Below are 57,671 nucleotides of genomic sequence, written 5' to 3' on the forward strand. Positions count from 1 at the left end.
AGACGTTCACCTACGAACTGACGACCCGCTTCGGGACGAATGCGACGAAGTGAGGCGGGGTGACAAGAGTGGCGTTGTTCCACGGGTTGCATCGGTTGCTCGTCGCGCGCGCTGCTTCGCGACGACCAGCCGCCACTCGTCGGGCGCGAGGTGGCACGCCTGCTCGAAGCGCGCGTTGACGGTCGGCGTCGCGGGCATTTGGTCCGCGTGGATGTAATTGCTGCGGCCGCCGAAGGAGTTGTAGGCGTTCCACGTGATGTTCGAGGCCAGCACCGCGAGCGGCGCGGACGGCTTCGCCGGCGCGACGATCCACGGAAACGAAAACTGCCGGCCCGACGCCGTGCGCGCATTGTTGGGTTCGAGGCAGGCGGCGTCAATCGCCAGTTCCTCCGCGGGTGCCCGTGGACCGGATGCCACCTCCGGAAATTGTGTTGCCGGAAGCCTTGTGCCTGATAAGTTCCCGCCAGCCTCAGCACCCAGTCGCCATGAACAACGAAACCGCTCCCGCGCCCCATCGGGCTGCCTTTACCTTGATCGAACTGCTCGTGGTCATCGCGATCATCGCGATTCTCGCTGGACTGCTCCTGCCTGCGTTGTCGAAGGCAAAGATGAAGGCAACCGGCATCTCATGCGTGAACAATCACAAGCAACTCGCACTGGGATTCACGGTTTATGCGACCGACTTCGACGACAAGATGATCGCCAACCTACAGGGCGGCGGCTACTGGCCAGGGCCTCTCACTCCCGCAGGCGTCACCATCAACGCCCCGGCGAATGGCAATGCGACCTGGCGAGCCGCCTCACGCGAAGATGCGCAGGCGTGGGTCGAAGCCGGGATCAGGACGGGCCAGTTGTTCCGGTATGTTCCGGCCACGCTCGCGTATCATTGCCCCGGAGACAAACGCAAGGACCTCACGACCACGACTGGTTTCGGCTGGGATAGTTACTCGAAAGCCAACGGCATGAACGGAGGCGTGTGGCAGAACCCCAATCAGCCCGCCTACACCCGGATGATCGAGATCACGGGGCCTTCCGACGCACTGGTGTTCCTCGAGGAATCCGACCCGCGCGGCTACAACTGGGGCACGTGGGTGATCAACGTGAACAACAACACACTGAATCCCCCGTCGGGGGCGGGCTGGGTGGATCCATTCGCGGTCTATCACGGAAACGCGAGCAGCGTGTCCTTCGCGGACGGCCACGCGGAGATCCGCCGTTGGGAAGACCCGCGCATCATTCGAGCAGCCATCCTGTCGGGCCAGGGAACCGCATCCTTCTACTGGCCCGGCGGCGGGCCCGGGAATCTGGACTTCCACTGGATTTACGCCCGCTACAAGCACCAGCGCTGGTCGCCACTTTGACGGCCCAAGTTCGCCGCCGGCTTCTCGGCAGACGCGAGGCGTCTGCCGAATTCGCCACCGATCGCGAGGCGCAGTGTCTCGGTCAACTGGCAGAGGAGGGCCACTTCCGTCCGACCCGACCTGCCGGCGCAGGGCGGGGACACCCTAGGAAATGGGCGCGCTCAATTTAATCAAAACCTGAGCCGGATCCGCGAGGCGAGAAGCGGGGACGCGGGGACGCGGGGACGCGGCGATTGCGAAGGGCGCCACACTACTTCGTCTTCGTCTGGAACGTCCGGTTGTGTCTGGTCGAGGGCACGAACATCGTGAACGACCCGCCGTCGTGCCGCACGGAGCACTTGAGATAATGGCCTTCGCACTTCTCGCCGAGGTCGCCCTTGTTGGCAATCATCGCCGCCTCGCCCGTGTTCTCCTTGTCGGGGCGGACGTTCTCATGGACCTGATACATCGCGGCGAGACCGGGGACGGATTTGAGGGCGTCCATCGCGGACTTGCTGGTGCCCTTGCGCGGGCCGTTGTTCATCACGGAAACCGTCGGCGCGATCGAACGGATGAGCAGCGGGTTGTTGCTCACGTCGAGCCCATGGTGGTTCACCTGGTAAAGGTCCACCACGCCCACGAGATTGTGCGGGCTCACGAGCTTTTCCTCGATGTTCCAGCTCAGGTCGCCGCCGTCGAAGAACCGGAATGCGCCGAGCTGAAGCAGCAGCACCACGCTGTTGGCGTTGTCGCTCGGGTCGGCGTCCTTCGGCGGCACCGAGCCCGCGAGCGGGTTGGCGCGCAACTGTTCCGGGCGCGGGCTGACGAACTTTTTGTTTGCGCCGAGGCAGCGCAGCTCGAGCTTGGGGTTGCCCGCGGTCTGCGGCTGCTTGAGCGGGAGGATGGTGCCGGCCTCGATGGTCGCGCGCTTTCCGACCTTCGCGTCGCGATAGGCCCTGCTCATCGCCGGCCACCGCGTGTCTTTTGGGTTGCCGTCGGGGTTGGCGTCGGTGATGCCCTTGTCCCACAACGTGCCCACCGGCATGAGGGCCGCGACCTCGGCCAGCCCGCCATAGTGGTCGGAATGAAAGTGCGTGATGACGACGTGATCGAGCTGTTTCAAGCCCGCGACTTGCGTGGCGACCTTGTGGATGCGGCCCGGGTCGCGCACGCCGGGGTTGCCCGTGTCCACCAGCACCGACTCGCCGTCGGGCGTGACGATGAGCGTCGAGCCGCCGCCCTCGGAATCAATCCAGTAGATGTCGAGCGTCTTGTCCGCCGTGGCGGCGCGGGCAGTCGGCGCGGTGAAACCGAGCAGGGCGGCGAGCAGCAGGAGCTTGGGGAATGGGGCGTTCATGGTTGCGGGCGATTGGCCGCGACCGTAGCCAAACACCCGGGCCGGTGGAATGAAAAACTCCGGGCCGCCCGCCGGCCGGGTGCATCTCAATTTATTGCACCCCTCACCCCATCCCTCTCCCCTCGTCGGGCGGGGGGAGAGAGTGGTCCCGCCATCGCCGGCGGTTTTCGAGTTTGACCCTCGCGAGCGCGCGCGAGTAGGGTGCGCCCTCAATTTCGAAGACTATGCTCGGCACGATACGAAAGCACTCGCAGTGGATGTGGGCGGTCATCATCACGGTGATCATCATCAGCTTCGTTGTCTTCTTCACGCCCGACGCCCAGTTCGCCGGACGGGAGGGCGGGAACTACGGCACCCTCTACGGCAAACCCATCGGCACGCTCGCAATCAACGGGGCGGCGCGCGAGGCGCAGCTCGCCTTCTTCAGCCAGTCCGGCATGTGGCCCGACCGGCCGGAAGTCATGCGCATGAGCGGCTTCGACCTCGACACGGAAGCCCGCAAGCGGCTCGTCTTGAACGAGGAGATCAAGCGCAGCGGCATCGTGGTCAACGACGCCGAGGTGGCGCGGTTCATCAAACAAAACTTCAGGGACCGCGCGCAGCCGGAGAAGTTCGACCCGAAGGCTTACGCGGGCTTTCTCCAGCAGCAGCTCGCACCGCGCGGCTTTTCGGAAAAGGACTTCCACCGCTTCCTCCGCAATCAAATCGGCCTGCGCCACCTGGTCGCCGTCCGCGGCATGAGCGGCTCGCTCATCACCTCGCGCGCGGCGGAGGCGTTCTTCCGGCGCGACCACGAGTCGGTCGTCACCGAGGCCGTGTTTTTTCAGGACACAAACTTCGTGAACAGCGTCGTGATCGAAACCAACGCGCTCGTCCAGTTCTTCACCAACCGCATCGCCTCCTACCGCATCCGCGAGCACGCGCAGGTGGGCTACATTGTGTTCGCCAACTCCAACTACCTCGCGCTCGCCGACAAGACGATGGCCGCCGAGACCAACCTCGCCGCGCGCATTGACGCCATCTTCGAACAGCGCGGCACCAACGCGCTGAGCGCGCCCGGCGGCAAGACGCTCACGCCCGACGAGGCGAAGAAGAACATCCGCGACGAACTGCGCAAGGCCCACGCCAGCACGAACGCGCTCGGCGCGGCCACCGCGTTCGCCAACGAACTCTATCGCATCAAGGACGTCGGCCCGACCAACCTCTTCGCCCTCGCGGCGCAGAAAGGCATGCCCGTGCTCGACTCCGGACCGTTCGACGACGTCGAGGGGCCCGTGGGCCAGAACCTGCCCGAACGTTTCACGCGCACCGCCTTCTCGCTCACGGCCGAGTCGCCACTGTCCCCGACGGTCGCCGGGCCGGACGGCATTTACATCATGGCCCTCAAGCGGCGCATCCCGAGCGAGAACCCGGCCTTCGAAGCGGTCAAGGACAAGGTCATCGCCGACTACAAGCGCGCGCAATCGCACGAGCTGTGCATGCAGGCCGCGCGCACCGCGATGACCAAGCTCACCAACAGCCTCGCGCAGGGCAAGGCGTTCAAGGACGCCGCCGTGGCGGAGCAACTCGCCGTGATCGAGGTGCCCGCGCTCACGCGGCGCCTGCGCCAGATGGCCCAGCTTGACGAGCGGGGCGTGGACTTGCAGCGCTACCGCGAGGAGGGCTTCCGCCTCGGCAAGGGCAAAGTCAGCCAGCCCGAGCCCACGTTCGGCGGCGCGTATGTCTTTTTCGTGAAGGACATCACCGGCGCGACGCAGGACAAGATCGACAAGGACCTGCCCGGCTTCACCGACGAGTTGCGGGAGGGCCGCGTGAGTTACGCGTTCAACGAGTGGTTCAATCGCGAGCTCGAACGCTCTGGAGTCTTCGCCCGGCAAGCCGGCGCCGAGGCCAACAAGGGGCAGCCGGCGCCGCAGCCGTAGGTTCGAATTCAGAGTTCCGAATTTCGGCAGTGGCTCAATTGGGTGTAGCGTTGGCGCTGTGCGCCAACGGGTCGGCTCACGGAGCCGGCTCTACATTTCAAAATGAGCCACTACCCGAATCCCGTATCTCCCTACCGCTGCGCCAGCAGGTGCACCAGCCGCCAGCCGATGTAGACGGCCAGCAGCAGCAGCCCGAATCCCGACGCGTGTGAGAGCCTGAGCAGCGTGCGCTCGGAGAGCTTCCGGTGGCCGAGCGACGCGCCCCATGCGAGCAGCGTGAACCACGCCTGCGCGCCCAGCGCCACGCCCAGCACGCACGCCACCTTGCTCTCGAACGTCGGGTCCACCCACTGGTGCGCCGTGAACGTCGCCGCCAGCGCGAGCCACAACACCAGCACGCTCGGGTTCCCGAGCATCCGCACGAAGCCCGTCATAAACGCCGTGTGCGGGTGCAGCTTCTTCTCGATCACGTCCGCCCCGCGCGAAATCGTCGGGATGTCCGGCGCGAGCAAATACTTGAAGCCGAGGAAGAGCATCAGCAGAAAGCTCACCAGTTCGAGCGCCGCCCGGATGTGCCGCGACGCCAGCAGCGACGACGCGCCCGCGAAGCCGAGCGCGCAATACACCGCGTCCATCACCATCGCGCCCGCGCCGATGAGCGTGGCGCGCACGAAGCCGCGCTGCGCGCCCTCGTTGATGATGCTGATGTTGATCGGCCCGACCGGGATATTGTAGACGAAGCCCGCGAGGAATCCCGTGGTGAAGCTGATCGCCAGCTCCCACACATCGCGCATCGTCAGGTCACCCATGGCTCAAACGTCCGGTGTTCCGCCTTCAACCGTCGGTGTTCAGGGCGGAGACCGCGCTTCGACGCCAGACACGGAACGCGGATTGTCCGCCGCCTCCGTTCACTTCCCCTCCTTCGCCGGGGCGCCCGCGCCCCGTTCCGAAGCCCCGGGCGGTGCAGCCTCCTCCTCGTCGTTGTCCTCGATGTCGCGGATCATCTGCTTGGAAATGCGCGGGCGGATAAACCCGTAAACCAGATACGCCGTGAACACCAGCGGCAGCACCGGCGGCAGGATCTTCTCGCGCAGGATCACCACGAACCCGATCACCACCGCGATGATCACCATCTTCACGAACGGCCGCTGCGCCCGCCAGTCCAGCTTCTTGAACGTCGGATACTTCACCTGGCTCACCATCATCGCCGAGAGGAACACCAGGATCACCGGCAGCGCATAACGCAGCGGCGTCTCCTTGAAGTCCGCCACCTTGTCCTTCCACCACAGCAGGAACAGCGTCAGCGACGCGATCAACCCCGCCGCCGCCGGGATCGGGAAGCCCACGAACTCCTTCCCGCCGCCCTCGTCGGGATTCATCGTGGCCAGGCAGTTGAAGCGCGCCAGCCGGAACGCGCCGCAGATCAGGTAAATCGACGCGATGAACCAGCCCAGCTCCGGCCGGTCCACAAACACATCCCGCAACACCACCCGGTGCACCAGGAACGCCGGCGCCACCCCGAACGACACGATGTCCGCCAGCGAATCAAACTCCCGCCCGAACGGGCTTTCAAAACCGCCCATCCGCGCCACACGCCCGTCCAGCAGGTCAAACACACACGCGAGGATGATGAACAGGATCGCCTCGCGGATCACGCCGGGGAACGTCGGCGAGTTGATGTCCGCCTCCACCACCCGCGTGATCGCGAGGAACCCGCAGAACAGGTTGCCCGCCGTGAGCAGGTTCGGCAGCAGGTAAATCCGCAGGCGCGCCTCGTCCGAATCGCCGTTGCCCGCGCTGTTCGAGGGAACCGCCATCGGTCAGTCAACGTCACGCCGACGCGCGCCCGCGGTTCTCGAATGGTCCATGCGCGAAGTCTAACGCCCCGCCCCGCGCATGGGAAGTTGGAAGCAGCCCGGAGCATTGCGGATGGCCGAAGGCCGATGGCCATTCTGCCCGTCAACCAACCAACCAACCAACCCGGCTTTGAACCTTGAACTTTGAACACTCCCGCGTGCCAAACATCGTCTACTTCGACCTCGAGACCCCGAAGTCGGAGGAAGAAGTCGGCGGATCCGCTGATGCGGAAAATCCGCCACCTGGGTCAGGTCGCGTCGGCAGGGCCGGGCCGGGCGCGTTGCGGCCGCCTTTTTCTTTCCCGGCCTCGAGGGTTCGTGCGAGTCTGCGGGCATGCCATTCCTCGCCCGCCTGCTCGCGTGGTTGATTGCCGCCAGCAGCCTCGCGGGTTCCGCCGCTGACGGCGACCCCGTCCCGCAGCCGCACCATGTCTGGATGGAGTCTGAGTATTTCCGCCCGTTGCGCGGCGCGAACTTCTCCTTCCAACAACCCTCGAACACAACACGCGGCTCGTGGAGCTTGTCCGGGCCGGGCGTCGCGCCCGAGTGGACGCAGGGCGGCGAGAGCGAGTTCCTGAGCATCGCCACGCGCGCGGACGAGACGAACGCGGTGGTACGCCGCGACATCGAGCTGCCCGCCGCGGGCGCCTACACGCTGTGGGTCCGCTACGCCGATTATCGGGGCAGGAAGGAGGAGTTCGGCGTGCGCATCAAGCAGGGCGACCGCAGCGCGGAGCACACGTTCGGCCGCGGACCGGTGGCCGATGAACTCGACCCGCTCGCGCTGTATTGGGACTGGGCCTTCACGTGGGACAGCACCGTGCTGGTGCTCGAGAAGGGCGCCGCGACGGTCGAGCTGTTCGTCAACGCGCCGTCCGAGGCGCGCCGGCAGATCGACTGCCTCTGCCTCACCACCGACAAATCTTACCGCCCGCGCGGGCGCGAGAAGCCCGACTTCGCCGTGTGGCAGGTCATGCGGACGTTCCGCGCGACGAATGCCGCGCCGCCGAATCCCAATGCCACCGTCGCGCCCGCCGCCGCCGAGGCGCCGCCCATCGAACCGCTCATCAAGTCGCGACCGAACCACGACATCCCCAAGCCGTGGAAGATTTCCGACGGCCCGCCGTCCTTCCTGTGGAATGTCGGCCAGCCGTGGCTCGACGAGTTGAAGAAGCCCGCGGCCGAGCGGCTCGATTTCCCGTTTGGCGTGGACGGCCCGTTGGTGAAGGACTTCCTCGCCGCGTTCCGGACGAGCGCGCCGCCGATTTTCTCGCATCCGCTCAGCGGCGCGGTGGTGCACATCCCGCTCTACCCGGCGGTCTTCACCAACGACTCGCCGTTCCTCGACTGGCTGGCGCGCAACCCCGACCGCAGGTTTGCCATCCTGCTGAACTACGGCGAGCCGCGGTTCACGAAGGACTCGGACCGCGCGGCGCTGCGGGCGAACTTCAAGAAGGTCGAGAAGCAGTTCGCCGGCTTCATCGCAGGCGAGAGCCTTTCCTACGCGTATCCGCCGGCGGCCGACTTGAACGCGCGCATCGGCGCCGCGAAGTCCCGCGCGGACGTGCTCGACGCGCTGCGGGAGCTCGACACGGCGGCGACGGTGAAGAAGTTCACGAACTGGTTCGGCGCGCCGCTCACGCCCGAGGAGACGTGGGCGCCGATCAACTCCTGCCTCTCCGCGAACATGGAGGCCTACGCGCACGCGCTCGGCGCGTGGGGCCAGAGGCGCATCGGCCACGAGAACACCGGCAACTCGCCCACGCTCGCGCGGCGGCTCGCGTTCCTGCGCGGCGCGGCGCGGCAGTTCGGCGCGAGGTTCTTCGACTACCAGTCCTGCAACCTCGGCGACGCGGCGACGATGTTCTCGCGCGAGGCCTACTTCTACCCGGCGTCGTCGCGCTACATTCTCGACAACCAGTATGACGCATGGGCCGGCGCGGGCGTGAACTGGCTGCTCAAGGATTACGTGCTGTGGCACCTCGCGGGCGTGGACGCGTTCTACAACGAGCAGGGCGTGGACATGTTCTGGAAGCCCGGCGGCAACAGCGCGGGCGACGGCTTCCCCGTCACGCTCTCGCCGAAGGGCCGCGTCGCCGAGGCCGTGCTGCGCGTGGCGAAGAAGCACCCGCGCGGGACGCAGTTCACGCCGGTTGCCTTCCTGCTCGACGAGGCGCACGGCTGGTCGCAGGAGCGGTTCCAGCCCGCCTCCTTCGCGCTCGACGCCGAGCTGAACCCCGCCGTGCTCGCGCCGGGAAGGCACGAGGCGGCCCTTCGCGGCTGGTTCGACGTGGCGTATTTCCCCGCGCCCGAGACGCAGAACGAACCCGCCAGCGGCGCGCGGCAGGGCTACGTGAGCGGCGTGTTCGGCGACATCTTCGACGTGATCGTCACCGCGCCGAAGCGCGCCGCGATCCTCAAGACGTATCCCGCCGTCGTCTGCGCCGGCGAAATCACCGTGAGCCTCGAATGGGGCAGGGCGCTGCGCGACTACGTCCGCGGCGGCGGCACGCTCGTCGTCTGCGCCGACCAGCTCAGCGGCCCGGGCGTGAAGGAACTCGAGCTGCCCGCGTTCGCGCCCGCCGTCGAGTCGTCCGCGTTCAAGTGGGAGCCCGGCGGCGAGAGCTTCGCGGCGGGAACATTCCGCCACCGGCCGATGGCCGCGGGACGCGACCGCGTGCTTGCGACCGCGGGGAACAACATCCCGCTCGCGCTCGTGCGCCGCGCGGGCGCGGGACAACTCATCGCCATCGGCGCGTCGCTCGGGCTCGGCTTCGACGAACGGCCGGTGCCGGTGCTGGCGCTCGTGATGCGGCACCTTGCCGAGGGGCTCGTGCCCGTGCGCGTGACCGGCGACGTGGAGTGGACGCTCAACCGCCTCGACGACGGCGGCTGGCTGGTCGGCCTGCTCAACAACCGCGGGGTGATCAAGCCGCAGCACGGCGTGCTGCCGACGGACCATCGCGAGGCGCAGACGGTGACGCTGCGCGCGCCGTTCGCCGTGACGCGCAGCTACGAGTGCTTCACCGAACAGGCCGTGCGGTGGATCCCCGCCGGCACGAACTCGCAGGCGGTGATCACCGTCCCGGCCGGCAGCGTGCGGATGGTGGTGGTGCAGACGAAGCTGTGAACGACCCGGCAGAGCGCGCCACGGCAGAGGCAGCGCGAGACGGTTCGTGGGCGGGAGCGAAACACTGGAGAGGTGAGCGTCAAGCTGCGCCGTGTCCATCTGGTGAACACTCCCATCAGCGAGCGCGAGCATCCCGAATCCGCCGGGCCGGGCCCCATCCCAGCCGGGCAAATCATGACGAGACATCGTCAGCAGTCCGCCACTCGCCAAAACGCTATTCGTGAGGTTTCGATCGCCCGCCAGCAGCACGAGTATGGTCACCACCAGTTCCGTGCGGGTGAATCCGCGGCCCGGACCGGCGGCGTCAGTTTCATTCGTGCCGGAGCGCCTCGATGGGATCCAACTCCGCGGCGCGGCGCGCGGGGTAGAGGCCGAAGACAATTCCCACCGCGCCGGAGATGCCGAACGCGATGAGGACGGACCACGGCGTGATGACGGTCTTCATGGCCGTGAGCGCGGAGACGACGAGCGGCGTGGCGATGCCGACGACGACGCCGATGAGCCCGCCGCCGATGGAGAGGACGACGGTCTCGACGAGGAACTGCGTGGTGATGTCGCGCTTCCGGGCGCCGAGCGCGCGGCGGATGCCGATCTCGCGGGTGCGCTCGGTGACGGTGGCGAGCATGATGTTCATGATGCCGATGCCGCCGACGAGCAGCGAGATGGCGGCGATGGAGCCGAGCACGATGTTGAACACGCGCTTGGTCGCCTCGCGCTGGATCAGCAGCTCGAGCGGCACGATGATCTCGAAGTCGGACTTGGGATGGAACCGCTTGAGCATCGCGCGGATTTGCGGCACGGCCACGAGCACGTCGTCGTCGGAATGGAACTGAACGGTGAGCTGGTGCAACTCGACTTTCTCCGCCTCGAACGTGCCGGCGGAGCGGCGGATGATGGTCTCGCCGATGCGGCTGCGCGCGGTGGAGAGCGGCACGTAGATGTTGTTGTCGAGCGCCTGCCCCTCCATCGGGCCGGACTGCGGGCGCTTCTCGGCCGTGCTCTTTTCGCGAAGCAGCCCGACGACGGTGAAGTAATCCGGCCCGACGCGCACCTCCTGTTCGAGCGGGTCCTGATAGGGGAACAGGTTCGAGGCGAGCGCGAGCGTGAGCACGCAGACATTGTTCTGCCGCGCCTCGTCCAAGTCGGTGAGGAACCGGCCGCGGACGATGTCGACGCCGGACATCTCGGCGTAAAGCGGCCGCGTGCCGATGATCTGGCCCTGCTGGACGATGGTGTTGAAACGCACCTCGTCGCGAATGATGCGCATCGGAAGCACGCGCTTGATGCCCGGGATGGTTCCGAGGCGGCCGAGGTCGGAATAGGTCAGGCCGTATTCGGCGACGTAGCTGCGGCCGCCGGTCGCGGCCTTGTGGTCGGCGGGCGGCTTGACGCTTCGGAGGATGATGTTGCTGGAGCCGAGCTTCTTGATGGCTTCCTGCGCCTCGAAGCTCGCGCCCTCGCCGATGGCGAGCATGGCGATGACGCTGCACACGCCGAAGATGATGCCGAGCATCGTGAGCACGGAGCGCATCTTGTGGAGCAGAAGGCTCTTCAAGCCGAGCTGGACGATGCGGATGAGTGAACCGAGGCGCATTCAGTGTGAATTGCCGCCTGCCGGTGGCCGGGGGCCGGTTGAAGCGTTGCGCGGGCGCGTGATCTCGCGGTCGATCACGCCGTCCTTCATGTGCACGACGCGGTGCGCGCGCTCGGCGACCTCGTCGCCGTGGGTCACGAGCACAAGGGTCTTTCCGGAGGCGTTGAGCTGGTCGAAGAGGTCGAGGATTTCCACGCCGGTGGTGGAGTCGAGGTTGCCGGTGGGTTCGTCGGCGAGGATGAGCAGCGGGTCGTTCACGAGCGCGCGGGCGATGGCGACGCGCTGTTGCTGGCCGCCGGAAAGCTGCTTGGGCCGGTGGTCGAGCCGGTCGCCGAGGCCGACGAGCCGGGCGAGCGATTCGCAGTGCGCGCCGCATTCCGAGAGGTCGCGGCCCTGGTAGAAAAGCGGGACGTGGATGTTCTCGAGCACGCTGAGCTGGTGGATGAGGTTGTAGCTCTGGAAGACGAAACCGAGCGTGCGACCGCGGAAGGCGGAGAGCGCGTCGTCGTCCATCGCGGCGACGTCCTCGCCGCCGAGGTAATACCTGCCGGCGCTCTGGCGGTCGAGGCAGCCGAGCACGTTGAGCAGCGTGGATTTGCCGGAGCCGGACGCGCCCATGATGGCCACATACTCGCCGGGGCGGATTGCGAGGTCGACGCCGCGCAGGGCCCGCACCTCGACTTCGCCGAGGTGGTAGGTCTTCTCGAGTTTCTCGATGCGGATGATGGGCTCGGTCGGCACGCGCGACTACCCGGACTTCTTCACGCGCTCGGCCGGTGCGGGCCGTGGCGGCCTCGGCGCGGGCCGCGCGAATTCGCCACGCACCGGACTCGAGCCGCCGGAGCGCCGGACCCCCGGAGGAAGTGGTTCCAGGGCCGAGGGCGGTGCCGCCGCATTGGTGAGCGCGGGGGCGGCGGGCTCCGCCGGCTTTGGCGCGCCGTTGGTTCTTGGGGCGGCGCTTTCCTCGGCTTTGTCGGCCTCTTCGACGGGGATGGACTCCGATTCGGAAAGCGCGGCGAGGAGGACCTTGTCGCCTTCCTGGAGGCCGTTCTTGATCTCGATGAGCCGGTCGTTGTAGAGGCCGATTTCGACGGGCGTCTGCAAGTGCCGGCCTTTCTTCTCGACGTAACAGACCTGCTGGCCCTTGACGGTGGTGACGGCCTGGATGGGGACGGTGAGCACGTCCGTGAGGTTGGTGATGATGATCTCGGCGCGGCCGGACACGCCGGGCTTGATGTCGGTGAGTTCCTCGTTGATCCAGACCTCGGTGGTGTAAACCTTGAGGTTGGGATTGTAGTAGCGGCTGGAGGAATCGGGCAGCACGGCAATCTTTTTCACGATGCCGGTGAACTGCTTGTCGGGCAGCGAGTCGATGGTCACGTTCGCGGGCAACCCCAGCTTGACCTGCCGCACGTGCGATTCGTGCACGCGAATCTCGACCATCATCTGCGTCACGTCGGGGAGCTTGATGATGTCCTGCTTCTGGCGGACGGTCGCGCCCTCCTCGATGAGGATGCCGCTGCTCGCGGAACTGCCGGTGGCGTAAACCACAAGCCCCTCCTGCGGCGCGAAAATCTTCGTGAGCAGGAGCTGCTCCTTCGCCTCGCCGAGGCGCTCGCGCTGCTTTTCGAGCTGCGCCTGCTTGGATTTCACGTCGGCTTCGTAGGTCGAGATCGTCGAGGCCGCGCGCTGGCGGACGCGCAGGAGTTCGAGCTTGGTCTGCTCGACGGTGGACTCCAAGAGCCGGACTTTCTTGGGGAAATCGTATTTCTGCGCGAGCCGCAGCTCCTCTTTCGCCTGCGAGATGGTGAGGTCCTTCTGCTTGACGGTGAGCTGGTCGGCCTTGAGTTCGTCGCGCGTGGCGTAGCCGCGCTTTTCGAGCTGCACGGTCCAGTTGAGCCGGTCCTGCGCGCGCTGCATCTCCTCCTCGGCGATGGTGATGCGCGCCTCGATGCCTTTCTTCTGCTGCGGCCAGTCGCCTTCCTTGTATTTCTCGAGGTCGGACTCGGCGAATTCCACGCGCAGTTCCTGGTCCTTCACCGCGGCGTCCATCGTGAGTTTCTGGATGGCGAGGTCCTCCTTCGCGCGGGTGAAGGATGCCTCGGCGCTTTGCACGGTCAGGTCCTGGGTCGCCACCTTCTCCTTGATGCCCGCGGCGTCGAGCTCGACGAGCAAGTCGCCCTTCTTCACGGACGTGCCCTCGGGGACGATGCTGATGATGCGCGGCGTGCCCTCGAGCTCGCTGCGGACGATGAGCTCCTGCGTGGCGCGCAGAGTGCCGCCCTCGAGAATCATCACCGGGAAGTTGCCGCGCTTGACGGTGAAGTAGCTCTGCTGCGCCACGGGCGGCTTGCGGCTCTTGAGGAAGACCACGCCGCCGGCGACCGCGGCGATCAGCGCCGCCACGACCAGCAGCGGGCGCTGTCGTGCGACGCGCAGCGGGGCCGGGCTGTTGGAAGCGGGCGCGCTCATGGCTTGCCGAAGACTTTCTCCGGCGGGAGCACGTCGGATTCCGCCGCCGCGGGATTCGCGGGCGCGACGGGCGCGGCGCCCGGCAGCCGGGCGGGCTTGAGCCAGAACTTGTCCTGATTCACGTCGAGCATTCCAATGTCGATCAAGAGTTTCAGCCGCGCGGCCAGATGGTCCACGAGCGCCTGCGTGACGGCGTTTTGCGCGGCGACGAGCGCCGTCTGCGCCTCGAGCTGGTCGCGGACCTGCGCGCGGCCGGCGGAGAGCAGCAGGCTCACGGCGTCGGTGCGCTGCTCGGCGAGCTGCTGCGCGCGCTTTTGAATGTCGTAATTCTGCCCCACCGTGCCCAGCGTGCGCAAGCCGGCGCGCACGTTGTCGCGCGTGGCATCGAGCGTGATGCCGAGTGTGCGAAGCTGCCGCTCGAACGCAATGACGGTCGCGCGGAAGGCGTTCCGCTGCGGAAGCCGGTCCCACGGGATGTCGAGTTGGAGCCCCGAGGACACGGTCGTGTTGTTCCACACAAACTTGGAGTAGTTCACGTTGTCGTTGTTCAGCGACGCGCCCGCGGTGAAGAGGAGCCCGGGCCGCAGCGCGTCGCGCGCGACGCCCACGTGGCGTTGCGCATCCTCGAAGCGGTCGATCTCGTTGAGCACGTCGAGCCGGTGCGCGACCGCGAGCGAGAAACCCTGTTCCTCGGTAAGGGGCACCGGGAGCAGGCCGGGCGCGGCGAGTTCGGCGAGCGCGGTGTCGTCGAGGATCAGTTCAAACCCCGCGGGCAGCGCGAGCAGTTGCTTGAAGCCGTCGAGGCTCGCCTGGTAGGACTCGACCGCCGAGATGTAGGCGACCTTGGCCTTGAGTTCCTCCTGGCGCGATTGGTCCACCTGGAACGCCGCGAGCCGCTCGCCCTTCGAGAGCGCCTCGGCCTGCTCGCGGCCGCGCAGCAGCTTCTGATAGTTGCTCCAGCCGTTGCGCACGGCGTCCTTGCGCTGGAGCAGCCGGAAGTAGGTCGTCACCACGTCCGCCGCGAACGCCTGCTGGAACAGCGCAAAGTCGCGCACGGCATACACCGTGTCGCGCTCGGCCTGCGTGAGCGATTCGGCCGCGATGTCCGCGCCGAAGCCGCGAAGCAGCGGCTGCGTGAAGTTCACCGACAGCGCGCTGGTCACCGTGCGGCCCGGCGTGCCGGTGAAATAGTGCGTGAGGTCGTTCGCGAGGCTCGCCGTGAGGCTGCCGCCCGTCTTGAGCAGCCGCGAGACGGTCCACTGGTCATTCTCCGCGACAAATCCACCCGATGAGTCGCGTCCCACCGAGGCGCCGAGCGACTGCGTGACGCGGGCCGCGAAGAAGTGCCGCTCCAGCGTGAGCGCGAGGCCCGAAAGATACAGGCCTTCCCGGCGGAATTGATACTGCCGGTTGTTCGCCGCGGCGATACGGAGCGCGTCCTGCAACGTGAGCACCATCGAGTTCGTGCGCGAACGGTCGAGGATGATCTCCGCGGGCGGGATGGACTTCGGCTCGCGGGCCGAGTAGGGCGTGTCGATGCGGAATTCGTTCGTGCGCCCGAGCACGCGCAGCTCCTTCTTCGCCAGCAGCGAATAGACTTCGCGATCCGCGGATTTCTGGTGATGCGCCGCCGTGCAGCCCGCGAACAACGCCGCGAGCCCGCACAGGGCGGCCCGGGCGGCACGCCGCGACGACGCTGCCCTCGGAGTGGGGCGTCGGGTTCGGGCCTTCTCAGGCGATGGCGACAGGGTGCGCACGGCAAAATGGCCTTGTGCGGCGGGTGCGTGAAACTCGACGAGCCCGCTTTCGGTGAAATTCACGAAACCCCGGCGGGGCGCGGGCCGGGGGCTCGAATCGCCGGCGCCGCATCCGGCGCTTCCCCGATTCACTTTTCGGCGCGCCCCGCTATGCTCCGGCCCGATGAAGCCGGTGCTCAACTGTCTTGCAATGGCCGCGCTCGCGTTGGCGACAAGCGCGTGCCGGCCGCGGACGGAGGTGCCCGTCGGTCCCGCGCCGACTTCAGCCGGGCAACCCTCCGCGCCGCCACCGGCGATGGGAATTCCGCTCCCGCCCACCGAAGCTGAAATCGCCGCGCTCATCGAAGCGGCGCTCGCCAACGACTTCGCGCGCGCGCGGCAGCTCCTCGCCACGAATCCCGCGCTCGCCAGCGCCCGAAACGAGCGCGGCGACTCGGCGCTCTACGTCGCAGCCTTCCGCGGCAACAAGGCGATGGCGGAATTGCTCCTCGCGCACCGGGCCGACCCGAACCCGCCGCCCAACCATCGCGGTGAAACCCCGCTCTCCATCGCCGTCGAGCTCGGATTCCGGCAGACCGCTGAAATCCTCCGCAACGGCGGCGCGCGCACGGACGAGCGCGTCCGCGGCGCGGAGATTCGCGCCGCGGTGCAGCGCCCACAGCCGGATGCGCTCATCCGTTTGCTCGCGGCGAGCCCCGGGTGCGTGGACCTTCGCAACGCGCTCGGCAACACCGCGCTCTACATCGCCGCGGCTTCCACCAACTTCACGGCGGTCACCATTCTCCTGGCACACAAGGCCGATCCAAACGCGACCAACCATGGCGGCGGCACGCCCTACTCCGTCGCGCGCGAACTCGGCCCAAGCAACATCGTCGCCCAGTTGAGAGCGCAGGGCGGCGTGGAGAACCGCGTCACCGAGGGCATCGGCATCCGCGCTGTCGCGCGCGGCGGCCTGCTGTCGGAAGCCGAGTCCATCCTGCGGACCAACGCCGCCCTCGCCACCGCCGTGGACGACATGCAGCGCACGCCGCTCCATGAAGCCGCGGGCGCATCCAGCCCCGCGCTGGTCGGCCTCCTGTTGCAGCACAAGGCCGAGGTGAACGCCCGCGACTACTCGGGCGCCACTCCGCTGCACAACGCCGCGGGCGCGGGTGATGAGCAGACTGTGAAGGTCCTGCTCGACCACGGAGCAGACCCGAAGGCGCGCAACCGCCAGCTCACCACTCCGCTTCACATCGCCGCAACCAGGGGCCGCTCGGCAGTTGCCGCACAACTTCTGGCCGCGGGCGCCGAGCAGGGCACGAAGGACAACAGCGGGCAGACGCCGCTGCACCTGGCCGCGGTCGCCGGCCACGCGCCCCTCGTCGAACTGCTGCTCGACCGCGGCGCGGCGGTTTCAGCGCCGGACTCGCGAGGTAACACGCCATTGCACGGAGCCGCCTCGCGCAACCGGCCGGAGATCGTCAAGCTGCTCCTCGCGCACAAGGCCGACCCCGGCGCGCGCGACAACCTCGGCCGCACACCGCTCGCGCTCGCGGAGTCGTTGAAGCTCGAAGAAACCGCGAAGCTGCTCCGCGACGTCACCGAGAAGCCGTGACTCGAACCACCCAACGGCCGTCAGCGTGACCGCGACGCGCCCGAAGCGTCTTCGCAGAACCACCGGTAGGTTCGCTCGATCCCCTCGCGCAGGCCGATGCGCGACTTCCACCCAAGCGCGCGGATGCGCGAAACGTCGAGCAGCTTGCGCGGCGTGCCGTCCGGCTGGGAAGTGTCCCACTGCAAGCCGCCACGGAAACCAACGATGTCTGCGACGAGCTCCGCCAGTTCGCGGATGCTCACATCCTCGCCCACGCCCACGTTCACAGGTTCCGGCGATTCGTATCGTTCGAGCAGCAGCGCGCACGCGGCGGCACAGTCGTCCACGTGAAGGAATTCGCGCCTCGGCGAGCCGGAGCCCCACAGGGTAACGGTTCGCGCACCCGCCAACTTCGCCTCGTGACAGCGGCGGATGAGCGCGGGCAGCACGTGCGAGGATTCGAGGTCGAAGTTGTCGTGCGGGCCGTAAAGGTTGGTGGGCATCGCGCTGATGAACCGCCGGCCGTGCTGGCGGTGGAGGAACTGGCAGAGTTTCAGCCCCGCGATCTTCGCGAGCGCGTAGCCTTCGTTCGTCGGCTCGAGCGGGCCCGTCAACAGCGCGTCCTCGCGGATTGGCTGCGGCGCGAGCTTCGGGTAGATGCACGAACTGCCGAGGAAGAGAAACCGATCCGTGCCCGCGCGGAATGCCGCGCTGATGACGTTGTTCTGAATCTGCAAGTTCTCCAGCAGCATCTCCGACTGATGGTCCGCGTTCTCGCGGATGCCCCCGACGCGCGCGGCGGCGAGGATGACGTGCTGCGGACGCTCGGCGTCGAAAAAACGGTCCACGGACGAAGTGTCGCGCAGGTCGAGTTCCGCGCGCGAGCGGGTGAGGATGCGCCAGCCGGCTTGCTGCGAATACAGGCGCACCAGCGCGCTGCCCACGAGCCCGCGGTGGCCGGCGATGAAGATGGATTTGTCAGCCATGAGCCCTCACGCGCCGCCGGCTTGCGCCGCCGCCCGCCGCAGCGCGGCCATTTCCGGTTCGGAACCGATGGTGATGCGCAGGTAATCCCGCACCGACGGCTGGTCGAACCAGCGGACGAGGATCTTCCGGTGGCGCAGCTTCGCGAGCCATTCCTTCGCGGGGAATCGGGGCGGGCGCGCGAGCACGAAATTCGCCTGGCTTGGCAGCACCGTCCAGCCGAGGGCTGTCAGCGCGCGGGACAAGCGCTCGCGCGATGCGACAATGCGGCGAAAGTTCGCCCGGTAATACGGCAGGTCCTCAAGCGTCGCGAGAGCGGCAACCTGGCCGAGGCCGTTCACGTTGTAGCTGTCGCGAATCTTGTCGAGCGCCGCGATGAGCGCGGGATGCCCGATGAAGTAGCCGACGCGCTGGAAGCACAGCGAGTAGGCCTTGCTGAACGTGCGCGACACCAGCACGTGCCGGTGCCGGAGCGCGAGCGGCATCGCGTGCTCGTCCGCAAAGTCCACATACGCCTCGTCGAGCACGACCACGCCCTTCATCGCGCGGCAGAGCGCGTCGAGTTCCGCCGTGCCGTAGCCGCGGCCGCTCGGCGCGTTTGGCGTGGTGATGAACGTGAGCGCGGCACGGAATTCCCACTGGCTCGAGCGCATCAACTCCGCAAGCGAAGGGAGGCTGAAGTCCGCGCGCAGCGGCATGGCGTTGCGAACCGCGCCGTGAATGTCCGCAAGCACGGGGTAGAGCGAGTAGCTTGGAGTGAAATACTGCACGACGGACTCCGGCCGATTCCGCGTGACGCACGCCGCACGCCGCCCTTCAACAAACGCCCGCGTCGCCAACGCGAGCAACTCATCCGAGCCGTTGCCGACGATGACGTTGTCCGGCGAACAAGCATGGAGCTTCGCGAGCCTTTCGCGCAGCGCCGAGGCGGTCGGGTTCGGATACAGCCGCAGCCGGCCATCCACCGCGGCCTGCACCGCGCGCAACACCTTGGGCGATGGCGGGTAAGGATTCTCGTTCGTGTTGAGCTTGATGAGCCCGCGGATCTTTGGCTGCTCGCCCGGCACGTAGGCGCGCAGGCGTCGCACGAGCGGACGAACGAGGCTCATTCGTCCTCCAGTCGGATCGAGGCCGAGCGGCCGTGCGCATCGAGTCCCTCGAGTTCGGCGAATGCCCTCACACCGGCCGCTCCCTTCCTCAGCGCCGCGCGGTCGTATTGGACGATGCTGGTTCGACGTTGAAATTGATCAACCGTGAGCCCGGCGAACGAGCGGCCCGCGCCGCCGGTCGGCAGCGTGTGACTCGGGCCGGCCACGTAATCGCCCAGCACCGTCGGCGACCAGCCGCCGAGGAAAATCGCGCCCGCGGTCGTGATGCGCGCCGACACGCGCGCCGCATTGCGCGTCATCACCTCGCAATGCTCGGGCGCGAGCTGGTTCACGAGTGCAACCGCGGCATCGACCGACTTGACGAGGATGAGCCAGCCATTCGCCGCGAGCGCCTTCCCGATGAACTCGCGCCGCCCGAGCGCGGGAAGCTGTCGTGCGACTTCCTTCTCCACGGACGTGAGCAGTTTCGCCGACGGGGTGACGAGCCAGACGCGCTCGTGTCCGGAGCCGTGCTCGGCTTGCGCGAGCAAGTCGGCGGCAATGAACCTGGGATCCGCCGAATCATCCGCGAGCACGAGCACTTCGCTCGGGCCGGGGAGCAAATCCACCGCGACACGGCCAAAGAGCAGCCGCTTGGCCGCGACCACGTAGGCGTTGCCGGGCCCGAAGATTTTCTGCACGGGTCGAATCGTCGCCGTGCCGAGCGCCATCGCGGCAATCGCCTGCGCGCCGCCGGCCTTGAAAATCTCCGTCGCGCCCGCCGTGCGCGCCGCGAACAGCAACGCGGGATTCACCGAACCGTCGCGGCCGGGCGGGGTGCAGACGACGATTTCCCCGCAACCCGCGACCTGCGCGAGGGTCACGGTCATCAACGCGGTCGACACGAGCGGCGCGGTGCCGCCGGGGATGTAGATGCCCACGCGCCGGAACGGATCGAACTTTTCACCGACGCGAGCGCCATGGGAGTTGCGCGACCGCCAGTTTTTCCGAAGTGACTTCCTCGCGAACGCCGCGATGTTGCCGCGCGCCCCGGCCACGGCCTTCCGCAACGGCCCGTCCGCTTTCAGCGACGCGGCGAATAGTTCCGCCTGCGACACGGCGAGGTGTTCCGCGTCCAGCTTCGCGCCGTCGAACCGCTCGGTGAGTTCAAGCAACGCCGCGTCCCCGCGCACCTTCACGTCCTGGATGATGCCGCGCGCGCGCGCCTCGATCTCCGGATCGAACAGGCTCGATGCGGCGGCGAGGCTGGCGAGCCTTTCCGCGAAGCCGGCATCGGAGTGACGGAGCACGTTCATGGCGCCGCGAGGCTAGGTGACGGTGCGGCGGAAGTCAAAACGGCGAGGGCGGCCAATCCGCCGCGATCACCGACGGCGAGACTCCTCACGGTCTTCGTCCTTCGCGTTGTCGCCCGTGGTTTTCGGGGATGAGAGGCTCCGCTCACCGTTTCCCGATGAAGACCAGCGCCGCGCAAAGCAGCGCCGCGACGGCCAGCGCAACGAGGACGGCCCACACGAGCGCGATCCGCCGCACCCGCCGGTTTGAGCGGGTCATGCCCGGCAGCATGTAGTAGAGGCTCTCGGACTTTTTCTTGCGGGGCCAGAACACGGCGCAGCCCTCACAATCCGCGGTGGATCATCTCCAGCGCGATGAGCGAGTAGGCGGTCGAGAGCACGGGGTCCTTCTCCCACCAGCGCGCGGTGTCGTTGGCCCACGAGGCGTCGCGGGCCTGGAGGTTGAGCAGCTTCAGCGCGACGTCCTTGCGCCAGTTGATGCGCCTGCCGTCCTTCGTCTGCAACGTGTCCACGCCGTGGAGGGTCAGCGCCTTGGTCATCGTGTGCAGGTAATAATAGAGGCCCTGCGCACCCATGCCGGGGTTTTCCTCGAGCGTGTAGTTGGCGCGAAGCCAGTCGAAGACCGCGGTCACGCGCGGGTCGTCGCGCTTGAGGTCGGCGTAAGCGTAGCTGAGCAGTCCCGCGTAGCTCGCGCTGCCGTAGGAGCGCAGCGAGACGCGGCCGGTCGCGGAGTTCGTCGCGCCGCCGGCCATGCTGTGGCCGGGATAATAGATGAAGCCGCCTTTGTTTTCCGGCGAATCGGTGGCCCACGGCTCCTTGTTGTGCGAGGGAAGATTCTGGCAGTTCTGCAGGAACGCGATGGCGGCCTTCCAGTCGAGGTCCTTCGACTCACCCGCGGGCCGGTCGGCCATGAGGTGCTTCGAATAGTAGAGCGCTTCGAGCGCGAGCAGCGTGTTGTTCAAGTCGCTGTGCTTGTATTTGCTGCCGTAGCCGATGCCGCCGTCGAGCGGTGTGTCGAGCTTGCCCGCTTCGCCGAGGTCAATCTGCGAGCCGACGAGGAACGCGCGGGCCTTGCGCAGTGCCGCGTCGTGCGCGGGGTCCTTCGCGGTGAGGAGCGCCATCATGGAGACGGCTGTGTTGTAGTTCGCGAGTTCGCGCACGTAGAAGCCGCCGTCGGGCTGCGCGGTGGAAAGGATGAACGCAAACCCCTTCTTCATCGCGGCGGGATTGACCTTCGCCGCGCGGCCGGAAGGGTCGCCGTTCAGGGCCGTGAGCGCGAGCGCGGTGATCGCCGGATGATCCGCCGTGGACCACCAGCCGTTGGAGTTCTGGCTGGCGAGCATCCACGCCGCGCCGCGGTCGATGGCGCGCTGGACTTCGTTGCGAAGCGACACGTCGGCCGCGGCCGCGGGCATCGCGAGCGCGAGCGCGGCGCCGAGCGCACATCGGAGCGGGGCGTTCATGTTCAGCAAAGTGGTTCGCGATCTTGATCCTGCCCTCAATCTTAATCTCCTTCGGCGTCTCGCAGTTGCGGGCGGATGGGAGGATGAGGATCAGGAGGTCGGGCGCGGGTGATCACGGTCTCGCGGGGGGTTGCGGTGTGAGCTTGATGGTCACGGTCACGGGTGTGTCGAGCGGTGGAGCTTCTTTGGACAGCACGGTCCATGCGTCATCCTCGTCGCGGCCCGGGCGGGGGTTGTTGAAGATGGCGCCGGGGTCGGTGATGGCGGCGATGATCGAGCCTTCCTGTTGAGCGACGAAGGCGCCCTGCCAGATAAGCGAGCCATTGAACACGAAGTCGCCGCGCGTCATCGCGGCCTTCGCCCTGGTGTTCAGCACAAGTTCCTCGATGCGGCGCTGGTGGTTCTTCGCGCCGGACTTCCATGCAATCTCGATGCTCACGGCCTCGCCCGGCATCGGCTTGTCACGCAACGGTGCAAGCGAGGCCGCCGTGGCCGGGCCGCCGGAGGGCGCGTTGGTCGCCTTCGCCTGCGCGCCTTTCGCGCCGAGCAGCAGCATCGCGACGTGGATGTGATGCGGCTCGACGTCGGTCTTGAGCAGGCTCTCGTGCGTCTTGCCGATGGGTGTGACGAGCAAATACTCGAGCGGGCCGTTGGTCATGTTCAAGGTGGCCGGGAAGGACACGGTGCGCGCGGCTTTTTCGAGCCGCACTTTGCCAATCTGGAAGACGCCCGGCGCGATCTCGCGCACGGGCGGCGGCGCGGGCGCGGGCGGTGCTGACTGCGAGCAGGTCGCCGGGCTCGCGACAACGAACGCGACAACGAAGACCCCTGTCGCGGCCAACCAGCGCTTGGAGGCAGCGCCTGACAGCCGGTCGGGTGGCGGACGGGTGCTCATGGGTGGTTGGGTGGGTCCGCGGCCGGCGTCGGACCAGAAAGCGATCAATAGCCCGGGCGGTATTTCTTCACCAGCAGGTAGCTCCGCGACGCCTCGAGTGCCATGCCGAAGTCCTGGTAGCTCATGTAGCGCTCATCGGGATTCTTGGACATCGCGCAGACAATCGCGGCGTTGGTTTGATCCGACACGTCCGTGACGATTTCGTTCGGCGGCACAAGCGGCTGGTTCACGTGCGCCATCGCGACCTCGTTGATGCTTGGTGCCTCGAACGGCACGCGTCCGGTCAACGCGTGGTAAAGCGTGCCCGCGAGGCTATACATGTCGGACCGGAAATCCTCGCGCTGGTCGCGGATGCGCTCCGGCGCGATGTAGTAAGGCGTGCCGAAGATGCCGTCGTCAGGCTTGCGCTCGGCTTCGGCGGCTTGGGCGAGGCCGAAGTCCACCAGTTTGGGCTCGCCCTCGGAGTTGAAGAGGATGTTGCCGGGCTTGATGTCGAGATGCAGGAGGTTGTGCTTGAGCGCGGTGTCGAGCGCGGACGCGATGCGAATGCCGACGTCCAGCACGTAAAGCTCCTCGACGCGGCCCTCCTTCTCGATGCGGCCGTCGAGCGTGCCGCAATCCGCCAGTTCCATGACGAGATACTTGTAATTCTCGTGCTGGTCGAACGTGTAGATGTGGATGATGTTCGTGTGGTTGAGGCCGGCGCACGCGCGCGCCTCGCGGGCGAACTGCTCCACTTGCTGCGGGTCCGAGGCCAGCTCGGGCTTCATCAGCTTCACCGCCACCTCGCGATGCAGCATCGTGTCCCACGACCGGAAGACCGTGCCCATGCCGCCGGACGCAATCACCCCGCGCAACTCGAACTGCCGCATCCGCACCGCGATCATCACCGGGTGCCCGCACTTGTTGCACGGCGTCGTCTGGAACGGCGGCAGGTCGCTCGGGATGAAGTTCTTCGTCCCGCAGCCGCCGCACGCGACCATCTTCAGGGACTTGGCCCTTTCTTTCGGTTGGAAACCGTTGCTCACTCGGATCGGTCGGGACTCACGTGTTCGCTGGATTAAAGTCCCGGGTGGAAACCATTTCAAGCCATTGGACGAATTGTTTTGCCCACCGTAGGACTGCGGAGGGCGGGATTATTCAACCGCTCCGGCCTGCGGCGTTACGGGAGATTCTCTCACGAATATTGCCCGCTCCGCGCGCCTTGTGTATCTTCCCGCTCCTTTGAAGAACTGGTTCAAAATGAGCGACAAGCCTGACGACGCCCAACCTGAGGAACCCGCGCCCGTCGAGGCCGCCGCGGCAGAATCCGCGCCGCCGCCGGCCGATGACGGTCCGCCCACGCCCGAGCAACTCGCGGACTTGAAAACCCGCGCCGCCAAGGCCGCCGAGCACTGGGAGCGGTTGCTCCGCACCACCGCTGACCTCGAAAACCTCCGCAAGCGTGCCATCCGCGACCGGCAGGACGCCGTCCGCTACGCGAACGAGCAGCTTTTCACCAAGCTCATCCCCGTGCTCGACAATTTTGACGCCGCGCTCGCCACCGCGGGCACCACGCCCGGCGCCTCCGAGGATTCCGTGCGCGTCGGCATCCAGATGATCCACGCCCAACTCCGCGGCGCCCTCGCCGATGCCGGCCTCGAGGAAGTCCACGCCGCCGGCGGGCCCTTCGATCCCAACCTCCACGAGGCTGTCTCGCACCAGGACTCCACCGAAGTCCCCGACGGCCACGTCCTCCAGCAGCTCCGCAAGGGCTACAAGCTCAAGGACCGTCTCGTCCGGCCCGCCACGGTCATTGTCGCCCGCAACCCCGCCGGCGCCGCCGCGAAATGAGCAAGAAGGATTATTACGAGGTGCTCGGCGTCCAGCGCTCCGCTTCCGCCGACGAGATCAAGAAGGCCTACCGCCAGCTCGCGGTCAAATTCCACCCCGACAAAAACCCCGGCGACAAATCCGCCGAGGACAAATTCAAGGAGCTCGGCGAAGCCTACGAGGCGTTGAGCGACCCGCAGAAGCGCGCCGCTTACGACCAGTTCGGCCACGCCGCCTTCGACCCGCGCGCCCGCGCCGGCGCCGGCGCCGGACGGCCCGACTTCAGCGGACAGTTCCACGACCCGTTCGACATCTTCCGCGAAGTCTTCGGCGGCGGTGGCGGCGGCGACATTTTCGGCAGCCTCTTCGGCGGCCACGACCCGAACGCGCCGCGCCGCGGCTCCGACCTCCGTTACGACATGGAGATCACCTTCGAGGAGGCCATGCGCGGCTGCGACAAGGAAATCTCCGTCACCAAGCTCGACAGTTGCGACGCCTGCGGCGGCGGCGGCGCCGAACCCGGCGCCTCCCTCAAGACCTGCACCCATTGCCACGGCCGCGGCCAGGTCGTGAGCGCGCGCGGCATCTTCAGCATCGCGCAGACCTGCCCGCACTGCGGCGGCGGCGGCCGCACCATCGACAAACCCTGCCGCACCTGCCGCGGCAACGGCCGCCGCGAGAAGACTTCCAAGATCAAGATCAAGGTCCCCGGCGGCGTGGACACCGGCACACGCCTGCGCTCCACCGGCAACGGCGAGGCCGGCCAGCGCGACGGCGGCCACGGCGACCTCTACGTCGTCCTCCACGTGCGCGAGCACGACGTCTTCAAGCGAGACGGCGACGACCTGCTCTGCGAAGTCCCCGTCAGCTTCGCGCAGGCGGCGCTCGGCGCGGCCATCGAGGTGCCCACGCTCGGCGGCAAGGCCACCATCAAGGTCCCCGCCGGCACGCAGCCCGGCACCATGTTCCGCCTCCGCGGCCGCGGCGTGCGCAACATCCACAGCGGCGACCACGGCGACCTGCACGTGCGCGTCACCGTCGAGGTGCCCACGCACCTCACCGCCCAACAGGAGCACAAGCTCCGCGACTTCGCCTCCGCCTGCGACGAGCACAACAATCCCCGCAGCAAGAGCTTCTTCGACCGCGCGAAAAGTTTCTTCAAGTGACGACGCGGCCCGGTCCCGCGCGCCTCATTCGTCCTCGATGCACCGTTTCCACCTCCCGCCCGCCGAGGCTGACGGCGACCTGCTCCGGCTCACCGGGGCCGAAGCCCACCACGCGCTCCACGTGCTGCGGCTCCGGGGCGGCGAGCAAGTCACCGTGCTCGATGGCGCGGGCCGCGAACTGCTCTGCAAGATCCGCGCGCTCGCCCCGCGCGAGGTCGCGCTCGAAGTCCTCGAACGGCGCCGTTCGCCGGAACCCGCGACCCGCCTCACGCTCCTTCAGGCCGTGCCCAAGGGCGCGGTGATGGACGACATCGTCGGCAAGGCCACGCAACTGGGCGCAAGCCGCATCGCCCCCGTGCTCACCGCGCGCGGCGAAGTCCGCCTCGACCCCGCCGCCGCCGCCCGCAAGGCCGCCAAATGGCGCCACACCGCCATCGAATCCCTCAAGCAATGCGGCCTCCCGTGGCTGCCCGAGATCCTGCCCGCCGCGAACTTCAAGGACGCGCTCGCGAAGCACGCGGCCGACCTCGCGCTCGTCGCCTCGCTGCGCGAAGGCGCCGCGCACCCGCGCGACGTGGTCGGGAGCTACCACCGCGAACACGGCCGCCTTCCCGCGCAAGCCGCCGTGTGGATCGGGCCCGAGGGCGACTTCACCCCGGAGGAACTCCACGCGCTCGAACGCGCCGGCGTGAAACCCGTCACCCTCGGCCCGCGCGTGCTGCGTTGCGACACTGCGGCGGTGAGCTGCCTCGCCGTGCTCAACGCCGAACTCGCGTGGCTCGCCGCGTTGAAGTGACATGGAGACGCGTCTCCGCGTCTTTCCCTGCGCTCCTGCTGAATGGCTTCCATCGGGGCGCGTCGGATGACTCATTATGTCCACCAAAGCCCCGGCCCCACAGGACAACACGGCCAAACGCGCCGTCATCGCCATCGCGATTCTGCTCGGCGTAGGCGCGCTCGCCTTCGTGCTCAACCGCAAGGTCATCAACCCGCCGCCCGACACCAGCTCGGTGCCGATGGGCACGCAGGGCGTGTTTGCGGCCGGGCCCACGAGCGAAAAGGTCGTCTCCAAGCCCATCGAATCGCGGGGCGTGTTCGCGGCCGAGCAGGCGCTCCAGCTCATGGGCAGCTCAGGCACCATCGCCATCATCACCGAGATTCCCGACTCGAAGAACCCGCCGCTGCCCGACATGACGCGCTTCCTCAACCTCATCGCCGTCGAGGCCGACGCCTTCAAGGGCCACATCAAGACCCTCGGCAGGTTCACCTTCACCGAGGAGCTCAAGATTCCGCGGCCGGACGGCGGAATGCGGACGGAGTGGAAGCCCGGCCAATTCCTTGCGTTTCTCCAGAAGCAGTCGCCCGGCACGACCATCGTGGCGTTTTGTTTCCTGCCGGAGAACCTGACGGAAGCCGAGAAACAGGCGCTGCGCACGCGGGCGGGCAAGCTGATCCTGGTGGCCGGCTCCGTGCCCGAGGTGAAGCCCTACATTGACCAGCGGCTCGCCCACCTCGCGGTGGCTTCCAAGGTTCCCGTGCCGCCTTACACGGGCACGGGTGCGGAGACGCCCGGACAATGGGTCCGGCGCGTCCACGCCGTGTTGAAGCCGCAGTGAGTCGATACCGCCGTCCGGACTAGCGTCCTGGAATCCAGTGGGTATCGGTGATCGTTCCAAACGTGATGGGGCTGAGCTTTGGAACTGCTTCGGAGTGTCCATCCACGAAGGCGATCATCGTGCGGAACTCGTGGTAGAGTCCCAATCCAGGAGCTTGCCAAGGTTGCTGGTAATTCAACCCATTGTTCCGGTCGTTGTCTCCGGTGGCATTGGTCCAAGTCGCGTTTGCTCCTCCGGGCGTGTTGCAGTAGGGCTGGCGTGCATTGTCTTGCTTGATGTCGAAGGCGAGAACTTTGTCTTGCGGCTTCATGACGCTGTCGTTCCGAAGCGCCACATGAGTCCAGCCGTTCAGGCCGGTCCATCCAGCCGCGAAGGAGCCCATGCCAGATTCGATCCCCGGTCCCAAGCCACGATTCCCAAAGTAGGGGTTAATCCGGTAATGGGAATACCGCACCCAACCGATCGTAAAGGTATTGGTCCAGACTTTCGGAACGTGGTCGATGAAGCCTTCTGCTGTCACTCTCGCGGGTGGTAGATAGTAGGATGGGCACCGCAATCCCGCGACGACTGAGTCGGTTGTCCGTTCAGCCGTCAAATACCGGGTAAGGAGGGACTGCCCATTCACCGCGCCGTAAAGGCTGTTGTTCGCTGGGTAGCTCACGTCGTATGGCGTGCCGGGGTTGTTGTCGTTCCCGGCCCACGAGAACATCAGGCGATCATCCATGTCACCGGCATAAATCTGCGCCGCGGTCGCCATCTGCTTTGTGTTGTTTAGGCACTGTGCGCCTTTGCCCTTCGCTTTCGCCTTCGCGAGGGCGGGCAACAGCATGCCGTCCAAAATCGCGATGATCGCGATGACGACGAGCAATTCGATAAGTGTGAACGCGCCACGGGCGGCCTTGGGACGGCAAACGCGTGTTTTCATGGGACGAACTGTTTGGGACCTTCCGGACTATTTGAACTAAAATGGCACAAAGAATCCGACTAGGAATCCTACCGTCCAAGAATCCAATGCGTGTCGGTCCTGGTGCCGAAGGTGATCGCACTGATCTTCGGCACGGTCTCCGCATGGCCATCGATGAAGGCAATCATGCTGCGAAATTCATGGAGCAACCCGATGCCGGGCGCCTGCCATGTTTGCGTGTAGTTCAAGCCGTTATTCCGGTCATTGTCTCCGGTCGAATTGTTCCACGTGAGATTCGCACCTTCGGGCGTGTTGCAGTAGGGCTGGCGCGCGTTGCCTTGCTTGATGTCGAAGGCAAGGACTTTGGAGGCCGGGTTCACAACGCTGCCCAGTCGAAATGCGCTGTGAACCGTCGGATTCCCACGGAAGGTTCCGCCCTCCTCTTCGGTCGGAGTTCCGCCTCGTGTCCCGGGCCCCATGCCGATGATGCCCATGTAGGGATTCACCCGGTAATGCGCGTAGCGGACCCAACCAATCGTGTAAGTGTTCGTGTAAACCGTCGGCACCTCGCGCTCACTGCCCGCGATCTCCGCTGGCCGCGGGTTAATGAAGTAAGCGGGACAATGGAGGTTCTTGACCAGGCTGAGCACGGTCCGTTGCTCGCCCATGTATCGGTTCAACATCGACTGACCGTTGATCGCACCGTAGAAACTGTTGTCGGCAAGATTCGGCACGTCGTAGGGTCCACCCGGAGCGTTCACACTCGGGCTGATCCATGAAAACGTAAGCCGGTCGTCGTTGTCACCGGAGTAAAGGGAATTCGCCGTCGCCATCTGCTTCGAGTTGTTCATGCACTGCGCGCCCTTCCCCTTGTGCTTCGCCTTTGCAAGCGCCGGCAACAGCAACCCCGCGAGGATGGCGATGATCGCGATGACAACAAGCAATTCGATGAGGGTGAATCCGCGCGCGCCGCCGTGGGCTCGGGACAGGGCAGGCTTCATAAGCAATCTTGAGAGGATTCTTCGGTCAGGCTTATTCCAGTTCACTGACGCCTTGCTTGCCGACCGTATTGAAAGCGTTTTGGGCCGCCGGTCAGGCCCGGCGCGACTTTGCTTGTGATTGAATCGCGCGCGGCGTAGAAGCGTTCATTCTCCCAACGCCGCATGAACTGCATCTCACGCCCCTCTCCTGCCCATGAACCTGTGGCCCGACCACCCCTCACCCGTCCCGCTCCGAGCGGGAGCACCCTACCCATGAACCGGTTGGCGCACAGCCACCCCTCACCCGCCCTTCGGGCACCCTCTCCCCTCCTCGGAGGAGGGGAGAGGGATGGGGTGAGGGGTGTCCGTTCGGGTTCAGGGGCCGAAATCGCGGCCGTTGGCGGGCCGTTGGTTCTCTCCCCTCCTCGGAGGAGGGGAGAGGGATGGGGTGAGAGGTGTCCGTTCGGGTTCAGGGGCCGAAATCGCGGCCGTTGGCGGGCCGTTGGTTCGCTCTCCGTCCCGGCCGCGCTCGGCCTCGCCGCATTGGCCGCCTTCGCCGCCGACCCGCCCGCGTCCCGACCCGCCGGGACGGACGACAAGTTCGATCCCAAGGTCCAGGAGTTCGTGAAGCGCTTCAAGGCGGGCGGTTCGCTCGGCGACCAGTCGCCCGCGCCCAAGCCCGCCGACGCGCTCGCGCAGTTCAAGGTGGTGGACGGTCTCTCGATGGATCTCGTCGCCTCCGAGCCCGCGGTGCGCCAGCCGCTTTACATGAACTTCGACGAGCGCGGCCGGTTGTGGGTCGTCAACTACGTCCAGTTCCCGTTCCCCGCCGGCCTCAAGATCGTGAAGTATGACCAATACTTGCGCGCCGTCTTCGACAAGGTGCCGCCGCCGCCGCCGAATCATTTCAAGGGCGCGGACTACATCACCATCCACGAGGACACGGACGGCAACGGTTCGTTCGACAGGACGAAGGTGTTCCTCGACGGCCTCAACATGGCGCGGAGCGTGGTCACGGGCCGCGGCGGCGTGTGGGTGTTGCATCCGCCGTATCTGATGTTTTATCCGGACGCGAACCGCGACGACATCCCGGACGGCCCGCCGCGCGTGGTGCTGAGCGGCTTCGGCCTTGAGGACACGCACAGCGGCGCGAACTCGCTGGCGTGGGGTCCGGACGGCTGGCTTTACGGCGCGCACGGCAGCACCTGCACGGCGGACGTGCGCGGCGTGAAGTTCCTCGGCCAGGCGATCTGGCGTTACAACCCGCGGACGGATGAGTTCGAGGTCTTCGCCGAGGGCGGCGGGAACACCTACAGCATCGAGTTCGACGCGAAAGGCCGCGTGTTCTCCGGCACCAACTACGGCGACACGCGCGGGCTGCATTACGCGCAGGGCGCGCTCTACATCAAGGGCTGGGCCAAGCACGGCCCGGCGATGAGCCCGTATCGCTTCGGGTGGTTCGAGCACATGAAGAGCACGGGCTACAAGCCGCGCTTCCCGCAGACGATGCTCATCTACGAGGGCGGCGCGATGCCGAAGTATGAAGGACAGGTCATCGCCGGCATGGCGCTCACGAGCCGTTACCAGGCCGCGAAACTCGCGCGCGACACGTCCAGCTTCCGCAGCGACGACACCGACACGCTCATCGAATCCAGCGGCAAGCACTTCCGCCCCGTGGACACCAAGGTCGGCCCTGACGGCGCGATCTACATCGCCGACTGGTGCGACACACGGCTCAGCCACCTCGATCCAAACGACACGTGGGACAAGGAAACCGGCCGCATCTGGCGGTTGAAATCGCCCGAGGTGAAGGCGGTCAAGCCGTTCGATATCGGCAAGGCGTCGAACGATGAACTCATCAAGCTCCTCGCGCACCCGAACAAGTTCCAGCGCCAGACCGCGCTGCGGGTGTTGTGGGATCGGAACGACAAATCGCTGGTCACGCGGCTCCAGACGATGGTGCTTGCAAACCTTCCGGCTGGGGAGCGCGCCCGTCCCGGGCGCACTCAACCGGCGTCCTCGCCGGTTGATCCGGTGCGTTCGAATCCATCGGTTCAGAAAGTGGCCGGCGGGACGCCCGCGACCCCCGGAGACCAGCTCGCCCTCGAATCCTTCTGGGCCGTCAACGCCTGCGGCGGCTTCGACGACGCCTTCGCCGCGCAATGCCTCGCGCACCCGGACGAGTTCATCCGCTATTGGACCGTCCGCCTGCTCGGCGACCGCAGGAAACCGCTCGCGCCCGCGCTGCACGTCGCGATGTTCCGCCTCGCGCGCGACGAGAAGGTCGCCGAAGTCCGCAGCCAGCTTGCCAGCACCGCCACGCGGCTTCCCGGCAACGACGGCGTCGCCATCACGCGCGAGTTGCTCCTGCGCGCCGAGGACGAGAAGGACATCCACATCCCGCTGCTGCTGTGGTGGGCCGTCGAGAGCAAGGTCGCCAACCCCGACGACCGCAACCGCGTGATGCAGATGCTGCTCGACAGCACGTTGTGGGAGGCGCCCATCGTGAAGAAGTTCATCATCAGCCGCCTCGGCCAGCGCTTCACCGCCGAGCGCAGCGAGAAGAACCTTCGCGACTGCGAACTGCTGTTCCAGATGGCGCCGAACCCCGCCGCCGTGGACGAACTCATCAAGGGCATGGAAGCCGGCTTGCAGGGCGACCCGGTGAAGTCCGTCCCGCCCGCGCTCGCGACGAAGGTCGCCGAGCTTTGGGCCACGCGCGAACACACGCCGCTGCTGACGAGCTTCGCCGTGCGGCTCGGACACGCCCCCGCCGCCGACACCGCGCTCGCGCGCCTCACCGACGCGAAGACGCCCGAGGCCGACCGCCGCAAGACCATCGCGCTGCTCGCCGAACGGCGCGTCGAGTCCGCCGTGCCCGCGTTCCTCAAGCTGCTGCGCTTCGAGAAGAGCGAGGCGCTGCGGCTGGACTTGGTCACCGCGCTCCAGCGCTTCGGCACCGCGACGATCGCGCACGAGTTGCTCGATCTTTATCCCGGCTTCAGCGGCAGGCTTCGCGACACCGCGCAGGCCGCGCTCGCGAGCCGCGCGGACTGGGCGCGACGCCTCCTCGCCGCCGTGGACGAAGGCCAGCTCAAGAAGGAACAGGTCGCCATCGGCAATCTCCTCGCCATCGCCGCCTACAAGGACACCGCGTGCGACGCGCTCATCAAGAAGCACTGGGGCCGGCTGAACAAAACCACCGAGGAAAAGCAGGACCAGATCGCGAAGATTCGGACGCTGCTCAAGACCGGCAAGGGCGACGAGAAGGCCGGCCGCGAAGTCTTCAAGATGGCGTGCGCCGCATGCCACAAGCTCAACAACGACGGCGCGGCCATCGGCCCCGACCTGACCGGCTACGAGCGCGACAACCTCGACTTCATCCTGCCCGCCATCGTGGACCCGAGCCTCGCCATCCGCGAGGAATACACCGCCTTCAACGTCACCACGCACGACGGCCAGTCGCTCACCGGCCTGCTCGTCGAGGTCGCCCCCCGCGCCGTGACGGTGATGGACCTGGTCGGCAACAAGACCGCGCTCCCGCGCGAGCAGGTCAAGGACATGCAAGCCAGCGCCCTCTCCCTCATGCCCGAGGGCCTGCTCGACGCGATGAGCGAACAACAAGTGCGCGACCTCTTCGCCTACTTCATGGCCGGCGCAAGGCCGGGGAAGAAGTAGTGGCTCGTTGTGGAAACCACAAACCACACAGACTTCACGCAACGGCTCAACCGCCTGCGTTGGCCGCTGTTCAACGGCGTGCTCGCGCTGGTCGGGTTCTCAGCGGCGTGGTTTTGGGCGGCGGGCGCGCCGGAGCCGGACCCGGAGCGGCGTTGGCGCAGTCCCATCTACATCACCACGGCGGGCGAGAAGGGAATGCAGGCGAGCTTCCGCGTCGAGGTGTTCCGCCTCACGGTCCACAAGGAGGTCGGCACGCCGCAGCGCATCGAGCGCGCGTGGAGCGAGGGAAGCGAAAAGTGGAACCACGGCCTGTTGCTCGCATTCGGCGTGACCGGCGCCGCGCTCGGCGCGGGTCTGGGGATGCTCGGTCGCGCGTTCTACCTTAGTGCAAGGGCGAAGCGGTCATCAAAAGTCGGGTGACGGGTGGGTCGGGAGATTGCCACGGACTGGTTGGGCCGCGCGCCCCGGTCAGAGCTTCGCCATCGCGGAGTCGAGCGCGGCAATGAGTGTGTCCATGGTCGCGGGCGTCTCGTCGCCCATGTTCGAGATGCGGAAGGTGGTGCCCTTGATTTTTCCGTAGCCGCCGTCGATGAGGAAGCCCTGTTCCTTGACGAGCTTCTGCAGCTTCGCCACGTCCACCACGCGCCCGCCGGGCCTGGCGCCGTTGTTGATGCAGCAGAGCGTGAGCGATTCGAAGCCGGGCTCGGGGAACAGCGTGAAGCCGTGCCGCGCCGCCCAGTCGCGCGTCATCTGGTTGGTCGCGCGGTGGCGCGCGTAGCGGGCGTCGAGCCCCTCGGCGAAAAACTCGTCGAGCTTGGACGCGAGCGCGTAAACGTGCGCGATGCCCGGCGTGCTCGGGGTCATGTTCTCGGCGGCGTTCTTCTGGAACTCCACGAAGTCGAAGTAGTAGCCGCGGTCCTTCGCGGTCGCGGACTTCGCGAGCGCGGCAGGCGAGCACGTGAACACGGCGAGCCCCGGCGGCAGCGCAAAGGCCTTCTGCGTGCCCGCGAGCAGCACGTCAATGCCGAGCGCGTCGAACGCGATCGGCACCGCGCTCATCGAGCTGACGGCGTCCACGATGAACATCACGCCGGGATACTTGCGCTTGAGCGCGGCGATGTCGGCGAGGGGCGACAGGACGCCGGTGGAGGTTTCGTTGTGGATGAGCGTGAGCGCATCGAACTGGCCGGTGGCGAGCTTCGCGTCGATGGCCTCGGCGCGGATGGGCGATCCCCACGGGACCTGCAACGGCTCGGCTTCCTTGCCGCAGCGGCGTGAGACGTCGAGCCACTTGTCGGAGAACGCGCCGCACATGCAGTTGAGCACGCGCCGGGCGACGAGGTTGCGGACGGCGCCCTCCATGACGCCCCACGCGGAGCTGGTGCTCAGATAGACAAGCTGCCGCGTCGCGAGCAGGGACTGGAGCTGCGGCTGGATCTTCGCGCAGAGGTCTTTGAAGCCCTGCCCGCGGTGGCCGATCATCGGCGAGCACAGGGCGCGGAAGGTCTTCTCGCTCACCTCGACCGGGCCGGGGATGTGGAGTTTGACGTGTCCCATAAAACAGGGCGCAGACGTTTTCACAAGGGGCAGGGTGGCGCAAGCGGGAGTTTTGCAGGTGGACAAGGCGGGCCCGTCAGGCCCGGCGGACGGACGATTGTCCGAACTCCTCATCACCCGGCAGCCCCAAAAATCGGCTGTTCCTCCGCGAGTCGCCGCGCTTCAATGGCCGCGCCTGCCGCCCCCATGAACCCGCTCACCGCCACGATGTCGGTCGCCGTGACGTCCGGCGGCGTCTGCGTGCGCATCGCGGGCCGCGCGAACATCTCGGCGAGCGAGGACTTCAAGTCGCTCATCCGCGGGTTGTGCGCGCGCGGGCACGGGCGGTTCGTGCTCGACCTGGCGGGATGCCCGCTGATGGACAGCACGTTTCTCGGCGTCCTCGCGGGGTTGGCGCACGGCGCGGCCGACGCGCGCGTGGACGGCGCGCCGCCCAAGTTCGAGTTGCTCAATCCCAACGGCCGGGTGCTCGGGCTGCTGGACAACCTCGGCGTGCTCGAACTTTTCACGGTCGCGCAATGCGTCCCGCCCAAGGAGGGCGAGTTCCATGCGGCGGCACCCGGCGCGGCGTCGAAGGCCGACCTCACGCGCACAAGCCTCGAGGCGCACCGGATGCTGATGAGCTTGAACCCCGAGAACATTGCGCGTTTCAAGGACGTGGCGCGCTTCCTCGACGAGGACTTGAAGCGGCAGACCGGCGGGTAGCCGTCCGGGTCCACGTTCCAGGTTTCGCCGCGGCTGTGCCGCGACTCTCCCGTTCGCGTTTGGCCTGCCGCAATCTTCCTCGTTCCGGCGCGCGGGTTCGGCTAGCTTTGCGCCGTGAAATCCCAGTTCCCGACCCTGGAGCGCGGACTTCAGTTTGCGCACGAGTTTGCGCGGAAGAACTGGCGCCGCCTGCTTCGCTACCGCGTCCGGCTGTTCATGAGCGAGGAGGCATTCCACCTCGTGGTCGCGGGCGTGGTGGGAGTGCTCGGAGGCATCACGAACTTTGTGTTCTACCTTACGACCGACTGGGTGAAGCACTTCACCCTGCGGAAACCGGGCGAACTTGAGGAAGCCGCCGTGCTGCTCGACGGGTGGCAGCGGATGCTCGTGCCCACGCTCGGCGGACTCGGCGCGGGGCTGGTCTTGTATTGGGGCCTCAAGCTCGTCGGACGCCCAGACTCGGCGAACTTGCTCGAGGCGGTGGCCGCGGGCGACGGCCGCCTGCGCTTCCGCTACGGGCTCATCAAGGCCGCGTCCTCCGTGCTGAGCGTGGCGACGGGCGCCTCAATCGGCCGCGAGGGCGTGGTGACAAACCTGACCGCGACGCTCGCCTCGCAGGGCGGCCAGATTGCGCGATGGCAGCCATTCCGTCTCCGCATGCTCGTCGCGTGCGGCGCGTCCGCGGGAATGGCGGCGGCTTACGGCGCGCCCATTTCGGGCGCCGTGTTCGCCGCGCAGATTGTCCTCGGCAACTTCGCGATGAAGCTCTTCGCCCCGCTGATCGTGTCCGCGGTCATCGCATCGGTGGTGTCGCACAGTTTCTTCCTCGTGCCGCCGTGGTATCAGGTGCCGCAGGTGGAGTTCCGCGACCTGACGCAACTGCCGTGGTTTCTGCTGCTCGGGCTCCTCGCGGGCGTCGTCGGCGCGATGTTCCTGCGGATGCTGCGCGACATCGAGCTGCTCTTCAGCCGCTTCAACTTGCCGCTGCACCTGCGGCTCGCCGCGGCGGGGCTGGTCGTCGGCATGATCGCCATCGGCTTCCCGGAGGTCTGGGGCAACGGCTACAGCACGACGAACCGCTTCCTCGAAGGCTCGGTCCCGCTCGAAATCGCATGCGCCCTGCTTTTCGCCAAGCTCATGTCCACGCTCGTCACCGTCGGCGCGGGAACGGTCGGCGGCGTGTTCACACCCACGCTGTTTCTCGGCGCGGCGCTCGGCGCGACGTTCGGCGGCGTGCTGCACGCGCTGGGCTGGGCGTCGGCAACGCCCCCACCCATCGGCGCCTTCGCGCTCGTCGGGATGGGCAGCGTGCTCGCGGCGACGGTTCACGCGCCGCTGCTGGCGATGATTGTGGTGTTCGAGATTTCACTGAACCAGTCGCTCATGCCGCCGCTGATGCTTTCCTGCGCCGTGGCCGCGATCGTCGCGAAGCGCCTCCATCCGGAGTCCGTTTACACCCAGCCGCTCCAGCTCAAGGGCATCGATGCCGCCTCGGAGGCAAACCTCTTCGGCGCGGCCAGCCACCAGAGTGTCGGCGACCTGATGCGCGCGCCCGTGCCCCCCGTCCGGGACAACACGCCGCTGCCCGACATCGCCGCGAAGTTCCTCACCACGGCCTACAACTTCATCCCGGTCGTGGACGCCGGCGGGCACCTGCTCGGGCAGGTCTCGTTGCACGACCTCAAGCAGCACCTCGGCGCGGGCGCGGAGCTCAACTCCGTCATCGCGCTCGACATCATGCGCGCCGCGCCCGCGGTGCTCACGCCGAACCAGCTCCTGCCGGACGCGCTGCACGTGCTCCTGTCGAGCGAGCAGCGCAACATTCCCGTGGTGAACAATCACAAGGAGCAGTTGCTCGTCGGCTCCCTCGTCCGCGCCGAGGCGCTTGGAACCTTGAGCGAGGCGATTGACGCGAGCTCGGGGCAGCGGGCAAAGAAGTGAGGATCGGCCCGCGGTGGCGCCTTCGACTCCGCCCGCCGCGCCCCGCTAAAAGCGCAGCGTCACCTGCGCCGCGAGCAGTTGCTCGCCCTGCTGGCTCGTCCCCTTCTGGTGGCTGAAGCTGTATTGGAGTTTCCCCTGCACGTGCCGGCTCAGGCGCCAGCCGAACGCGGTGTCCACGCGCCACACGTCGTTGTCCCACGGCTGCGGGCCCGCGGGCGTGGGCACCTTGTCGAAGACCATCTGGTTCCAGCGCACGGCCGCGAAGTGGTTCGCGCCGAGCTTGCGCTTGGCCTCGACGAAATACGCGAGCGAGTCCGCGTTGCCCACGTTCGGCACCTCGAAGCGCGACGCGATCACTTCGGCCCACACCTGCCAGCCGTGCCGCGCGTAGCTGATGTCCTGCCCGATCACCGTCTGCCGGAAATCGCCCGCGCTCGTGCCCGCGGGCGTCACGGTGCGCTGGTCCAGATACGCGCCTTCGCTCACGGATGCGCCGAGATTCCACGCCGCATTCGGCCGCCAGCCGAGACGACCCGCGACGGTCGTGTGGTCGAACCCGCGGTCATGCGCGTCCCATTGCATCGGGCGCGAGCTGGGTGCGGCGTTCTTCAACTCGAACGCGTAGTCGAAACCTCCGAGCTGGCCGAACATCGAGCCGCCCGTCGTGTAAGCCGGCCCCCAAAGCACGGGCAGCCACGCGGGCTTGTTGTCGGCGATGGCCCGGCGGTTCACGAGCCCCTGGCCGGACGCGACGGTCGCCGCGTCGTTCACCGTGGTCATGTGCTCGTAGGGCAGCGGCGCGTTGATGAACGGATTGTTCCACGAATCATGCCGCGGCACCCACGCGCCGAACACGGTCGCGAATTTGCCCGCCTGCAAATGGAGGCGCGAATCCTCGAACGGCGTCCACCGCAGCAGGTATTCGTCGAAGCGCGCGGAGCGGACACGCGAGCGGGGGTCGAAGCCGCGGTCCACGCGCGCCTGCACGAGGCTGTAAAGATGCGGGCCGAGGCGCGTGTCGAGGAAAAGCGAGAGCCGCGGGTTGAAGAACTCGTCCCCGTTGCCGAAGATCATCCCCGGCGGGCGCTGGTCGATGTAGTAGCCTTCGAGATCGAGCAACCCGCTGAGGTCGGAGCGGACCGATCCGTTGCGGGATTGGAGGAAGAGCGCGTCGTCGACCTTGTCGAGGAGCGACTGGCCGCGGGATGCGAAGGCGAGCGAAAGGAAGACAGTGGCCGCGAGCGCAAGAGGACGACGACGACAAGGACGTGGGCGAAGTGGACTCATGCTTTCACCGCCGCTCCCTTCATCACGGGCTCCGGTGCTTCGCGCACTTCCACCAGGCGATACGCCGTCACGCTCGCATCGAAGCCCTTCAGCCGGAGCTGGTCCTTTTCCTCCACGACGACGCGGCCGCCGAGCAGGTCGCGCGTGGGCTGGCTGATCACGACTTCGCCTCGCCCGGCCGCGCCGCACAGGCGCGACGCGAGGTTCACGCGCTCGCCGATGACGGTGTAGTTGGAGCGGTTCTCCGAGCCCATGTTGCCCGCGAGCACGGGGCCCGTCGCGATGCCGATGCCGAGGTGGAGCTTGCGCGGCACGATTTCGTTGAGCGCGGCGCGTTCGCGCTGCATCGCCGCGGCGCAGCGGACCGCGTTGAGCGCGTCGTCGCCGTAGCTCTTGGGCGCGCCGAACAGCGCCATCACGGAGTCCCCGATGAACTTGTCCACCACGCCGTGGTGTTCGTTCACGATGCCCGTCATCGCCGTCATGTGGTCGTTGAGCATGGCGATGACCTCGGCCGGCCCCATGTTCTGCGTCATGGCGGTGAAGCCGCGGATGTCGCAAAAGAGCACGCTGACCTCGCGCAACTCGCCGCCAAGCAGCACCTCGCCGCTGAGGAGCTGCGCGGCGACGTCCTTGTCCGTCACCTTCACGAGCACGTCGTGGTATTTCTCCTTGAGCGCGAGGCCCTCGGCCATTTCGTTGAACGAGCGCGCGAGCTGGCCGATCTCGTCGGAACTGCGCACGGGGACCTTGATGCCGAAATCGCCGGCACGGATGTGCGCCGTGCCGCCGACCAGTTCGTTGATGGGCACGGACAGGCTGTGCGAGAGCAGGAGGCTCAGGAGCAGCGCGGCGACGAGCGCGAACGCGCCGAAGCCGAGGATCTGCGTCCGCAGTTCGCGCTGCGCCCGCAGCGCGCCCTCCCACGAGTAGAGCCCGACCTTCCACGCGGGACCGAAGGGCGAGCCGGGATTGAGCGGCGTGTAAAAGACACGGTGCGGAATCCGGTCGAGCGTGAGGATGCAGTCGTCGCGCGGGTCGGGATGCGCCTGAATCTCCTCCAGAAGGAGGCGCGCCAGCTCGGCCCGCGCCGCGTTTGGAATGGTGTGCGAGTAGATGAGTCCGCCGATGTAGATGCCGTTCTGCAGGTCGGTCACCGCGTTGATCGTCGCCTCGCCGAGGTCGGCGAACGGAAAACCGAGCACGAGCGCGCCCGCGGTGCGCGACTCGACCTCGTCCACGACGGGCGTGGCGATGACTTCGAGCAGGAAGTTGGGGCGGTTCTCCAGCTTCAGCTCGAAGTAACCGACCTGCTGGTTGGTCAGCGAGCCGATCACCGAGCCCACCTTCGACATGATGGTGGTGAAGCGCTCGTCGCCGGCCTTGCCGGATTGCGCCCACGCCGGGTCCGCGAGCACCTTGCCGTCACTGTCCAAGAACGCCAGCACCGTGGCAAACCGCGGCCGGCTCGGGGGCGGGGATCCCTTCGAACCGGATTTCTTCTTCATCTCCTCCACGCGGCCGGCGACCGCAGGAATCTTTCGCCGTGGATCGAACGGACGCGCCGCTTCTGGTTGCGGCCGGGCCACGGGCGGTGGTTCCGCGGGATCGAACGCGCCGATGCGGCCGTCGGCGGCGAAGATTCTCCGCAGTTCGTCATAGGCGACGCGGTAAATGGTGTCCGCATCGCCCTCGCGCAACGCCGCGACGAGCCGGACGTTTTTCTTCACGAGGTCCTGACACTTCTCCTTCACGGCCGCGAGCCGAGCCTCCTGTTCCTTCGGCAGGTAGGTGATCTGCGCCTCGATCTTTTCCTTGAACACGCGCTCGTAGGCCGCCTGAACTTTCTTCTGCGTGATGAAGAGCGTCGTGCCGGACACGCCAGCGACGGCAAACAGCATCGCGAGCAGCAGCTTGAAACGGAAATTCAGCGAAGGCATGGCGGCCTCACTTGGCGGGGAACTCGACGCGCACCGTCGCGCCGGACTTCAACGCCACATCGCGCTCGAGGGTGGTTTTCTCGTCAAGCCACGCCTTGAGCTTGAACGTGCCGGCGGGCAGCCCTTCGAGGCGGAACGTCCCGTTCGTGCTCGTGCGCGTGAAGTGCGGCGTCTCCAGCACGAGCACGGTCGCGCGCATATGCTCGTGGATTTCGCAATAGAGCTTCACCACGCCGGCCTGGTCGAACACCTGCGACGGCGCGGGCTCCTCGGCGAGGTAGCGCCCAAGGTCGAAGCGCTTCGGTTTCGAGTAGCTGAAGACGTTGTGGTAGAGGCCGTCCTTGTTCGGGAATTCCACCCGCGTGCCGCGCTGCACCGGCAGGAGCGACGGCGTGAATTGCAGGCCCTTTTGGATCATTTGCGCCGGCGGCGGATTGGTCGCGGGCGCAAACGTGCCGTCGAGAAACACGACCGCGACGGGCGGTTCCGGCGCGGCCAAGGGCACGCCGGCCTTGACTTGGTAGCGTTGCGTCAATGCCGCGGCCGGCCCGGGAGTGCCCAGCGGCACGGTGCCTTCGACGACCGCGGTGTCCGCGGCGCGACTTCGAGTCGCCAGCGCGGCGGCGAGCAGAATCAGTCCGAGGGCGATCTTCATTCCGAATGAGATGACGCCGCGCAGGCTACCATCGGTGAAACGCGATTGACCAGCACGGAGGGGGAGGCGGCGAAGGCCAACTTGAAACTTCGCGCCGGCCGTCCGAAACTGCGCCCGTGACCGATCCCCTTCGCGCCAAGCTCGCGCAGGTGCCGCACAAGCCGGGCGTCTACCTGCACAAGGACCGCTTCGGCACGGTCATTTACATCGGCAAGGCGCGCGACCTGCGCAAGCGCGTGGGGCATTATTTCCAGCAGTCGCGGCGCCCGGGATGGGACCTCAAGTTGAACGCGCTCGTGGGCAGCATCCACGACTTCGACTGGCATGTGGTGAAATCCGAGCCCGAGTCCCTGCTGCTCGAGTGCAAGCTCATCAAGGAATTCCGGCCGCGCTTCAACGTGGATTTCAAGGACGACAAGCGCCTCCTCATGCTGAAGGTGAACCTGAACGACCCGATCCCGCGGTTCTCGCTGACGCGGCTGCGCACGAACGACGGGGCGCGCTACTTCGGGCCATTCTCCGGGTCGGGCGCGCTCCGGCGCACGCTCGACCTGGTGCGGCACCAGTTCAACCTGCGCGGGTGCCGCCCGCTCACGCCGGCCGAGGCGGACTACAAGCACTGCCTCTACGCCCACCTGAAAGTCTGCACCGCCCCGTGCATCGGCAACGTCACGCTCGAGCAATACCGGATGCAAGTCACGGCCGCGTGCGATTTCCTCGCCGGACAATGCGAGGAGATGCAGGCGCAGCTCGAGGCCCGGATGAAGCAAGCGGCGGCCGCGCGTGATTTCGAAAAGGCGGCCGCGCTGCGCGACCTGCTGGCGGACGTCCGCGCCACGACCAGGAAGATGGAGCGCTTCGAGCGCGTGCCTTACACGCTGCCCGTGGCGCCCGACCCGGGGCGGGACCTCGCGGAGCTTGCGTCCGCGCTCGGCCTGCCCACGCCGCCGGAGCGGATCGAGGGGTTCGACATCTCGAACATCAGCGGCACGTTCGCCGTCGCGTCGCTCGTGTCGTTCCGCGGCGGCCGGCCCGACCGCGTGAACTACCGGCGGTTCAAGATGAAGACGGTGACGGGCCAGGATGACTTCGCGTGCATGGCCGAAGCGGTGCGACGGCGATACACGCGAGTGTTGAAGGAGTCGACGGTCCAAGGGTTGAAGTCCAAAGTCGCGGATGCAGGCGATCGGGATGATGAAGCGGGCGGGGCGATCCCGCAGGAACTGCAACAGCTGGTCAACGAAGTGAGCGCGAAAGTGCGCCGGGGTCAACCGGTGAGGTCAAAGCCGCCGCCGGAGGCAACGAATGCGCGCGGGCACGGGCAAGCGGGACAGCGAGACGGAGACGGGGAGCAATCTTCCGAATCGTCCCCCGCACTTTCCCACCCTGCCGTTGTCTCACCCGCGGTCTCGCGTGTCCATGCCCCGGGCAATCTCCCCGACCTGATCCTCATCGACGGCGGCAAAGGCCAGCTTAACGCCGCGTGCGCGGAGCTTGTGAAACTCGGGCTCGGCCACATCACCGTCATCGGGCTCGCGAAGGAATTCGAGGAGGTGCACCGGCCCGGCGCGAGCGAACCGCTGCGCCTCGGGCTCGACCATCCGGCGGTCAAGCTGCTGCAACGCGTCCGCGACGAGTCGCACCGCGTGGCCAACAGCTACAACGCGCAGCTCCGCCTTCGGAAGGTTACCGAGAGTGTGCTCGATGAGTTCCCCGGCATCGGCGCGGCGCGCAAGCAGGCGCTGCTCAAAAAGTTCGGCTCGTTGCAGCGGCTGCGCATCGCAACGGTCGCGCAGATCGCGGAGGTGCCGGGCTTCGGCGGGAAGTCCGCGGCGGATTTGAAGCAATTCCTCGAGGCAAGGTCCGTGGCGCCAAAGCCGGGCCCGAAGTCCTAAAACTCCGGCTCCATCGCGGGGCGAGGGCGGTATTTCCTGGCGATGTCCAGCACGGCGGCCAGGGGCTTCATCCCGGCGGTGCAGGTCGGGTCGGAAAGCGACGCCGCGGCCGCGCAGACGGCGGTGAGCAGGCATTTCTGCAGCTCCCATCCCTCGTGCAGCCCGAAAATCATGCCCGCGCAAAAGGCGTCACCCGCGCCCGCGGTGCCCGCGATGTATTTCTGCGGGAGGTTGAGCGACATCTGCCAGTGGTCCTTGCCGTCGCGCGTCCGGGCGAAGCCGCCCTCGGGGAAATGAATCACCACGACCTCGCGCACGCCGAGCTGGAGCAGCGCGCCCGCGGCGTGCCGCAACGCCACGGTGTCGAGCTTGCCGTCAGGGCGGCGGATTCTGAATCCCGCGGTGCAGCCGGCCTCGACCTCGTTGAGGATGCAGTAATCCGTGAACTTGAGCGCGGGCGTGACGACGGATGCGAAGCGGTCGCTGTTCTCGCTGACCACGTCCACGCTGGTCTTGAGCCCGGCGTCCTGTGCGGCGGCGAGGAGGGCTGCGCCATTCGTGCCGTGTTTTTTGTGCGAGGCATCGAGCGCGTCGAGCAGCAGCAGGTAGCCGAGGTGGAACACGCGCGCCTTCGATTTCGAAAAATCCAGGTCGCGCCCGTCCCACAGCGCGTTCGCCCCGCGGCAGTGGAAGAACGTGCGCCGGCCGCCGGTCTTCTCGGTCATCACGTCCGTGTAGGAAGTGGGGGCGGACGCCGTCGCGGTGAGGTACCGGGTGTCGATTTTGTGGCGCTTGCAGTCGTCGAGGATGCGCTGGCCGTGGGTGTCCTTGCCGACGAGCCCGGCTGCGGCAAGGGGGAACTTCGCGCCGAGTTTCGCGAGGTCCACGAGCACGTTGTAAGGCGCGCCGCCCGTGCCCTCGGACTCGCTGAGGATGTTGGCGAGCGACTCGCGCTGGGGGAAGATGTCGATGATCTTGACCTGATCAATGATCCAGTTGCCGCCGGCAAGCACGCCGCTGCGCGAGGAGGCAGAAGTGGGTTTCATAGTCGCGTCGTCGGCTTGTTCGCTCGCCCTGTGATTCGATCGTCCAAGTTGCCCAAAGGTTAGCCAAACCCGGCACGAATGTCTCTACCGAAGTGAACGCCACCCGCGCGAGACGAAGGGGCAGGACTACCACGCGTCGAGCGCCAGCGCCGGCCCGTGTTGTGATGCGGGCGGCGGCGGCTGAGGGCGGACGCGGGACTTGTAGAGACAGGCATCGTGCCCGTCGTCCTCGCCCACGCTTTCCAGGGGAATTCGCGGACCAGGACGATCCGGAGAACGAAGCGCACCCGTTCAAGTGCTCAGACCGGCTCTTCGGACTCCGCGGCAGGTCCGGCCGAGCCGGACTCCGTGTCGTTTCCGGCGAGGGCGTTCAGCAGCGACATTTGGAACATGCCGCAGGTTTCCATGACCGTGTAGTTGAGCACAGTCTCCTCGGTGACTTGGAATTCGTCGGGCTTCGGGCAGCCGAGCAATTCCCAGCTTCCGACGCGCAGGTCGTTGAGCACTTGCAACAGCCACTCGACGGCATCGCGCGGAATGGTCAAGCGCATCGCGGTGCCTTCGAGCCGGATGTGCGCCGGGTTCTCGAGGAACTTCCGGAGCGCGACCGCATTCTCGCGCTTGTGCTCGGCGAGCGAGTCCACGAGCAGGGCTTGCGCCGAGTCATCCGGCGCATCGCGCAGCGTGAGCGCCGGTGGCTTCGGCCGGGCGACGGGATATCCGCGGAGCGCGTTGAGGAAGAGGGCCATCTCGCGACGGCCGAGGACGAACACAAACGCGTCGGGCCGGGTTTGGAGAAGCTTCACGACTCGCGCTCCATGGTGGCGTGCAGGCTGTATTTCTGAAGCTGGTGCACGTAGTGCTCGGCCTGCTCGAGCGTCGTGCGGGCGAGCAGGCTCTTGCCGTTGTTGTGCACTTGCATCATGTGATACTCGGCCTTCTGCCGCTGCCAGCCGAACACCACTTGAAACACGTGCGTGACGTAATCCATCAGGTTCACCGGATCGTCCCAACAAATCACCAGCCACGCAGGCTCGAGGTCCGGCTTGTCCGCGGTCTTCTCCGTCTTGCCGATGGCGGGGGCGACGTGCGGCTCGGCCACGCCGGGGGATGCGGATTGAATGCGGATGGCGGATGGCGGATGGCGGAATGGGGACCGAGGGGGAATGGAGCCACGGGTGTTGCGGCGGACCGGAACGAGGCGCGGCCCGGGGCCGGGGCCGGGCTGGGATGAGGGTTTCGCTGCTGCCATTGCGCGCGCCTAATTCTTGGCGACGCAGTATAGCTTGGAGTTGGTGCGGATGAAAAGCTGGCCTTGGGAAACCGCCACGGCGCTGCGGGTCATGGTGTCGCCCTGTTCGCCCATCGGGTTCGTCGCGAGGAGCTTCCCGTCATTGGCGTCCACCACGAACACCTGCGCGGAGAAGTCCATGAAGTAAATCCTGCCATCGGCCCCCGTGGGCGAGGCCTGCACGGCACCCTTGGACGGCACTTTGACCGTCCACTTTGCGGTGCCCGTCCTGGGCTCGACGCGCGAGAGCGAGCCGCCTTCGGAAAGCACAAAGAATTCATTGAGGTAGGTCAGCGGCGTGGGCACATCGGAGGAAATGGCGCTGCCGCCCGGGCTTTGCCACGCGATGCAGGAGTCGTCCTGCGTTCCGCTCAAGCCGGCCTTGATCGCGTAAATCGGGGAGCGCTTCGGCGCGCACGCGAGGATGATCCCGTCGGCGAACGCCGCGCACGGGACGTGCCGCCAGTGGCCGATGCGCGTGGGGTTCCACGTGCCCCAGCGCCAGAGTTCCCTGCCGGTCCCGGGATCGTGGCCCGTGATGTCGTCGCTGCCAATGATGAGCAGCTCCTTGCGGCCCTTGAACTCGATCGGCACGGGCGACGCAAATCCATCGCGCGACTCGGCCACGGCCTTGCCGTCGCGCACGACGCGCCAAAGTTCCTTGCCCGTCGCCGGGTCCATCGCGAGCAAATACGGGTCCTTCCGGCGGAGGTTCTGGATGTAGAGCTTGCCGCCATAAAGCAGCGGGCTGGTCGAGTAGGTCCAGCCTTCCTGGAAGAACGCGCCGTAGTCCGTCGTCAAGTTGCGCGACCAGGCCTGCTTGCCGGCGAAGTCGAACGCGGCGACGGGACCGTTGCCGCTTTGGAAAACCACCAGCTTGCCGTCGGTGACGGGCGACGAGGAGGCGAACGTGCTGTTGCGGTCCTTGCGGATGCCGTCGCCGAGCTTGTGCGACCAGAGGAGCTTGCCCGTCTTGCGGTCGAAGGCCATGGCCTGGACGCATTGCTCGGCCGGGTTGGCCGAGACGACGAAGACGTGATCGCCCCAGACCGCGGGCGTGGCCGCGCTTTCGCCGGGCAGGTCCGCCGTCCACACCGTGCCCTCCGTCTTGGAGAACTGCACGGGGAGGTTTTTCCCGTCGGTCGAGCCGTTGTAATTCGGCCCGCGGAAGTGCGGCCAGTGGGCGGCGTGCGCAGCGGTGGCGAGCGCCAGGGCGGCGAGGGCGGCGGGAATGCGGGTCGGGTTCATCAGTTTTTGCGTTGGGATTTCAGCGGCGCGGAGTGTAACGTCACGGCGTTCAAACCCGGAAGTTCAAAAAAGTTTGCCCACCCCGACATGAAAGCCAGCACTTCGACGCCTTCGGGCAGCTCCCGCTTCAGCCGCCGGATGATCCTCCGCGGCGGCGCACTCGCTGCGGCGGCCGCGACCGCTGCACCTGCCTTTCTTCGCGGCGCTGAGCCCGGTTCCTACAAGGCAAAGAACGGGCGCATCAACCAGTCCGTCGTTCCCTGGTGCTTCCGCCCGATGACGGTCGAGGACCTCGCGTCGCACGCCGTGAAGCTCGGCCTCAAGTCCGTCGAGTTGGTCGGGCCGGACAAGTTTGCGGTGCTCAAACAGCACGGGCTGGTCTGCGCGCTCACGGGCAGCCACGGCTTCGCCAAAGGCTTCGCCCACGTCGAGGAACACGCCGAGTGCATCAAGGTGCTGACCGAGCGCATCGATGCCACAGCCGCGGCGGGCTTCCCGGCGGTGATCACCTTCTCGGGCTTCCGCCGCAAGCTCAGCGACGAGGAAGGCATGAAGAACATGGTGGACGGCCTCAAGAAAATTGCCGGCCACGCCGAGAGGCAGAACGTGACGCTCGCGCTGGAGATGCTCAACTCCCGCGTGAACATCGAGATGAAGGGTCACCCGGACTACTTCTGCGACGACATGGACCGGACGATCGAGATCCTCAAACGCGTCGGCTCCGAACGCGTGAAGGTGCTCTTCGACATCTACCACGTGCAGATCATGCACGGCGACGTGACCGTGCGGATCAAGCAATACAAGGACTTCATCGCGCACTACCACACCGCAGGCGTGCCGGGCCGGAACGAAATCGACGCCACGCAGGAGGTCAATTACGCCGCGATCATGAAGACGATCGCTGAAACCGGCTACAAGGGCCACGTCGGGCAGGAGTTCATCCCGCTGCGCGACAAGGTGGCGTCCCTCGCCGAGGCGGTGAAGATTTGCGACGTTTGAATCCGCGCCGACAACTGCCGTCCATCCTGAGCCCCCATCCCATCGCCAACCCACTGAACCCTGTCACACCATGAACCGCACAGCCCTGGCCCTCCTCGCCGCTCTCGCCCTGCTCGCGCCCGCCCGCGCCGCCACCTACACCGCCGTTGCCGACTGGCTCAAGCTGCCGGAGGGCCGCCCGCAGCTCGGCAACATGCACGGCGACATCGCCGTCAGTTCCAAGGGCGAGGTTTACGTCAGCGTGATGGACCCGAAGGCCGGGCTGCAAGTTTTCAGCAGCGATGGGAAGTTCCTGCGAAATGTGCCGGATGCGCCCGCGGACTTCCACGGCTTCGTCATCAAGAAGGACGCGGCCGGCGAGTTCATCTACGGCCCCCGGCTCAACGCCGACGGCCAGAACATCCTCAAGCTCACCCTCGATGGGAAGAAAGTGCTCGAAATCCCCGCGTCCGCCATCCCGGATGAGTTCAAGAACAAGGTCCCGCCCAACACGAAGAAAAACGAGAAGGGCGAGGTGCCGAAGAACCCGAACGAGGGGAAGTCCTTTGTGCGTCTCACCGGCATGGACGTCGCCCCCAACGGCGACTTGTTCGTCACGGACGGCTACGCGAGCAGCTACGTGCACCGGTTCGACAAGACGGGCAAGTATCTGAAGTCATTCGGCGGGAAGAAGCCGCCTTACAACTTCACCACGCTCCACAAGATCGCCGTGGACACGCGCTTCACGCCCGTCCGCATCATCGCGTGCGACCGCGAGGCGCTGCGCGTCGTGCACATGTCCATCGACGGCGAGTTTCTCGGTGTCGTGGCCAAGGACCTCCTCGCGCCGGCGGCGATCACGGTGCAGGGGGAATACGCGCTGGTCGGGGAAATCGGCGGCGCAGTCAGCGTGCTCGACAAGGAAGGCAAGCTCGTGGCGCGGCTTGGCTTGAACACCGAGAAGGCCGAGGTGAAGAACAACCAGACCAAGCCCGCGGTGTGGCGCACCGGATTTGTCACCGCGCCGCACGGGGTCGCGTTCAACGCCTCCGGCGACGTCTTCGTGGCCGAATACAACATTTACGGCCGGGTCCACCGCTTCAACCGCCAGTGACGCGTCTCAGCTCGTGCGCATCGGCATGAGCACGTAAAGAAACGGGCCGTTGATCTTGAGCAGGCCGGGGCTCAATTCGTCGGTGAGTTCCATGAACACCTCGTCGGTTTCCACGACCTTGAGCGGGTCCATGAGGTAGGCGGGATTGAACGCGATGGCGATCTCGCGACCCTTGTAGTTGATGGCCAGGCTCTCGCGTCCCTCGCCGATTTCCGGTGTGTTGGCCGTGATGTCCAGCCGGTTCTTCCCGAACGAGAGCTTCACGGAGTTGGACTTCTCGCTGGTCATGAATTCCGCGCGGCGCAGGGCTTGATGGAATTCCTCGCGGTTCAGCGCGATGCGTTCCTTCGTCTCCTTCGGGATGACCTGCTGGTAATTCGGATAACTGCCCTCGACGAGCTTGGAGATGAGCACGATGGGCGCGCCTTCCTGCGGCCGGAGGGTGAAGCATGCCTGATTGTCCGTGAATCGGATGTCCACCTCGCCCGCGCCTTGGATGAGCCGGTTCAGTTCGTTGCATGCCTTCGTCGGTAGAATGAAGCTGCCCTCCGCGCCGCCGGTTCCCTCAGAGTCTTCCTCGTCCATCGCCAAACGGCGCCCGTCCGTGGCCACCATGGTGATTTTGTCCGTGGCGAACTTCATGAAGATTCCGTTCAAGATGAACCGCGACTCGTCATTTGACATCGCAATCGAGCTGCGGCGCAGCATGGATTTGAACTTCTCGAGCGGGAGTGTGAGCTTGCGGTCGTTGCCGAAGGTCGCGACGGGCGGAAACTCCTCGGCACCCAATCCATGGATGCGATAGAATGCCCCCCCCGCTTGCAAGGTCGCGACGGCCTTCGAATCGGTCTCAAACTCGATGCTGTTGCCCGGGAGTTCGCGCGCAATTCCAAAAAGGCGCTTCACGGGGAGCGTCGAACTGCCAACTCCTAGAACCTCCGCCTTGACCTTGCAAATGATGGTCACGTCCAAGTCGGTCGCGGTGAACTCGACCAAACCGTTCTCCGCACGGATCAGGACGTTGGACAAGATGGGGAGCGTGGTCCGGCTGCCCACGATGTTTTGAACCGCTTGAAGTCCTGTGATGATTTGGTCCTTGGGGATGGTGATTTTCATGCGGTGCGTTACTATTCTGACCTGAAGGTGAGTTCAGCCGTATTATTAAGGGCTGTGAATAGTTGAAAGGAATGACCGTGTCAAGGCGGCTGGACCAGGGGAACCACGATTGGGAGAAGGTGTGAGAAAGCCGGGGCCCAATTGGTAGTGGTGCGGGCTGGTCGCTGGTTGTTCACACGGTTCACGGGATGTTCACAGGCTGTGGGCAGGCTGTGGGCGGTGTTGTTGGTCACTTTTCTGAGCGGCACTCCGGATCCGCGCGACAACCGTTGGGAAAACCGCCAGCACTCGATCGACTTCCGCGGTCGTGGACTCCCGCCCGAGGGAGAAGCGGACCAGTGAATTCGCTTCCGAAGCGCCGACACCCATCGCGGTCATGACATGGGAAGGCTCCAGCGATCCGGAAGAACACGCCGAACCGCTCGACGCGCACACGCCCTCCAAGTCCAAACCAGCTAGCAGCGCGATACTGTCGCAACCTTCAACGGTGAAGGACGCGGTGTTGGCCAGCCTGGCGGTGGCGGCGCCGCGAAAATGCACGCCAGGACACGCCGCCAGCCCCGCGATGAGTGTGCGCGTGAGTGGTTCGAGCTGCGCCGGCGGGAATACCGGCTCACGCACAAACCGCTCGATGACTTCGCAAAGCCCGACAATCGCCGCGAGGTTCTCCGTGCCCGCCCGTCGTTCGTTTTCATGGCCGCCACCGAACAGGATCGGGTCCGGGTGCAGTGGCGACCGGATGAACAGCGCGCCCGCGCCTTTCGGCCCGTGAAACTTGTGCGCGCAGACGGTCACCAAGTCCGCGTTGAACTGGTGGATGCTCGCAAACGGCTGCTTCCCGAACCACTGGACGGCGTCCGTGTGAAACGCGACCGAGCGTGCGCGACACGCCGCTCCCAGTTCCGCCACGGGCTGCAGGGTCCCGGTCTCGTTGTTCGCGGCTTGGATGGAAACCAGAATCGTGTCCGGCCGAAGCGCGCGCTGGAGCGTATCGACGTGGATGCGCCCCTCGGAATCGCACGGCAGGACTGAGAGTTCGAAACCTTCCGTGCGCGCCAGATACTGGCAGGCGTGCAGCACGGCGTGGTGTTCGACGGCGGAAGTGATGATGTGGCGTCCGCGGTTTCGGAGGAGCCGCGCCGTGCCGAAGATGGCGAGATTCACGCTCTCGGTCCCGCCGCTGGTGAAGACAACCTCCGCCGGCCGGCAGGCGAAGACCGACGCGACCCGGTCGCGCGCATCGTCGAGCAACGCCCGCGCGCGGCGGCCGACGTGGTGGACGCTCGACGGATTGCCGAACACCTCGCCGAGGAACGGCAGCATCGCCTCGCGCACCGCGGGGTCGGGCGTCGTCGTCGCGTTGTAATCGAAGTAGATCGTGTGCATCTGCGGGGCCGCTCAGGTGTCCACCGGTGTCCGCCGGGCGGAACCACTCGCGCAGGGGGCGGTCAGTCTTCTCACCGGATGAACTCCGGTCGCTGCGCGGCCGGTTGCGCGCCGCCGGGCACGTCACGGCGAGACGGAAAGCCGCTCCTCATTGCGCTCGCGGCTCATCAGGACGCCCTGCTCCTTGTAGGCTTTGAGCATGAAGTGCGTTGCCGTCGAGACCACGCCGCTGAGGGTCGCGAGTTTTTCCGAGACAAACGACGCCACGTCGCGGAGCGATTCGCCCTCGACCACCACCAGCAAGTCGTAGCCGCCCGACATGAGATGGCAGGACCGCACTTCGTCGTAGCGCGCAATGCGGTCGGCGAGCCGGTTGAAGCCGCCCTCGCGCTCGGGGGTGATCTTCACCTCAATCACGGCGCGCACAATGTCCACCCCGAGCTTCTCCTCATTGAGGATTGTGCGGTAGCCGAGAATGACCTGCCCGGACTCGTAGTCCTTGATGCGGGCGGCGACTTCCGGCTCGGTGGAATTGAGCAATGCGGCGAGTTGCGCCGGGCGGAGCGCGGCATTCTTGTGGAGGAGCTTCAGGAGCGGATCCATGCGCGGAGGTTAGCCACGGAGTTTGCCGATTGCCACGGATTTCCCGGCGCTGGCGCGAACGAACAGCGGGATTCGGTCCAGCGGCGCCTGCGCGGGCACGTGCCGGCCGCCCCGCAAGACCCGGCCCGTCCACGCATCCCGCCAGCGACCGCGGGGCAGATAAACCGATCGTGCCATGATGCCGGGCGCGAGCACGGGAGCCACGAGCAAATCCGCGCCCACGAGGAACTGGTCGTTGCAAGCCGCGGCGATGGGGTCGTCCTGGAAGTGAAACAGGAGCGGCCGCATCACCGGCCAGCCGCGCGCACTGGCCTCGGCGAAGCACTGCGCCAGATACGGCAGCAGTTTCATGCGCAGGCGGATTGCGTTGCGGCTGATGCGCTCAACTTCCGGGCCGAATTCCCACGGCTCCTGCGGGCGCGAGTCCTTGTTCGAGTGATTGCGGAAGAACGGGGTGAGCGCGCCGAGTTGCATCCAGCGCGCGAAGAGTTCCGGCGTCGGCGAATCGAGAAAGCCGCCCACGTCCGCGCCGCAAAAGGCGACGCCGCTCAAGCCGAGGTTCAGCAGCGCGGGCACGGAAGCCGCGAGGTGCTCCCAAGTCGAGCTGTTGTCGCCGGTCCACACGGCGGCGTGGCGCTGGATGCCGGCATAGCCTGCGCGCGTCAGCACGAACGGCCGCTCGCGCGGATTCACACGCCGCGCCCCCTCGCGCGCGGCTGCGGCCATGGCGAGCCCGTAAAGATTGTGCGCGGAGGTGTGGCGCATCGTTTCCTGCGGCGCGGGGCGGTGCACGGCATCGGGCGGCAGGGTCTTGCCCGCGGTGTCGAAGAGCGCCGGCTCGTTCATGTCGCACCAGATGCCCGCGAGTCCGAGGCGCATGAACCGTGCCTGCTCGCGCGCCCACCACGCGCGCGCCCGCGGGCTCATGAAGTCCGGGAAGCGGCACCGGCCCGGCCACACTTTGCCGATGAAGTCGCGCTTGCCGCCCGCGACCTTCACAAATGCAGCGAGCGCCCGGCCGCGGCGCAGCACGGCGAATCGCCGGTCATTCTTCACGCCGGGATTGGTGATGGCGACGACACGGAAGCCCGCCCGACGCAGCTTCGCCAGCATTTCGCGCGGACGCGGGAACGACTTGCCGAACGTGAAGACGCGGTGGCCGTCCATGTGATCAATGTCCAGCCACAGCGCGGAGCACGGGAAGCGGCGTCGGCGCAATCCGCGCGCCATGCTCTCGACCTCGTCGCGCGACGTGTAGCCGAACCGGCATTGGTGGTAGCCGAGCGCCCAGTGCGGCGGCAGCGGCGTGCGGCCCGTGAGTTCCGTGTAGCGCTCGAGGATGTCCGGCACGCGCGGCCCCGCGAAAAGATAAAGGTCCACTTCGCCTTCCTCCGCGCGAAGCGACCAGCGCCCGGCAGTGGCGTGACCCATGTCCCAAACCTGACGTGCGGCATTGTCCCAGAAAATCCCGGCGGCGCTCCCTCCTCGCAGCGTGATCGCAAACGGAATTGAAACATACGTGCTGCGCAAGCCGGGATGCAGGCACGAGGCATGGCCGAGCACGTCGATGTTCCAAAACTCCCGAACGAGTCCGCGTCGATCCAGCGGGCCGGTCATTGCGCCGAGTCCGTGAATGGACTCGGCGTCGCGCAGCGCGAGCGCCACGCGCGGGTGGTCACGGGCGAATCGAGATTCGACCGCGTCGAGTGCGAGGCGGCCGCGCGCGTCGCGCAAAGCCCAGCGAGCCGTGGATGTGTCGAACCGCACCGACCCCGTGAAGGTCCGCAGTTCGACAACGTGGCCGCGGGCGATCAGTCTGGTGGCGGGCGACGGCCAGGAGACCTTCTCAATCGCCATCGAGGGACGAGCGGCGAAGTCACGACCGCGCGTGAGGCGGAGGCGGAACAGGTCTGGTGCGAGGGCGCGGAGTTCCGCCGTGGCGCGCCGGGATTGCAGGCGCACGAAGACCGCGCCCGACTGCGCGACGCGGAAGGAATCGCCTGTGGACTGCACGGGGCCGTTGTATCCGGGCGTTCCGCAAGGCGCACGGAGAATTCGGACACGCAGGCCCGGGCATCGGTTGCAAGCCAGGCGGGCAACGAGGCCGGCGGAAAATCTTGGTAAAAACTTGTTGCCAGCATGGGTCGTGGCTTGGCAGATTCTTCGCACGCGAACGGGATCACCTTCGTCCGGACCGTTCGACGTGGCTCTTTTTGGGCAGATTGGTCGAGACCGCTCCGTTGCGAACGGTGCCGAGCTGCGCAGGAAACGGCAATCACGCCGGAAAACGCGCTGACTGCGGCAACGACGGCGGCTTGGCACAAGGCCTGCCCATGCGGGCCGTGCGTTGTTAGTTCCTCGGTTCGATGCTGTGCCGGGGTGGCGTGTGCATACGCCACCCCGGCTTTCACCGACTGAGAACTGATGAGGGGCAAACGGGTTTTGCTCCGCACGCGCGTCAGGAACAACTCAAAATGCAGGAACCAAACAGCATGAAACTCAATCAATGGACCGTGGGTCTGGCTGCCGCAGGCGTCGTCTCCCTGGCGTCGGTGGCGCAGGCCGAAGAAGCAAAGAACCAGGTGCTTACCGCCGTCTCGGGCACGACCCTGAGCGGTTATGTGAACACCGCAGCGCGTTGGAACATGGGCACACCCGCGGGCGTGACCCAGTTCCTCAACGGCGCCAACGGAGCCGATGGCTTCAACCTCGACGGCGTCAACGTCACCCTGTCAAAGGCGGCCGGTGAAGGCGAATTCGCCGCGGGCTACAAGGCCGAACTGCTCTTCGGCGCTGATGGCAACAACCTCGGCTCGGGTTTCGCCCCGATCAAGCAGGCTTACGTCAACCTCAAGGCACCCGTCGGCAACGGCCTCGACATCAAGCTCGGCGTGTTCGACACCCCGACGGGCTACGAAGTCTTCAACGCCGGCGACAATCCGAACTACACCCGCTCCTGGGGCAACACCCTCGAATCCACGATTCACACGGGCGTCCTGCTCAGCTACATGCTCGGCACCGACAACTGCATCACCCTCACCGCGGGCGTGGCGAACACTACCGACAATGTGATCAACGGCCGCGTCGCCTCCGCGCAGACGCAGAAGACCTACATCGGCGGCATCGCCATCACGGCTCCCGAAAGCGCCGGCTTCCTCAAGGGCTACTCGCTGAGCGCGTTCGTCGTGGACGGCCGCGCCACAGGCGCTGTGGCCGGGCCCGACACCACCGCGGTGTATGTCGGCGCCAGTTCGCCCGAGATTGCCGAGCGCGTGAAGCTCGGGGTCGCGTTGGACTCCTTCATGCGCAACGGCTTCACGGACACATTGACGTTCGCGGGCTACGCCTCGATCAAGATCAACGACAAGACCAAGCTCAACCTCCGAGGCGACTACCTCGACAACAACGGATCGGCGATCGCAAATGCCTCTCCGTTCGTGCCTGGCACAGTTCAGGCGTTCGGGTTGATCGCGCCAGCTACCGAATCGGCCGCCACCTCGGCGGCTCGCACAGCTGGAGCCGAAATCCTTACAACAACCATCACTCTTGATTACACGCTGTGGGAGAATGTGCTCTCTCGTCTCGAGTATCGGTGGGATCACGCGGCAAGCGGTCGAGTCGCCGGTCTCGGCCCGTTCGGTGGCGGTCGCGTCAATGCGAACCAGCTCGTCCTGAACGTCATCTACAAGTTCTAGTCCGCACCGCGGACAGCACGCCCCTTCCGGCGCAAGCCGGGAGGGGCTTTTTGTTTGAAGTGGCCGGTGGGGAGGACGGCGCAAGAGGCGGCTCGACGTCGGGAAACGGGCATTGCGGACTGCCTACTCGTCGTCGTTCCCGCCACGTCCAGAGTCGGCGCACACGCCCCGCTTGCTTGCAGCGACAAAGTCCAACATGATGGTCGCCGCCTCGCCCGTGAACGAGTTCCGCGCCTCGGCCACGGCCGCGCGGAGATTCTTCCCGCTTCGGAATAGCGCGTGATACAGCCGCTTCAACTCCATCCGCTGCTCCGTCGTATAGCCCGCGCGCCGCAGTCCGACCGAGTTCAAGCCACAGAGGACGTTGACCTCGCGCACCATGCAGAACGGGGGCAGGTCCTGGCTGGCGGCCGCGCAGCCCTGCATCAACGCCAGCGCGCCGATGCGCACGAACTGGTGCACCGCACAGTTGCCTGAGATGAACACGCGGTCCTGCACGGTGGCGTGGCCGCCGAGCAGCGCGCCGTTGGCGAGGATGATGTGGTTGCCAAGCTGCGCGTTGTGGCCGACGTGTGAATTGGCCATCAGGAAATTGTGCGACCCGATCACCGTGTCCTCGTCCAGCTTGTTCGAGCGATGCACGGTCACGTGCTCGCGAAAGACGTTGTGGTCGCCGATGCGCAAGCCCGTCGGCGCGCCGGTGTATTTCAAGTCCTGCGGCTCGTCGCCGATGACGCACCCCGCGTGGAACCGGTTCCCCGCGCCCGCGCGCAACTTTCCCGTGAGATGCGCATGAGGCCCGACCACGCAGCCCGAGCCGAGCACCACGTCCGCGTCGATCACCGCATACGGCCCGACCTGCACCGTGGCATCGAGCTCGGCGCGCGGGTGGATGATGGCAGTGGCGTGGATCATGTCAGGCGTAGAAATATCCCAGCTCGCGCAGCGAGGTGTAGTCCTTCGTCCGCTCCGTCGTCCCGCGGCCGATGATGACGTGGTCGAGCACTTCGATCTTGAGCAACTGCCCCGCGCGGATGAGGTCGCGTGTGACCTTGATGTCCGCCTCGCTCGGCATCGGGTCGCCGCTCGGATGGTTGTGCACGAGCACGATGGAGGCCGCGTTGGCCGCGATCGCCGGGCGAAAGACCTCGCGCGCGTGAACCAGCAGCGTGTCGAGCGTGCCGTGCGCGAGCGGGACGCTCTTGATGAACCGCCGGCGGGTGTTCAGCAGCACCACGCAAAACCGCTCCACGTTTGTCTCCCGGAATTCCTCGCGTATCGCCGACGCGATGCGGTCCGGCGTGTCCATCAACGGCGCCTCCTTGTTGCGCTCCTCGGCCAGCCTGCGCGCGAGTGTGAACGCGGCCTTCAGCGTCACCGCTTTGTCGCGGCCCACGCCGGGCACGTCCTGCAACTCATCGAGCGACGCCCGGCAGAGCGCATCGACCGAGCCGCCATGCCTTCCGAGCAACTCGTTCCCGACTTCGATGGCGGATTTCCCCTTCAATCCCGTGCGCAGAAGGATGGCGACCAACTCGGCGCTGGTGAGCGCGTCAGCCCCTCGGGCCACAAGCCGTTCGCGCGGACGCTCGGCGGCGGGCATGTCCTTGATGCGGCCGGTCATGACTGCGCGGGTTCCGGTTTGCCGCCCACGTGCGCGGCGCCGTTGCGGTCCAGCTCCGGCGTCCCGTGGTCGTCGTCGTGGACGAGGAATCGCTCGAACTCAAACATCACGTGCGGGGGAATCCGCGCGGTGAGGCGGGCCGTCGGCCCTTCGAAATTGCTGCTCACCACCTGGCCGAGGGCGTGCACGCGCGCGATCACCGCCGGGTTCGCGTGCGGAACGGAAAGTTGCACGAGGCGGCGCACCGGGCGCAGGCGCGTGCCGAGTTCGGCGAGCAGCGCGGAAAATCCGTCGCGCGTTCGAGCGGACAGCGCGACGGAACCCGGAAAACGGGCCAGCCACGGTTCTGCGACGTTCGTCCCGGCCAGCAAGTCAGTTTTGTTGAAGACCATCAGCACCGGCTTGTCCGCGGCGCGGAGTTCGTCGAGCACCGTGTTGACGGCCGCAATCTGTTCTTCCGCGTCCGGTTGCGTGATGTCCACCACGTGCACGAGCAGGTCGGCTTCGACAACTTCCTCGAGCGTCGCCTTGAAGGCTTCGACGAGCCCGTGTGGCAGTTTGCGGATGAAGCCGACCGTGTCCGAGAGCAGCACGTTTTGATTGGTGGGCAAACGAAGTCGCCGCGTCGTGGGGTCCAGCGTGGCGAAGAGCTTGTCTTCCTCGAGCACGTGCGAGCCGGTGAGGGCG

General features: G+C 66.6%; 46 protein-coding genes and 2 pseudogenes (1 of these 48 running past the window's edge). 17 read left to right on the forward strand and 31 right to left on the reverse strand.

Going from position 1 to position 57,671, the window contains the following annotated elements:
• Nucleotides 1-168 precede the first annotated feature (168 nt).
• Nucleotides 169-351, reverse strand: a pseudogene (locus tag FJ386_04950) (carboxypeptidase regulatory-like domain-containing protein).
• A gap of 134 nt (nt 352-485) precedes the next feature.
• On the opposite strand from FJ386_04950, the gene FJ386_04955 reads away from it, so the two are divergent.
• Nucleotides 486-1,361 carry a prepilin-type N-terminal cleavage/methylation domain-containing protein gene (locus tag FJ386_04955; GenBank protein ID MBM3876055.1) on the forward strand — a complete coding sequence of 292 codons (876 nt, stop codon included), beginning with the start codon at nt 486-488 and terminating at the stop codon, nt 1,359-1,361.
• Nucleotides 1,362-1,611: 250 nt separating this feature from the next.
• Here FJ386_04955 and FJ386_04960 read toward each other — a convergent pair whose 3' ends face one another.
• Nucleotides 1,612-2,697 carry an MBL fold metallo-hydrolase gene (locus FJ386_04960; protein MBM3876056.1) on the reverse strand — a complete coding sequence of 362 codons (1,086 nt, stop codon included), beginning with the start codon at nt 2,695-2,697 and terminating at the stop codon, nt 1,612-1,614.
• 224 nt (nt 2,698-2,921) lie between these two features.
• Here FJ386_04960 and FJ386_04965 point away from each other — a divergent pair, with 224 nt between their 5' ends.
• Nucleotides 2,922-4,619 (forward strand): hypothetical protein, encoded by a 1,698-nt coding sequence (locus tag FJ386_04965; GenBank protein MBM3876057.1) that lies wholly within the window; start codon nt 2,922-2,924, stop codon nt 4,617-4,619.
• 131 nt (nt 4,620-4,750) lie between these two features.
• On the opposite strand, the gene FJ386_04970 is transcribed toward FJ386_04965, so the two are convergent.
• Complete coding sequence (locus FJ386_04970) at nt 4,751-5,428, reverse strand: hypothetical protein (protein ID MBM3876058.1); 678 nt, start codon at nt 5,426-5,428, stop codon at nt 4,751-4,753.
• 99 nt (nt 5,429-5,527) lie between these two features.
• The gene (gene pssA, locus FJ386_04975) at nt 5,528-6,436 is read right to left on the reverse strand and encodes a CDP-diacylglycerol--serine O-phosphatidyltransferase (protein MBM3876059.1); all 909 of its coding nucleotides are present in this window, start codon (nt 6,434-6,436) and stop codon (nt 5,528-5,530) included.
• A gap of 373 nt (nt 6,437-6,809) precedes the next feature.
• Between pssA and FJ386_04980 the strand changes: the two genes are divergently transcribed.
• A complete protein-coding gene (locus FJ386_04980; protein ID MBM3876060.1) occupies nt 6,810-9,605 on the forward strand; it encodes a hypothetical protein in 2,796 nt (931 codons plus the stop codon).
• Between the two features lie 310 nt (nt 9,606-9,915).
• Here FJ386_04980 and FJ386_04985 read toward each other — a convergent pair whose 3' ends face one another.
• From FJ386_04985 to FJ386_05000, 4 genes are read right to left on the reverse strand one after another with little or no spacing between them, the layout of a single operon-like run.
• Nucleotides 9,916-11,199, reverse strand: coding sequence for an FtsX-like permease family protein (locus FJ386_04985; GenBank protein MBM3876061.1), 1,284 nt, complete (start codon nt 11,197-11,199; stop codon nt 9,916-9,918).
• The gene (locus FJ386_04990; GenBank protein MBM3876062.1) at nt 11,200-11,940 is read right to left on the reverse strand and encodes an ABC transporter ATP-binding protein; all 741 of its coding nucleotides are present in this window, start codon (nt 11,938-11,940) and stop codon (nt 11,200-11,202) included.
• Nucleotides 11,941-11,946: 6 nt separating this feature from the next.
• Nucleotides 11,947-13,671 (reverse strand): HlyD family efflux transporter periplasmic adaptor subunit, encoded by a 1,725-nt coding sequence (locus FJ386_04995; GenBank protein ID MBM3876063.1) that lies wholly within the window; start codon nt 13,669-13,671, stop codon nt 11,947-11,949.
• Nucleotides 13,668-14,726 (reverse strand): TolC family protein, encoded by a 1,059-nt coding sequence (locus FJ386_05000; GenBank protein MBM3876064.1) that lies wholly within the window; start codon nt 14,724-14,726, stop codon nt 13,668-13,670. The genes FJ386_04995 and FJ386_05000 overlap by 4 nt, the downstream gene beginning before the upstream one ends.
• Here FJ386_05000 and FJ386_05005 point away from each other — a divergent pair.
• Together FJ386_05005 and FJ386_05010 are read left to right on the forward strand one after the other, a co-directional pair.
• Nucleotides 14,540-14,825 (forward strand): annotated as a pseudogene (locus tag FJ386_05005) (2'-5' RNA ligase). The gene FJ386_05000 and the pseudogene FJ386_05005 sit on opposite strands and share 187 nt — an antisense overlap.
• A gap of 766 nt (nt 14,826-15,591) precedes the next feature.
• A complete protein-coding gene (locus FJ386_05010; GenBank protein MBM3876065.1) occupies nt 15,592-17,025 on the forward strand; it encodes a hypothetical protein in 1,434 nt (477 codons plus the stop codon).
• 20 nt (nt 17,026-17,045) lie between these two features.
• Here FJ386_05010 and FJ386_05015 read toward each other — a convergent pair whose 3' ends face one another.
• The 6 genes from FJ386_05015 to FJ386_05040 form a co-directional block, all read right to left on the reverse strand.
• Nucleotides 17,046-17,990, reverse strand: coding sequence for a GDP-L-fucose synthase (locus tag FJ386_05015; GenBank protein ID MBM3876066.1), 945 nt, complete (start codon nt 17,988-17,990; stop codon nt 17,046-17,048).
• Between the two features lie 6 nt (nt 17,991-17,996).
• Nucleotides 17,997-19,097, reverse strand: coding sequence for a histidinol-phosphate transaminase (hisC, locus tag FJ386_05020; protein ID MBM3876067.1), 1,101 nt, complete (start codon nt 19,095-19,097; stop codon nt 17,997-17,999).
• Nucleotides 19,094-20,392: a histidinol dehydrogenase gene (gene hisD, locus FJ386_05025; protein ID MBM3876068.1), complete on the reverse strand. Its 1,299-nt coding sequence runs from the start codon at nt 20,390-20,392 to the stop codon at nt 19,094-19,096. Before hisD ends, hisC begins: the two co-directional genes overlap by 4 nt.
• A gap of 320 nt (nt 20,393-20,712) precedes the next feature.
• Nucleotides 20,713-21,852, reverse strand: coding sequence for a cycloartenol synthase (locus FJ386_05030; protein ID MBM3876069.1), 1,140 nt, complete (start codon nt 21,850-21,852; stop codon nt 20,713-20,715).
• Nucleotides 21,853-21,964: 112 nt separating this feature from the next.
• Nucleotides 21,965-22,747: a hypothetical protein gene (locus FJ386_05035; GenBank protein ID MBM3876070.1), complete on the reverse strand. Its 783-nt coding sequence runs from the start codon at nt 22,745-22,747 to the stop codon at nt 21,965-21,967.
• Nucleotides 22,748-22,791: 44 nt separating this feature from the next.
• Nucleotides 22,792-23,730 (reverse strand): serine/threonine protein kinase, encoded by a 939-nt coding sequence (locus FJ386_05040; protein MBM3876071.1) that lies wholly within the window; start codon nt 23,728-23,730, stop codon nt 22,792-22,794.
• A 259-nt stretch (nt 23,731-23,989) separates the two neighbouring features.
• Between FJ386_05040 and grpE the strand changes: the two genes are divergently transcribed.
• The 4 genes from grpE (at nt 23,990) to FJ386_05060 (ending at nt 27,341) form a co-directional block, all read left to right on the forward strand.
• Nucleotides 23,990-24,580, forward strand: coding sequence for a nucleotide exchange factor GrpE (gene grpE / locus FJ386_05045; GenBank protein MBM3876072.1), 591 nt, complete (start codon nt 23,990-23,992; stop codon nt 24,578-24,580).
• On the forward strand, nt 24,577-25,725 hold the full coding sequence (gene dnaJ, locus FJ386_05050; protein MBM3876073.1) for a molecular chaperone DnaJ: 1,149 nt from the start codon (nt 24,577-24,579) through the stop codon (nt 25,723-25,725). The genes grpE and dnaJ overlap by 4 nt, the downstream gene beginning before the upstream one ends.
• Before the next feature lie 37 nt (nt 25,726-25,762).
• On the forward strand, nt 25,763-26,521 hold the full coding sequence (locus FJ386_05055; protein ID MBM3876074.1) for a 16S rRNA (uracil(1498)-N(3))-methyltransferase: 759 nt from the start codon (nt 25,763-25,765) through the stop codon (nt 26,519-26,521).
• 76 nt (nt 26,522-26,597) lie between these two features.
• Complete coding sequence (locus FJ386_05060) at nt 26,598-27,341, forward strand: hypothetical protein (GenBank protein ID MBM3876075.1); 744 nt, start codon at nt 26,598-26,600, stop codon at nt 27,339-27,341.
• 19 nt (nt 27,342-27,360) lie between these two features.
• Here the strand turns inward: FJ386_05060 and FJ386_05065 are convergent, their stop codons facing one another.
• Nucleotides 27,361-28,266 carry a prepilin-type N-terminal cleavage/methylation domain-containing protein gene (locus FJ386_05065; protein MBM3876076.1) on the reverse strand — a complete coding sequence of 302 codons (906 nt, stop codon included), beginning with the start codon at nt 28,264-28,266 and terminating at the stop codon, nt 27,361-27,363.
• A 68-nt stretch (nt 28,267-28,334) separates the two neighbouring features.
• Nucleotides 28,335-29,246, reverse strand: coding sequence for a prepilin-type N-terminal cleavage/methylation domain-containing protein (locus FJ386_05070; GenBank protein ID MBM3876077.1), 912 nt, complete (start codon nt 29,244-29,246; stop codon nt 28,335-28,337).
• A 522-nt stretch (nt 29,247-29,768) separates the two neighbouring features.
• Here FJ386_05070 and FJ386_05075 point away from each other — a divergent pair.
• Complete coding sequence (locus tag FJ386_05075) at nt 29,769-32,903, forward strand: c-type cytochrome (protein ID MBM3876078.1); 3,135 nt, start codon at nt 29,769-29,771, stop codon at nt 32,901-32,903.
• A 9-nt stretch (nt 32,904-32,912) separates the two neighbouring features.
• Entirely contained in the window at nt 32,913-33,323 is a 411-nt protein-coding gene (locus FJ386_05080) for a hypothetical protein (GenBank protein MBM3876079.1), read from the forward strand.
• Between the two features lie 48 nt (nt 33,324-33,371).
• On the opposite strand, the gene FJ386_05085 is transcribed toward FJ386_05080, so the two are convergent.
• A complete protein-coding gene (locus tag FJ386_05085) occupies nt 33,372-34,460 on the reverse strand; it encodes an alanine--glyoxylate aminotransferase family protein (protein MBM3876080.1) in 1,089 nt (362 codons plus the stop codon).
• Nucleotides 34,461-34,646: 186 nt separating this feature from the next.
• Between FJ386_05085 and FJ386_05090 the strand changes: the two genes are divergently transcribed.
• Together FJ386_05090 and FJ386_05095 are read left to right on the forward strand one after the other, a co-directional pair.
• Nucleotides 34,647-35,165: an STAS domain-containing protein gene (locus FJ386_05090; GenBank protein ID MBM3876081.1), complete on the forward strand. Its 519-nt coding sequence runs from the start codon at nt 34,647-34,649 to the stop codon at nt 35,163-35,165.
• Nucleotides 35,166-35,381: 216 nt separating this feature from the next.
• A complete protein-coding gene (locus FJ386_05095; protein MBM3876082.1) occupies nt 35,382-37,106 on the forward strand; it encodes a CBS domain-containing protein in 1,725 nt (574 codons plus the stop codon).
• A 45-nt stretch (nt 37,107-37,151) separates the two neighbouring features.
• Here the strand turns inward: FJ386_05095 and FJ386_05100 are convergent, their stop codons facing one another.
• Genes FJ386_05100 through FJ386_05110 form a run of 3 tightly spaced genes read right to left on the reverse strand, consistent with a single transcriptional unit; the run spans nt 37,152 to nt 40,988 of the window.
• A complete protein-coding gene (locus tag FJ386_05100) occupies nt 37,152-38,393 on the reverse strand; it encodes a hypothetical protein (GenBank protein MBM3876083.1) in 1,242 nt (413 codons plus the stop codon).
• Nucleotides 38,390-40,333, reverse strand: coding sequence for an adenylate/guanylate cyclase domain-containing protein (locus FJ386_05105; protein MBM3876084.1), 1,944 nt, complete (start codon nt 40,331-40,333; stop codon nt 38,390-38,392). The genes FJ386_05100 and FJ386_05105 overlap by 4 nt, the downstream gene beginning before the upstream one ends.
• 7 nt (nt 40,334-40,340) lie before the next feature.
• Nucleotides 40,341-40,988, reverse strand: a complete 648-nt coding sequence (locus FJ386_05110; GenBank protein MBM3876085.1) for a hypothetical protein — start codon at nt 40,986-40,988, stop codon at nt 40,341-40,343.
• Nucleotides 40,989-41,104: 116 nt separating this feature from the next.
• On the opposite strand from FJ386_05110, the gene FJ386_05115 reads away from it, so the two are divergent.
• Nucleotides 41,105-42,883 (forward strand): excinuclease ABC subunit UvrC, encoded by a 1,779-nt coding sequence (locus FJ386_05115; GenBank protein MBM3876086.1) that lies wholly within the window; start codon nt 41,105-41,107, stop codon nt 42,881-42,883.
• Here the strand turns inward: FJ386_05115 and FJ386_05120 are convergent.
• From FJ386_05120 to FJ386_05135, 4 genes are all read right to left on the reverse strand, one after another.
• On the reverse strand, nt 42,880-43,929 hold the full coding sequence (locus tag FJ386_05120; GenBank protein MBM3876087.1) for a carbohydrate kinase family protein: 1,050 nt from the start codon (nt 43,927-43,929) through the stop codon (nt 42,880-42,882). The genes FJ386_05115 and FJ386_05120 overlap by 4 nt on opposite strands.
• Before the next feature lie 299 nt (nt 43,930-44,228).
• Nucleotides 44,229-44,735: a hypothetical protein gene (locus FJ386_05125; GenBank protein ID MBM3876088.1), complete on the reverse strand. Its 507-nt coding sequence runs from the start codon at nt 44,733-44,735 to the stop codon at nt 44,229-44,231.
• On the reverse strand, nt 44,732-45,181 hold the full coding sequence (clpS, locus tag FJ386_05130; GenBank protein MBM3876089.1) for an ATP-dependent Clp protease adapter ClpS: 450 nt from the start codon (nt 45,179-45,181) through the stop codon (nt 44,732-44,734). The genes FJ386_05125 and clpS overlap by 4 nt, the downstream gene beginning before the upstream one ends.
• A 9-nt stretch (nt 45,182-45,190) precedes the next feature.
• Complete coding sequence (locus FJ386_05135; GenBank protein MBM3876090.1) at nt 45,191-46,468, reverse strand: hypothetical protein; 1,278 nt, start codon at nt 46,466-46,468, stop codon at nt 45,191-45,193.
• Nucleotides 46,469-46,555: 87 nt separating this feature from the next.
• Here FJ386_05135 and FJ386_05140 point away from each other — a divergent pair, with 87 nt between their 5' ends.
• A complete protein-coding gene (locus FJ386_05140) occupies nt 46,556-47,467 on the forward strand; it encodes a TIM barrel protein (protein MBM3876091.1) in 912 nt (303 codons plus the stop codon).
• A gap of 70 nt (nt 47,468-47,537) precedes the next feature.
• Nucleotides 47,538-48,560: a hypothetical protein gene (locus tag FJ386_05145; protein MBM3876092.1), complete on the forward strand. Its 1,023-nt coding sequence runs from the start codon at nt 47,538-47,540 to the stop codon at nt 48,558-48,560.
• Nucleotides 48,561-48,566: 6 nt separating this feature from the next.
• Here the strand turns inward: FJ386_05145 and dnaN are convergent, their stop codons facing one another.
• The 4 genes from dnaN to FJ386_05165 form a co-directional block, all read right to left on the reverse strand.
• A complete protein-coding gene (dnaN, locus tag FJ386_05150) occupies nt 48,567-49,676 on the reverse strand; it encodes a DNA polymerase III subunit beta (GenBank protein MBM3876093.1) in 1,110 nt (369 codons plus the stop codon).
• 192 nt (nt 49,677-49,868) lie between these two features.
• A complete protein-coding gene (locus FJ386_05155; protein ID MBM3876094.1) occupies nt 49,869-51,062 on the reverse strand; it encodes a cysteine desulfurase in 1,194 nt (397 codons plus the stop codon).
• 123 nt (nt 51,063-51,185) lie between these two features.
• The gene (locus tag FJ386_05160; protein ID MBM3876095.1) at nt 51,186-51,665 is read right to left on the reverse strand and encodes an Lrp/AsnC family transcriptional regulator; all 480 of its coding nucleotides are present in this window, start codon (nt 51,663-51,665) and stop codon (nt 51,186-51,188) included.
• Nucleotides 51,666-51,674: 9 nt separating this feature from the next.
• Nucleotides 51,675-53,678, reverse strand: a complete 2,004-nt coding sequence (locus tag FJ386_05165; protein MBM3876096.1) for a hypothetical protein — start codon at nt 53,676-53,678, stop codon at nt 51,675-51,677.
• A 353-nt stretch (nt 53,679-54,031) separates the two neighbouring features.
• Between FJ386_05165 and FJ386_05170 the strand changes: the two genes are divergently transcribed.
• Nucleotides 54,032-55,360, forward strand: coding sequence for a hypothetical protein (locus FJ386_05170; GenBank protein MBM3876097.1), 1,329 nt, complete (start codon nt 54,032-54,034; stop codon nt 55,358-55,360).
• Between the two features lie 123 nt (nt 55,361-55,483).
• On the opposite strand, the gene lpxA is transcribed toward FJ386_05170, so the two are convergent.
• The 3 genes in view from lpxA to hflX are tightly spaced (at most 1 nt apart) and all read right to left on the reverse strand, a layout consistent with a single transcriptional unit that may run on beyond the window.
• Nucleotides 55,484-56,275, reverse strand: coding sequence for an acyl-ACP--UDP-N-acetylglucosamine O-acyltransferase (gene lpxA, locus FJ386_05175; GenBank protein ID MBM3876098.1), 792 nt, complete (start codon nt 56,273-56,275; stop codon nt 55,484-55,486).
• Between the two features lies 1 nt (nt 56,276).
• On the reverse strand, nt 56,277-56,984 hold the full coding sequence (locus tag FJ386_05180; protein ID MBM3876099.1) for a JAB domain-containing protein: 708 nt from the start codon (nt 56,982-56,984) through the stop codon (nt 56,277-56,279).
• Nucleotides 56,981-57,671: the 3' portion of a GTPase HflX gene (gene hflX, locus FJ386_05185; protein ID MBM3876100.1), read on the reverse strand. 668 nt of this gene lie beyond the right edge of the window; 691 of the gene's 1,359 nt are visible here — the last part of the coding sequence; its start codon lies beyond the right edge, outside the window; it ends in the stop codon at nt 56,981-56,983. The genes FJ386_05180 and hflX overlap by 4 nt, the downstream gene beginning before the upstream one ends.

Source organism: Verrucomicrobiota bacterium, assembly GCA_016871675.1.
Taxonomy (GTDB): Bacteria; Verrucomicrobiota; Verrucomicrobiia; order Limisphaerales; family VHCN01; genus VHCN01.

Bases quoted from the DNA above. Each gene is read 5' to 3' on its own strand.
- FJ386_05145 (MBM3876092.1), top strand. From the start codon at position 47,538: ATGAACCGCACAGCCCTGGCCCTCCTCGCCGCTCTCGCCCTGCTCGCG.
- FJ386_05070 (MBM3876077.1), bottom strand. From the start codon at position 29,246: ATGAAGCCTGCCCTGTCCCGAGCCCACGGCGGCGCGCGCGGATTCACC.
- FJ386_05155 (MBM3876094.1), bottom strand. From the start codon at position 51,062: ATGCACACGATCTACTTCGATTACAACGCGACGACGACGCCCGACCCC.
- FJ386_04960 (MBM3876056.1), bottom strand. From the start codon at position 2,697: ATGAACGCCCCATTCCCCAAGCTCCTGCTGCTCGCCGCCCTGCTCGGT.
- dnaJ (MBM3876073.1), top strand. From the start codon at position 24,577: ATGAGCAAGAAGGATTATTACGAGGTGCTCGGCGTCCAGCGCTCCGCT.
- FJ386_05030 (MBM3876069.1), bottom strand. From the start codon at position 21,852: ATGAACGCCCCGCTCCGATGTGCGCTCGGCGCCGCGCTCGCGCTCGCG.
- FJ386_05095 (MBM3876082.1), top strand. From the start codon at position 35,382: ATGAGCGAGGAGGCATTCCACCTCGTGGTCGCGGGCGTGGTGGGAGTG.
- FJ386_05015 (MBM3876066.1), bottom strand. From the start codon at position 17,990: ATGGCTGACAAATCCATCTTCATCGCCGGCCACCGCGGGCTCGTGGGC.
- pssA (MBM3876059.1), bottom strand. From the start codon at position 6,436: ATGGCGGTTCCCTCGAACAGCGCGGGCAACGGCGATTCGGACGAGGCG.
- FJ386_05160 (MBM3876095.1), bottom strand. From the start codon at position 51,665: ATGGATCCGCTCCTGAAGCTCCTCCACAAGAATGCCGCGCTCCGCCCG.
- FJ386_05055 (MBM3876074.1), top strand. From the start codon at position 25,763: ATGCACCGTTTCCACCTCCCGCCCGCCGAGGCTGACGGCGACCTGCTC.
- FJ386_05010 (MBM3876065.1), top strand. From the start codon at position 15,592: ATGAAGCCGGTGCTCAACTGTCTTGCAATGGCCGCGCTCGCGTTGGCG.
- FJ386_05140 (MBM3876091.1), top strand. From the start codon at position 46,556: ATGAAAGCCAGCACTTCGACGCCTTCGGGCAGCTCCCGCTTCAGCCGC.
- FJ386_04995 (MBM3876063.1), bottom strand. From the start codon at position 13,671: ATGAGCGCGCCCGCTTCCAACAGCCCGGCCCCGCTGCGCGTCGCACGA.
- dnaN (MBM3876093.1), bottom strand. From the start codon at position 49,676: ATGAAAATCACCATCCCCAAGGACCAAATCATCACAGGACTTCAAGCG.
- FJ386_05105 (MBM3876084.1), bottom strand. From the start codon at position 40,333: ATGCCTTCGCTGAATTTCCGTTTCAAGCTGCTGCTCGCGATGCTGTTT.
- FJ386_04985 (MBM3876061.1), bottom strand. From the start codon at position 11,199: ATGCGCCTCGGTTCACTCATCCGCATCGTCCAGCTCGGCTTGAAGAGC.
- hisD (MBM3876068.1), bottom strand. From the start codon at position 20,392: ATGAACGTGCTCCGTCACTCCGATGCCGGCTTCGCGGAAAGGCTCGCC.
- FJ386_05090 (MBM3876081.1), top strand. From the start codon at position 34,647: ATGAACCCGCTCACCGCCACGATGTCGGTCGCCGTGACGTCCGGCGGC.
- grpE (MBM3876072.1), top strand. From the start codon at position 23,990: ATGAGCGACAAGCCTGACGACGCCCAACCTGAGGAACCCGCGCCCGTC.
- FJ386_04965 (MBM3876057.1), top strand. From the start codon at position 2,922: ATGCTCGGCACGATACGAAAGCACTCGCAGTGGATGTGGGCGGTCATC.
- FJ386_05180 (MBM3876099.1), bottom strand. From the start codon at position 56,984: ATGACCGGCCGCATCAAGGACATGCCCGCCGCCGAGCGTCCGCGCGAA.
- FJ386_05135 (MBM3876090.1), bottom strand. From the start codon at position 46,468: ATGAACCCGACCCGCATTCCCGCCGCCCTCGCCGCCCTGGCGCTCGCC.
- hisC (MBM3876067.1), bottom strand. From the start codon at position 19,097: ATGAGCCTCGTTCGTCCGCTCGTGCGACGCCTGCGCGCCTACGTGCCG.
- FJ386_04955 (MBM3876055.1), top strand. From the start codon at position 486: ATGAACAACGAAACCGCTCCCGCGCCCCATCGGGCTGCCTTTACCTTG.
- FJ386_04980 (MBM3876060.1), top strand. From the start codon at position 6,810: ATGCCATTCCTCGCCCGCCTGCTCGCGTGGTTGATTGCCGCCAGCAGC.
- FJ386_05100 (MBM3876083.1), bottom strand. From the start codon at position 38,393: ATGAGTCCACTTCGCCCACGTCCTTGTCGTCGTCGTCCTCTTGCGCTC.
- FJ386_05065 (MBM3876076.1), bottom strand. From the start codon at position 28,266: ATGAAAACACGCGTTTGCCGTCCCAAGGCCGCCCGTGGCGCGTTCACA.
- FJ386_05170 (MBM3876097.1), top strand. From the start codon at position 54,032: ATGCTGTGCCGGGGTGGCGTGTGCATACGCCACCCCGGCTTTCACCGA.
- FJ386_05040 (MBM3876071.1), bottom strand. From the start codon at position 23,730: ATGGTCGCGTGCGGCGGCTGCGGGACGAAGAACTTCATCCCGAGCGAC.
- clpS (MBM3876089.1), bottom strand. From the start codon at position 45,181: ATGGCAGCAGCGAAACCCTCATCCCAGCCCGGCCCCGGCCCCGGGCCG.
- FJ386_05085 (MBM3876080.1), bottom strand. From the start codon at position 34,460: ATGGGACACGTCAAACTCCACATCCCCGGCCCGGTCGAGGTGAGCGAG.
- lpxA (MBM3876098.1), bottom strand. From the start codon at position 56,275: ATGATCCACGCCACTGCCATCATCCACCCGCGCGCCGAGCTCGATGCC.
- FJ386_05110 (MBM3876085.1), bottom strand. From the start codon at position 40,988: ATGAAGATCGCCCTCGGACTGATTCTGCTCGCCGCCGCGCTGGCGACT.
- FJ386_05035 (MBM3876070.1), bottom strand. From the start codon at position 22,747: ATGAGCACCCGTCCGCCACCCGACCGGCTGTCAGGCGCTGCCTCCAAG.
- FJ386_05060 (MBM3876075.1), top strand. From the start codon at position 26,598: ATGTCCACCAAAGCCCCGGCCCCACAGGACAACACGGCCAAACGCGCC.
- FJ386_04970 (MBM3876058.1), bottom strand. From the start codon at position 5,428: ATGGGTGACCTGACGATGCGCGATGTGTGGGAGCTGGCGATCAGCTTC.
- FJ386_05120 (MBM3876087.1), bottom strand. From the start codon at position 43,929: ATGAAACCCACTTCTGCCTCCTCGCGCAGCGGCGTGCTTGCCGGCGGC.